Source organism: Cupriavidus sp. 96C5-1 (genome assembly GCF_057798855.1).
Genome location: NZ_JBYOJU010000018.1, coordinates 54,693 through 110,312 on the forward strand (window position 1 = coordinate 54,693; position 55,620 = coordinate 110,312).

Here is a 55,620-nt window from a genome sequence, read left to right on the forward strand (position 1 = left end):
GGGTTACTACCTGGGCGATCTGAGCGCACCGCTCGGTCCCCACAGCTGGCGCTCGATCCTGCGCTCGGCGCACAGCGCCATAGCCGCGGCGCAGTACGTCTGCGAGCAGCAGGACCGGCAGGGCATTGCCTATTCGCTGTCGCGCCCGTCCGGCCACCACGCGCACAGCGACCGCGCGGTGGGCTTCTGCTACGTCAACAACTCGGCCCTTGCCGCCGAAACCCTGCTCAAGCGCTTCGGCAAGGTAGCGGTGCTGGACGTGGACGCGCATCATGGCGACGGCACCCAGCAGATCTTCTACCAGCGTGCGGACGTGATGACGATCTCGCTGCACGCCGACCCGAGCGCGTATTACCCCTTCTATACGGGCTATGCCAACGAGCGTGGCTATGGCGCGGGCTATGGCTACAACCTGAACTTCCCGCTGCCGCACGGCACCGGGGATGCCGGCTTCCTGGGCGCGCTCGACAACGCTCTCGACGCCCTGCGCGACTACCGCCCGCAGGCGCTGGTGCTGGCGCTCGGGTTCGACACGTATATCCACGATCCCATCAGCGTGTTGCGGGTGGGGCTGGACGCCTATCGCGGCATCGGCGAGCGCGTCAATGCGCTGGGCGTGCCCACGGTGGTGGTGCAGGAAGGCGGCTACGAGGTCGAAGCGATCGGCCCAGCGCTCGATTCCTTTCTGTCGGGTCTCGTGCCGGTCATGGCCTGAGGGCCGTACGCGCAGCCGCGATCCGGCCTGGTTCCGTGCCTCATGTTTGCTCCCCTCTCCCGCTTGCGGGAGAGGGGAGCAAACACCATCATCAATGCGGACGGCTTTGGCGCCTCCTGCCGGCTTCGGCCAACGTTGGCGAGATGACAGCTACATCATGCGGCGGGAGAAGTTCCCCTGTTCCGCGCCTGCCATCAGGTCGGCGAACTGGTCGGCGCTCATATGGACCAGTTGCTGGTGGTCGCCTGCCTCGAAGAATACTTCCGGCTGGCCGAGCAGGCTGCTGTCCAGGTAGGTGTGCATGCCGTAGGCCATCGCCACCGGCGGGATGGCGCCAAGATCGCAATCCTTGAAGACTTCGCGGATCTCTTCCTCGTGGGCGAGTACCAGCGTGCGGCCGGTTTGCGCGCAGATGGCCGCGAGGTTGAGGTGGTGGCTGGACGGAATCACGGCGGCCACATAGCCGATGTCATCCTCCAGCAACAGGGTCTTGGCCAGGCGATCTCCGGGAACGTGCGCAGCCTCCGCAGTGGCCATGCTGCTGAGGGTGTAGGGATGGCGGATGGTGTCGAAACGGCTGTTCCTGCTATTCAGGCAATTTGCCAGGGTGGTAGCCAAGGCCATGATGCGTCTCCTTCGCTGTACGTTGCGCACGGGCCGTGGCTGGCCCCTGCGTTTCCTACTATAGTTCGTGCCCCTGGCCGCGGCGGTACGGCGTTCTCATCGGTGCATGCCCTATGCCTCTTCGTCCGCATCCGTGGGCAGCGCCTGCCGCGGTTGCGGCCACAAGGCCTGCAACTCGGTCTTGAGGAAGTTGAGCAGGTAGCGCGTGGCCATGGTCTGGTAGCGGTTAGGCATGGTCAGCATATAGAGCCGGCTGCCGAACACGCTGATGCGATAGTCGGGCAGCACGGGTACCAGGGTGCCGGCTTCGAGTTCCGCTGCGACGGCATAGAGCGGGAAGATGCCGAGACCGAGATCGCCCAGCACGCCGTCCTTGAGGAAGGCGAAGTTCTCCGAACTCAGCGTGGGTTCCAGCGCCACCTGTTCGCGCGCGGCGCCGTTGCCGCGCGTGCCGAAGGCCTTCAGTTTCTGGCCGATCGGCGAGGCGCAGACGATGGCATGGTCCCGGAGGCCGGCCAGTTCGCGCGGGGCGGGCTGCGTGGAGAGGTAGCCGGGCGAGCCGCATACCACCCATTCGACCACGCCGATCTCTGTCGCGACCACCGAGTCCGGCGGTGTCGAGATGATGCGCAGGGCCACTTCCACATCTTCCGACACCAGGTTGTGGATGCGGTTGTCGAACACCACATCGAGCGTGATGTCGGGGTAGCGGTGCTTGAACTTCACCAGCAACGGGGACAGCATCGAATGGCCCAGCCCGGTCGGCACCGACAGCCGCACATGGCCTTGCAGGCTCTTGCCCATGCTGGTGATCAGCGCATTGGCCGCGGCCACCTCGCCCAGGATGTTGCGGCCGTGCTCGTACAGGCCCGCGCCTACCGGCGTGGGTTCCACGTGGCGGGTGGTCCGGCGCAGCAACTGCACCCCAAGCGCTTCTTCCAGCGCCTTCAGGTGGTAGCTCACATTGGCGCGGGTCATCTTGAGCTTGCGTGCCGCCGCGGAGAGGTTGCCGGCGTCGACGATATCCACGAAAAGACGTAGGGCGTTAAGGTCCATGTGGCGCTTGAATTTCTCGGGTGAACGCGTGCCGGCGGGCGCGGGCACGGCAGACAGTTTAGCGTTTTATGGCATTGCGACGGGCTGGTGCGCTGGTGGTACCGGCGCGCACGCCAAGGGCCATCATTGACCGCCTGAATGCGGAAAGCAGGAATTTCTTTACCGGCGCCGCGGTGAAGGCAAGGCTGGGCACGCTTCAGCTTGAACCGCTGCCTTCAAAGCCGGAGGCCGTAAAGGAGGGGATGCGACGCGACGGCAAGGCATGGGGTCCGCTGCTCCGGCAACCCGGCCTGGGCAACGACCAGACAAGACGAATCGACAAAGCGTCTCGATCAGGCGTCGCAATTAGCCGGCGCAATCGGACGGCTCGACAAAACGACCAGGAAAAACGGCAAAGGGATCGCTTCAATGCCAAAACTCAGCAAAGCTGTTCGGGACAGCCGCTATCGGAAGATGGCCACCTTGATGGATGAACTCCATGTCGGCGCACTTATTCTTACGAGTGGCCATTTTTTCAGCTCGCGACCGACTTCCATACCGATGTGCTGTTCAATATCGTGATTCCCCCGCTCAATGGCCTCGCCATCGAGAACGAGCGCACCTGGTTCCGTGGCCGGCCTGGCAACGAGCAGGTAAAGCTGTGGATCTCCGTCAGGAATGCGAATGAAGCAGCCATTGCCGCGGTCCGCACCGGTCATCCGGTGAACGCGATCGATGCCGCAGCGCAGGCGGAAATCGAAAAAGCGGGGTTTGGGGATTTCATTAGCCATCGCACCGGCCACGCGATCGGCAATCATGCGTATCCGGAGGATATGGCCTTTTGCCACTGGCCTTTGCTTGATGACGAGGTGTATTTGAATCTATGCCTACGGCATTGGCGGATTCCGGCTGGACGATACGGTGGTGGTCGGACAGACGCCGCGCACGCTGACGTCCACGCCCGAGACGCATGGAATATGCGACGGCGCGATAGGCGCCGACAGCGCCGTAGCCGCACGTCCATCACCTTCTACGCGGCGGCAGCCTGCCGGAAGGTCCAGGCTGCCGTATTCCCGAGCCTGGCGCCGTAATTCCCATTGGCAAAAAGGAAAAATGCACCGGGGGGATTCCAATAGCCCGGAGGCGGCGTATCAAACGGCCTGCAGACCCTCCGGGCCAAGCGCTTGCGCACCTGCCGCGATGTCTTGCCAATGCATTCCTACCAATGCAGGGTAAAGAAAGTCACAAGTATATAAAGACAAGTGCCGCCCGCTATGCACCGGGGTGCAATCCGGCAGGCGACGAGAACCGCCGGAATACGAGCGAAAGTGGAGATTGCTTAGCATTGGACCGGTGTTGCCACCCTGGCACCGGCAATTGGCGGAAACCCTTGCCCACGGCAGCCCTCTTGCCTATCTTATTGTCCATACATTTAAGGTGGCGCTCAGGCATACGGGCTACTGGCGATTGCCGGATTTCCCCAACCAATTGCCTTCTCCGCACTGTCGCCTCATCGGCGCTAGCAGCGCTTTGTCACGGTACCGGGGTGGGACATCAATGCGGCTGGCTCTGGGCGCGCAAGAGATTGGCCGTCAGCCTAACGATTGAATCACCGGATACGGATTCGGAATAGCCGGAGTTTGTCGAGGCTATCGCCAGGCAATCCGGCCGGCAATTGGCCCGAAATTGGCGTGCCTTTGCGCTTTTCAATTCGTGTACAAATCCCGGCTGTTGTATCAACTTCTTACGCGATTACATTTTCTTTAATCAAACGTGGTAGGCTGTGCCAGCAAAATTTCCTCTATCATTGAATTAACACCCGCACCAGGAGATTCAAAATGGCAACTTACAAGCAGCTGATTGCAGAGAAAGAAGCTCTCGAGGCAAAGCTGGCTGAGATGCGTGCGAGCGAAGTGGCTGGCGTGATCGCCCAGATTCAGGGCCTCATGGCTGAATACGAACTCACGGCCGACGATATCGCTCCCAAGCGTCGCCGCGGCCGTCCGGCAGCCGGTGCCAATGGCAAGGCTGCGGCCAAGCCCAAGACCAGCCTGCCCGCCAAGTATCGCGATCCCAAGACCGGCGCCACCTGGACCGGCCGTGGCCGCGCACCGGCATGGCTCGGTAAGAACCGCGCCCGTTTCCTGATCGCCGAAGCCTGATCTGCCGGCCCCGGCCCGTACTGCCCGCCCCTTCGCGGGGCGCGCGGCAGGCCGCTTGCCGCCTGTTTCGAGGCGGCAAGCGGTATCCGCGTCGAAATGCCCCCCGGATTCGCTATGAAAAAAGCGCTGCTATCAGCGTTATTGCTGGCCGCGCCCCTTGCCGCGCATGCCGATGAAAAGCTGCTGTCGAAGCAGTATTCGGCTTGCATGGACAAGCCGGATGTCACCACCGTTGGCATGCACGAGTGCATTGCAGCGGAGACGGCAAGGCAGGATAAAACCCTGAATGCCGCTTACAAAACCTTGCAGCAGGCGATTCTGCCGGCCCGCAAGCCGAAGCTGCTCGATGCCCAGCGTGCCTGGCTGAAATTCCGCGATGCCAATTGCGGATTCCTGGCCGACCCCGATGGCGGCACTCTCGCCGGCGTCAGCGCAGCCGCCTGCGTGATGCAGATGACCGCGGACCGCGCCAAGGAACTCGGCGACCTGGCAACGGAAGCGCGTTAAACCCAGTTAAACCCGGTGTCGCCGGCACGATAAAGTGCCGATGACTGCATTTGACTGTGTTGTCAAATTTGATTATCCATTCTGTTCAAGGTATGTGGGATTGTCAAAGCCAGGTGACGGCGTACCATGTTGGCCACATCGTCGTTTGCCTTGACCGGAGATTCCCATGAGCCTGGATGCAGAATCCTTTTCGCTGCTGCGCGCGTCGGTGCAGCGTTTTATCGACGAACGGCTGAAGCCGGCGGAGGATACGCTCGAGGAAATCGACGACGTGCCGGCGGAGATCGTCGCCGACATGAAGGAGATGGGTCTGTTCGGGATTTCCATCCCTGAGAACTATGGTGGCATCGGCCTGTCGATGTCGCAGGAATGCGATGTGGTGTACGACCTCGGCCATACCGCCTTTGCTTTCCGCTCGGTGTTCGGCACCAACGTCGGCATCGGTTCGCAAGGCATCCTGATGGACGGCACCGAGGCGCAGAAGCAGGAATACCTGCCAAAGATCGCAAGCGGCGAACTGGTCATCTCGTTTGCGCTGACCGAGCCGAACGCCGGCTCCGATGCCGCTTCGCTGCAGACCCGGGCCGAACTGGACGGCGATCACTACATCATCAACGGCACCAAGCGCTTCATCACCAACGCGCCGCGAGCCGGCGCCTTCACGCTGATGGCGCGTACCGGCGGCGCCGGCGCGTCGGGTATTTCCTCGTTTATCGTGCCGGCGAATACCCCGGGCATCTCGCTGGGCAAGCCGGACAAGAAGATGGGCCAGCGTGGCACCAAGACTTGCGACGTGGTGCTGGAAAACGTGCGCGTGCCTGCCGCCAACATCATCGGCGGCGTACCCGGCGTCGGCTTCAAGACCGCCATGAAGGTGCTCGACCGCGGCCGCCTGCATATCTCCGCGCTGGCCTGCGGCATGGCGCATCGCCTGATTACCGATGCCGTGGCCTATGCCAAGGAGCGCAAGCAGTTCGGCCATCCGATCGGCGATTTCCAGCTGATCCAGGCCATGCTGGCCGATAGCCAGGCCGAGCTGTACGCCGGCCTGTCGATGGTGCGCGACTGCGCCCAGCGCTACGACGCCAAGGCGCCCGGCAAGAGCGATCCGGAAGTCAGCATGCTGGCCTCCTGCACCAAGATGTTCTGTACCGAGATGGTGGGCCGCGTGGCCGACCGCGCCGTGCAGATCCACGGCGGCGCCGGGTACATCGCCGAGTACAAGGCGGAGCGCTTCTATCGCGACGTGCGCCTGCTGCGCCTGTACGAAGGCACCACGCAGATCCAGCAACTGATCATCGCCAAGCAGCTCCTGCGCGACTGATCGGCGCAAGGCGAGGGCGAGGCGGGCGCCAGGCCGGTCTCGCCATCCGTATCCGCGCCGATGCCGCATGGCGCCCCTTCGGCGCTCCCTGCAGCGCCCTCGCGCGCGCAATGTCCCGTTGCTTCACCGGACCGCTCCCGATGGCAATTGCCGCATTCAGCCTTCCCGCCTGCACCGGCGGCGTTCCTGCCCGGCAGAACCCCTCAAGCGAGGAAACGCCGCGGCTGCCGGGCATGGGCCCCGCCGTGCCCGCTGCTTCCCTTGCGCCGCAGTGGCAAATGGCCGGTCCCGAACTGGACGACGATGCCATCGGGCCCGATGGCGCGCCCTGTTACCCGATCATCCGGGCCTTGATGGCCGGTGTGGCCGGCACGCCGCCGGATTGCGCGCGCCTGGCGCTCGATGCGGCCGCTGTGCTGGGACGATCCGACCCCGTCTCCTCGGTGCAGGCAAGCCGCCTGCAAAGCTTCGACGGCGCGCTTTACCGGACCGGCACGGGGGCATGGACCATCCTCTACAGCGACAGGCTGGCCGCGCCGGACGTTCGCTTCATGATTGCCTATCTTCTGGGCCGGCAACTGCTTGGCGGCCGCGGCCTGGAGTTCGTGGAGTGTTCGAATGCGGCATTGATGGCGATGCCGGACGATGACTCGCCCGGCGGGCGCGGCTATGCCTTTGCCAGCCGACTGCTGATGCCGATCGATGCCTGCCGGCGGGCCCTGCCGGGTGCGGTGGACCTCGACGTGCTGGCGGCGCTGGCTGGCCGCTTCCGCCTGCCTGTGCTGCATGTGGCGCGGCGCTGGCTGTCCTATACCTCGCGCAGGGCCATGCTGACCCTCAGGCGCGACGGCCGTGAGATGGGCTGCTGGGCCAGTGAAACGGCCTTCGGCCTGCGAGCCGACGACCTCGTCGACGGGCCAGGGGCGCGCATTGCGCTTCAATCGCAGACGCTGGCCGGCGGCATTCGCATCGAGCTGTCGGTGGCGGCCAGGCAGTTGGCAACGCGTGCGGGCATGCATCGGCGCACGGCCTTTCCCGTCTAGCGCAGCGTGCGCAGCTGCCCCCGCCGGCGTCAGTGCCCCATCAGTGCTCGTGGTGCAGGTATCGGGCCTGCCGCGGCAGCCGGAAGCTGACCGCGAACACGACCACCATCATGACCGTCACGTACCAGTAGAAGCTCGATTCGTGGCCGAGGGATTTCAGGTCCAGCGCGACATACTCGGCCGAGCCGCCAAAGATCGCATTCGCCACGGCATAAGCCAGCCCCACGCCCAGCGCGCGCACCTCGGTCGGGAACATCTCGGCCTTCACGATGCCGCTGATCGAGGTGTAGAGGCTGACGATGGCCAGCGCGAGGGAAATCAGCACGAAGGCCACGAAAGGACTGTGGACGCTCTTCAGCGTCGTGAGAACCGGGACGGTGGCGAGCGCCCCGAGCGCCCCGAACAGCAGCATATTGTTGCGCCGTCCGATGCGGTCCGACAGCGCGCCGAAGAACGGTTGCATGCACATGTAAAGGAACAGGCAGCCGGTCATCACGTAGCTGGCGGTCTTGATGGACATGCCCGCGGTGTTCACCAGGTACTTCTGCATATACGTGGTGAAGGTATAGAAAATCAGCGAGCCGCCCGCGGTATAGCCCAGCACCGTGAAGAACGCCGCCTTGTGATGGCGGAACAGCGCGGTCAGGGTGCCCGCTTCCTTGTTCGAGCGGGTGGCTGCGGAGGTGGTTTCATGCAGGGTGCGCCGCAGGAACAGCGCGACGACCGCCGTGACGGCGCCCACCACGAAGGGGATGCGCCACCCCCAGGCCTTGAGTTCCTGCTCGTCGAGGAACTGCTGCAGCAACACCACCACCAGCACCGCCAGCAACTGGCCGCCGATCAGCGTGACGTACTGGAACGACGAGAAGAACCCGCGCTGGCCCTTGAGCGCCACCTCGCTCATATAGGTGGCGGTGGTACCGTACTCGCCGCCGACCGACAGCCCCTGCACCAGCCGCGCCACCAGCAGCAGCGCCGGAGCCCAGGCGCCGATGCTGTTGTAGGTGGGCAGGCTGGCGATCAGCAGCGAGCCGCCGCACATCATCGTCACCGAGATCAACAGCGAGTTCTTGCGGCCATGCCTGTCGGCGAGGCGGCCGAAGAGCCACCCCCCGATGGGCCGCATCAGGAAGCCGGCGGCAAACACGCCTGCGGTATTCAGCAGTTGCGCCGTAGGATCGGACTTGGGAAAGAAGGAGCCTGCGAAATAGATGGCGCAGAACGCGTAGACGTAGAAGTCGAACCATTCGACCAGGTTGCCGGAGGATGCGGCGACGATCGCGTAGACGCGCTTGCGCTTTTCTTCGGCGCTTGGCGGTGCATCGAGCACGGAGGCGGACAGGTCGGTCATGGTTTGTCTCTCCCTTTCCGCGTGTCGCGCCACGCGGCGAAAGCCGTGGTGCGAGATCGGCACGCAGGCTTTCAGTGTAGTGCGAATGCGGCGCAATGCCGGCGGGAAACCGGGGTGCCCTGGACGGGTTTGTGCGGGGGAGGCAGGGGTTTGTGCAGATCGCGCGATCTCGCGGATGGCACCGGCCAACGCAGAACAGGCCTGGCCGCATTGCGCGGCGTGGCTGACGCCGTCTGTCGTTTCAGCGGCCGGGCATCCGGACCAGCACCGCTGCGTTCGACCTGGATGACGTGGATGAAGCTTCTTGACGCTTTTTGAAGTTTTTCCTGCGTTACTGCGATTCTTGCGTTTCTTGCGGCCAGACGCCGTCCACATCCCTTAGCAGATGGCCTGCCAGGATGTAGTCGCCCAGCCGGGTCGCCTTGGCCTCGAGATCGAGCAGTTCATGATCGGCCAGGGTGCCGAGATCGAACTGGCAGTACAGATTGCGCTGCCTGAAAGTGGTCTTGGTCTTGGCCAGCCCCTCGATCAGGGCTTCACGCGAATGGACAGCGATGCTCTCCTGTCCACGGTACTGCACTTTGATGCCGCGTTTTTCTCCGAGCCTGCCGAGTTCGACGGCATCCTGCCATCCGGTTTCATAGTCCAGCTCAAGCGCCAGCACATCTTTCGATGCGAGAAGCCGAAGCGCTTCTGCTTTGCTGCTAGCTCGCACTATTGACATCCACACCTCTTATATCGACTTATACTGTACGAATATACAGTCAACGCGTCATTGCGGCAAGGGGTTGCCCCCAGGCCGTACGGACTACTGCGCCAGCGGCGGCTTGCGCCGCGCTGCACGGTCATCATTTTCCTCCAGTCTTGCCATTTCAGGGGGCCGGCGCGGCCTCGGTGGCCGCCGCCTTTCCCGATTTCATGGTCGTCCCGGTATTTTGCGCTGCCGTGACAGAAAAGTCCCCGGCATAGACATGGACTACCCGTGCCGGGTCCAGATACTTGCGGATCGCGGCATTGACCTGTTCGACCGTCGCCGTGGCGATACCATGCTCGTACTCTGTGACAAAGCGCATGGTGCGGCCCAGGAACAGCTGCTTGGCCAGCGTGCCGGCCAGCGCGGAATCGCCGGTGCGGGCCAGCAGGCCTTGCTGCAGCAGGCCGCTCCTGGCTTGCGCCAGTTCCTCCGGCGTGATACCGGCGGCCACCAGGCGGGCCAGTTCCTCCTCCACGCCGCGCTGGAGTTTGCCCAGGTTCTGCGGCGCATAGGCCGCTTGCATGCCGAACCGTCCGGCAGTGTCCAGGGCGCCTACCCGCACGAAACTGCCGACACTGTAACTGATGCCGTCCTTTTGGCGCAGGCGATCCGCCAGGCGGCTCTTGAGCGCGCTGCCGCCGAACACCCGGTTGGCGATGACCAGCGCCGGATAGTCGGGGGCATCGCTGGTCAGCCGGACCGGCAGCGCGGCCAGGTAGATGGCATTGGCCTTGTCCGGCGTCTGGCGGGTCAGCCGGGCCGGATCGAGCGCGATAAAGGGCCGCTCCACGCGCGCATAAGGCGCTTGCGACCGCCAGTCGCCAAACAGGCTGGCCAGCTGGGCCTCGACCGCCGCCCGGTCGAAGTCGCCGGCCAGCGCCACCTGCCCGTCGCCACCGCCATAGAAGCGCGCGTGGAAGGCGCGCAGGTCGGCCAGCTTCACCGCCCTGAGCGCCGCGATGCTTTCCTGCGCAGTGGCGACATAGCGCGGATCCCCCATGGGGTAGGGATTGCCGTGGCGGCCGAGCACGTTCTGGGCGATCGTCTCCGGCTGGCTCAGACCGCTTTCGATGCCAGCGATGGCATTGGTGCGCAGGGTCTCGAACTCGGCGGCGGGCAGGCCGGGCTCCCGGAGTATGTCGCGCAGCAGCGCCAGCGTCTGCGGCAGCGTTTCGCGGCGGGCTTCAAAGCGCACCGTGACCGATTCGGCGTCGCCCTGGACCGACACCACGGCCTTGAGCGCGGCCAGCCGGTCGGCGATCTGCTGCCGGTCCAGGCGGGAGGTGCCGCGCATCAGCATGGCGGCGGTGAGGCTGCCGGCGGCATCCAGGCCTTGCAGGCTGGCGACGTCGCCCATGCGCAGGATCAGCGCGCCGTTGACGGTCTGCCCGCGGCTGGGCTTGGGCAGCAGGGCGAACTGCATGCCGTTGGCCAGCTTGCCGCGCAGGGTGTGCGCCTCGATATTGTCCGGGCTTGGGTCGAAGGCCGGCACGGCGGCCTTGGCCGGCTTGCCCTGGTAGGCGGCCACCATCGCGGCGACGTCCGGGGCGGCGGGGATGGTGGCCCGTGCAAGCGTCTCCCCGGGCCTGTCGCCGGGCATGTCGATGGGGATGAAGCGGCCCAGCGTGCGGTTGCTTGCGCGCAGGTAGTTCAGCGCCACTCGCTGCAGGTCGGCCAGCGTCACGCGCTCGGCCTGCTCGCGCGCGACCAGCAGCAGGCGCCAGTCGCCCCCGGCGATGGCCTCGGACAAGGCCACGGCGTAGCCGGAGGGGTTCTCCAGCAGGCGCTCGTAGCTGTTGAGCAGGCGGGTGCGGGCGCGCTCCAGTTCCTCCTGGGTCACCGGCCGCGCGGCGAAGCCCTCGACCTGCGCCACCAGGGCTTGCCGCGCTGCATCGAGGTCCTGCGTCTTGCCCACCCCGGCCGCGAACAGCACCGAGCCGGGATCCTTCAGCGAGGACACCGAGCCGAACTGCCAGCTGGCTTTGCCGCTGTCGACCAGCGCCTTGTAGAGCCGCCCGCCCGCGCTGTCGGAGAGGATGTCGGCGAGCAACTGCATGGCCACGGTATCGGGATGGGCGCCCGGCGCGATGTGGTATTGCACCGCCACCAGTTGCGCGTCGCCGACGCGGCGCAGCGTGACCTCGCGCGCGCCTTCCTGCGGCGGCTCCACGGTGTACTGGAGCGGCAGCGTGCGCGTCGGCCGGGGGATCGTGCCGAAGTAGGTGCCGATGCGCGCCAGCGTGGCGGCCACGTCGAACTTGCCCGCCACCACCAGCACCGCGTTGTCGGGCTGGTAATGGCGGCGGTAAAACGCCTGCAGGTTGCCGATGGCGACATGCTCCACGTCGCTGCGCGCGCCGATCGGCATCTTGCCGTAGTTGTGCCAGCGGTAGGCGGCCGAACGCATCTGCTGCATCAGCATGCCGCCCGGGCTGTTCTCGTTGCGCTCCATCTCGTTGCGCACCACCGTCATCTCGCTATCGAGCGCCTCGCGGGCAACGAAGCTGTTGACCATGCGGTCCGCTTCCATCTTCAGCGCCCAGTCCAGGTTCTCCTCGCTGGCGGCGAAGCTCTCGAAGTAGTTGGTGCGGTCGAAGCCGGTGGTGCCGTTGAACTGCATGCCGCGGCGGGTGAGTTCCTGCGAGATGGTGTTGCCGGGCAGCGCCGGCGTGCCCTTGAAGAGCAGGTGCTCGAGCAGGTGCGCCATGCCGGTCTCGCCGTAGTTCTCATGGCGGCTGCCTACCAGGTAGGTCATGTTGACCGTGGTCACGGGCTGCGCCGCGTCCGGCGCCAGCAGTATCCGCAGGCCGTTGGCCAGCCGGTACTCCGTGATGCCTTCCGCGGTGGCCACCGCGGCGGGCGTGGCGGGTGGCACGGCAGGCACGGGGGGCGCGGCCTGGGCGGATACGCTGAAGGTCAGGGCCAGCAGGCAGGAAAGGCGCTTGAAGGTGAGACGCATGCGGAATTCGAAATGTGGAATGGCTGCCTTGGCGCGGCAAGCTGCGGGGTGGCAAGACGACGGCAGGAACGGCCCGGGTGCCTGATTCTAGCCGTTGCCGGGCATCGAAGTGGCATTGCGTTCTCATTTCAGATGATTCTTGGTGCAGTTTGCGAGTATTCGGCTCTCCCATGCTGCCGACGGTCTGAGGCAAATGTCCGAATCCAGCTATTCCGGCTCCGCCGACGGAGTAGCATGCCGCCTATGAAACTCGATCCGGACACCTGCTACAAGGCTGTCGCCTCGCATGACCGCCGCTTCGACGGACGCTTCTTCGTCGGCGTCTCGTCCACCGGTGTCTACTGCCGGCCGATCTGCGCCGTGCGCACCCCCAAGCGCGAGAACTGCTCCTTCTACGAAACCGCTGCCGCGGCCGAGAAGCAAGGCTTCCGCCCCTGCCTGCGCTGCCGGCCGGAACTGGCGCCAGGGCACGGCCTGGCCGACCTGTCGGGCCGCCTGGCCCAGGCCGCGGCCACGCTGATCGACGAAGGCTTCATGGCCGATGCCGGCGTGGCCGGGCTGGCCGCGCGCATCGGCATTACCGAGCGCCACCTGCGCCGGCTGTTCGACGCGCAGTTCGGTGTTTCGGTACTGGAGTATGCGCAGACCCAGCGGCTGCTGCTGGCCAAGCGCCTGCTGACCGATACCGGGCTGACCGTGACCGACGTGGCGCATGCCGCCGGGTTTGGCAGCGTGCGGCGCTTCAACGACGTGCTCAAGACGCGCTACGGGCTCACGCCGCTGGCGATGCGCAAGCGCGCCGCCGACAATGTGGCCGACGAACTCGTGTTCGAACTGGGATACCGCCCGCCGATGGCCTGGGCGTCGTGGCTGCAATTCCTTGGCGTGCGTGCGGTGGACGGCGTCGAGCAGCTCGGCGACGGCACCTATGCGCGCACGCTGGCGATCGATAGCGGCGGCCGCACGCATCTCGGCTGGCTGCGGCTCGAGCATGTGGCGCGCCGCCATGTGATCAGGGTGACGTTGTCCGGCTCGCTGGCGCACGTGATCCCGCAAGCGCTGGGACGGGTGCGGCGGCTGTGCGACCTGGGCTGCCGTCCCGATGTGGTCGACCAGCACCTGGGACCGCTGGCCGCCGAAACGCCCGGCATGCGCCTGCCCGGCGCGGTGGACGGCTTCGAGATCGCCGTGCGCGCCGTGGTGGGCCAGGTGATCTCGGTGAAGCATGCCCGCACCTTGCTGGCGCGGCTGGCCGAGCGGCATGGCCAGGCCCTGGCGCAGCCCTCGTCGGCGCTGCGTTTCGGCTTTCCCGGCGCCGCCGCGCTTGCGGGGGTGGCGCCGGAAACCCTGCGCGAGATCGGCATTCCGCTCGCCAAGGGCCGCGCCATCCATGCCATTGCCAGCCGCGTGGCGTCGGGAGAGCTGAAGCTGGAGCCGAGCGCCGCGCCGGAAGATACCGTGGCGCGCCTGCTGGCGATCGAGGGCGTGGGCGACTGGACCGCGCAATATGTGGCCATGCGCGCGCTCGGCTGGCCGGACGCGTTCCCCGGTACCGACTATGCCTTGCGCAAGGTGCTCGGCATCGCTACCGTGAGAGGCATGAACCAGCATGCCGCGCAATGGGCGCCGTGGCGGGCCTATGCCGCCATCCATCTGTGGCGCCGCTACGAAGACCTGAAGCCGGGCCAGGATAAGAAAGAAGCAAAGTACAAGAACGGCGAGCACGACAGGAACGAGGACAAGGACAAATCATGATTGCCTACCGCATCGTCGCCAGCCCGCTGGGCGAAGTGCTGCTGCGCGCCGACGGCGCGCGCCTGAGCGGGCTGTTTTTTGCCGGGCAGAAATACTACCCGGCGGCGGCCACGGCGGATGCCGCCGTGCCGGCTGCCGCGAAGCCTATCCTCGAGCAGGCCGCCGACGAACTGGCGGACTACTTCGCCGAACGCCTGCAAGCCTTCACGGTGCCCATGCTGCTGGCCGGCAGCCCCTTCCAGCGCACGGTCTGGCAGGCGTTGTGCGCCATTCCCTTTGGCGAGACGACTTCCTATGGCGAACTGGCCGCCGGGCTGGGCCTGGCGCCCACGCATGCGCGCGCGGTTGGCGGCGCGGTGGGGCGCAACCCCTTGTCGGTGATCGTGCCCTGCCACCGCGTGCTGGGCGCCAGCGGCGACCTTACCGGCTACGCCGGCGGCACCGACCGCAAGCGCGCGCTGCTGCGGCTGGAAGGCACGGCAGCGGCGATGGCGTTGCCCATCCTGCGCCAGTCGGCGCTGGCGTTCGAGTGAGGGGCATCGTGCGGCTGCCCCTGACCCGCAGTGCCGGGAGGCGGCGCAGGGCTGCCAGGGGAGGTGAGGGCGATGGCACGCCTGTTCGTCGCCATTGAAGTCCCGCCGGCGCTGGCAGACGCGCTGCTGGCACGCGTGCCGCGCGCGGCGGGAGTCCGGCCGGCGGCGGCGCACCAGATCCACCTGACACTGCATTTCCTTGGCGAGCAGGATGAGATGGCGGCGGTTCGCGTCGAACAGGCGCTGGGCGCGGTGTCATGTGCCTCCTTCCCGCTCGCCGTGCAAGAGGCCGGCTATTTCCGCGGGCGGCGCGCGAGCGTGTTGTGGGCCGGCGTAGCGTCCAGCCCGGCGCTCGACGACCTGCATGCGAGCGTGGAGCGGGCAGTGGCGGCCAGCGGCTCCGAGCCCGAGGAGAACACCGCAATGCGGCACTCGCCGCCACGCTTCCAGCCCCACATCACGCTGGCCCGCTGCACGCCGGCGGTGCCGGACGCCGTGCTGCAGTCATGGCGCGTCTCGCAGACGGGGCTGGCGTGCGCGCCCTGGCTGGTCGAGCGTTTCATCCTTTACCAGAGCCACCTGCACCCTTCAGGCGCGCAGCATCTGTGCCGCCGTGCCTATGCGTTGGGTGCGAGCGGGCGTTAGGCTGGTTCGATGCCGCTTGCCGGTGCGCGCGGGATGTCCGCGCGGATGGCGGATACCGCGAAATGCGCTTCGGCAAGCCGCCGCTCAGCGATCCGCGAGTGAGGGCTTGGCCAGATGCGCATCGACCATGGGCGCCAGATGCTGCGCGTGGACATTCGCCAGATCGTGATTGCCGCCGCTGACGACATGCAATTCCGCGTCTGGCAGGAGTGCCAGGAGCCGCTGGCCGACCGCCACCGGACTGATCGGGTCCGCGTCACCCCACAGCAACAAGACCGGGGCGGAGATCTTGCCGAGTTCCGCGCCAAGATCCGAATTGAAGGACACAAACCAATCCGGTAATTGCGGATTGGCCTCGCTGAAGCCGATGCGCCAATCCGCCGCGCCCAAGCCTTTGGTATCGATCCCGCCGGACGTCACCGAAAGCACGAGATGTGTCACCAGCCCTGGCCGCTCGAGCGCTACGCGCATGGCAATGGCGCCCCCCATGGACTGCGCGATCAAGGCTGTCGGCTGATCGATCTCCTTCACCACCCTCGCCACGAGATCGCCGAACCCGCTGACTTCCGGGGATGGCGGCACGGGGCCAAAGCCCGGATATCCGATCACTGTCCTGGCGGCGGGGTGCGAGAGCCGGTCTGCCAGAGGCTGCCAGAACCGCGTGTCACCGGATGCGCCGGGTAAAAAAAGCAATTTGGATGGTGCGGGCAAGAAAGGGCTCCGACAGTAAAAGTAAAAGTAAAAGTAAAAGTAAAAGGTAGCGAAGAACATGCCCTGTTCGAGGGGATCTCGGGCAGCATCGCGCGGCATTCAAAAACGGCACCGGGCCGGCTTCGCGGCGGGCGCGGCGCGATGGAACACATCGGAGCGTACCAGAGCAAACCGGTCGGATCCCATCATGCAAGATTGCCGACGCCCAGCCCGATCCCCAGCCCCAGCAGCACCGTGCCGATCACCCGGTCCAGCCATCGCTGGCGTCGCAGCATGGCGGCGCGCAGGGCGGGCGTGGTGAAGCAGCATGCAATCAGGCTGAACCACGCCAGGTGCGCCAGCGACATGAACAGGCCATAGCCGAACTGCACCGGCAACGGTGTCTGCGCGTGCACCACCTGGGTGTACGTGCTGACCACGAACAGCGTGGTCTTGGGGTTGAGCGCATTGGTGAGAAAGCCCATCTTGAGCGCGCCCGGCGACGTCAGCGCCGGTGCCGCGGCGGCCGGCGCGCCGGCCATTGCGGCGGGGTCGGGCGCGCGCTTGCGCAAGGTCTGGATGCCGATCCAGATCAGGTAGGCGGCGCCAAGGAGCTTGACCAGGCTCAGCAGGCCGTGGGCGTGCTCCATCAGCAGCGCCACGCCGAACATCGTATAGAACACGTGCACCTGCACGCCCAGCGCAATGCCGAACGCGCACAGCAGGCCGGCGCGGCGGCCATGCAGGTAGCTGTTGCGCATCACCATGGCGAAGTCCGGGCCGGGGCTGACGACAGCGAGCACGGTGATGGTGGCGACAGCCAGCAGTTCGGTGAGGGAGTGCATATCGTATGTATGAGTATCTCTGACGGTTATGGCTGCGATGGCAGCGCTGGCGGTGTCGCTGCACCTAGCGCGCTGAAGCCGGAAAGATGCTATTTTCCGAGCCGGCTCTGCCGCCAACAACCGATTTATACTGGTGCAAATCCGTCAGGAAAACTGACATATAAGGCAACGGTACCGGGGGGGCGCATCATGCATTGGCTTGGCGGCATCAGATTCTTCGAGGCGGCCGCGCGCCACCAGAGCTTCATGCGGGCGGCGGACGAACTGCACCTGACCCATGGTGCGGTCAGCCGCCAGATCCGCCAGCTCGAGGAGGCGCTCGGCGTGGCGCTGTTCGAGCGCCGCAACCGCGCCGTCTTCCTGACCGAGGCCGGACGCATCCTGCATGCCGCCGCGGCCCAGTCGCTGGAAGTCCTCGCCATGGCGGCGGAGCGTATCCGCGCGCACGGGCAGCAAAGGGCGCTAGTGCTGTCGTGCGAGCCCACCATTGCCATGCGCTGGCTGATCCCGCGGCTACCGCGCTTTACCGACGCCCATCCGGACATCACGCTGCACCTGATGGCCGCCGGCGGCCCGGTCGACTTCGCGCGCAGCGGCGTCGATCTCGCGCTGCGCCGCAACGACTTCCATTTCGGGCCGCAACTGCATGCGTACGAGGTGGCCGAGGAGTGGATGGGCGTGGTGTGCCGGGCCGGCCCGGGGCCGCGCGCGGTGGCCCTGGCTTCGCTGGACCGGCTGCACACGCGCTCGCGACCGGATGCCTGGCGGCGCTGGGCGCAGGCCGCCGGCAGCACGCAGCGCTTCGGCGCCGATGCCTGGTACGAGCATTTCTACCTGACCATCCAGGCCGCCGCCGCCGGGCTTGGCTGTACCGTGGCCTCGCGGCTGATGGTGGCCGACGAGATCGCCGACGGGCGCATGGCCGCGCCGCTGGGCTTCGTGCGCGACGGCTCTTCCTATCATCTGCTGTCGCCGGTGGCCTTCGAGCACGACGAGCGCCGCCGCGCGGTACGCGACTGGTTGTGCCGCGAGGCGCAGGCATCGCTTGGCGCCGATCCCGCAGGGGTCGCCGCGCGGCGGCGGGCGGCAAGCGGGCGCGCGGGCCCCAAGGGTGGCGTGGAGCGGCAAGGGCGCGCAAAGGCATCGAAGATCGCCAGGCTCGCCAGGGCGCCCAGGCCGGAGTGATGCTGGAGGCGCGAATCCGCGCCGGTGGGCTACCCCACGGAAGTCTGGCTCAAGTTTTGCCACACTTCGCCGTTGTCCAAACTAGAGCTTGCGCAGCGATAGTCGCCGCGCTTAACATGCGGCGCTGGCCGCGCCCCCAGTTCGCGGTCAACCCGATTTCCCCGTCGCAAGCCAGCCCGGTGCGACGCAGGCCTCTCAGACGTTTGCGTGATTTCATGAGTCTCCAAGAATCCACGGAGCAATCCGAGCTTGACGCGGGTGCGTTGCCGGACGACCGCTATCGCCTCACCCATTCCTCGCAGATCGGCACGGTGCTGCGCGATCTCGCCTGGCAGAAGTGCAGCCTGAACGTGCGCGCGCGCACCGCCCACGAGATGGTTACCACGGTGCTGCATGTGGATCCGTCCAGCCGGACCTTTGTCTTCGACTGGTGCCGTACCGAGCCCGAGCGGCAGGCGCTGCTGGCTTCCAGCGAGAATGCCTTTTCGGCGTCGCTGCGCGGCGTGCCGGTGAACTTTGTGATCGGCGCGCCCGAGGCCACCCAGTTCCAGGGCGGCCCGGCCTTCACCGCGCCCTTTCCCGAAAAGCTCTATCATTTCCAGCGCCGCCGCCATTTCCGGGCGCGCACGCTGGTGACCAAGGGCTATGTCTGCACCATCAGGATGGTCGACGGCACCGTGCTCAAGCTCGATATCGCCGATCTCTCGCTCTCGGGCGTGGGCTTGCGCTCGAAGACCGTGGACGCTACACACTTGCCGGTGGGCACCACCATATCGGGGGTGAAGCTGGATTTCGGGTCGCTGGGCAAGCTCGAACTGAGCCTGCAAGTGGTGGGCCATTGGCTGGCCGGGCGCGACGACAGCGCCATCCACCATTTCGGCTGCGCCTTCTCCAACCTCGACGGCCGCATGGAAAACTTCCTGCAGCGTCTGGTGTTCGCCCTGGAGCTTGCCAGCCGGGGTTGAGTGACCCCGGCGCAGGCGAGCCGTCCGCCGACGGCCCGCTTCCGGCGCCCGCTGCTCCCATCAGCGCCAGTCTGTCCCCCGGTCTCCGGCATCTTCCCTGCCCTTCGTCGTGGCTTTGCCGGTATGCGCGGCCCCGCAGCGCCATCGGCGCTTCCGGTACCGCGGGCGCTTGCCCCGGGCGCGCACCCGGCCCCTCCCTGCCGTGCCTGATTTCACGCTTTTTTGCGTATACGCAAAATCTGGGGTACGCTATCCGCCATCGGTTCCGCCGCGTCCGGGCTTCCCGGCGCGCGGCATGCGCAAGGATGAAGGAGGGCTTCGATGGCGGCATACGATTCCGCGGATTTCCTGATTGTCGGCGGCGGCATTGCCGGCGCTTCGCTGGCCTACTGGCTGGCCCGGACCGGGCGCGTGATCGTGCTCGAACGCGAGGAACACCCCGGCTACCACTCCACGGGCCGTTCGGCCGCGCTGTTCATGGAGAGCTATGGCACGCCGCAGGTGCGCGCGCTCACCATGGCCAGCCGTGCCTTCCTGGATGCGCCGCCGGACGGTTTTACCGAGCATCCCGTCCTCAGTCCGCGTGGTGCCATGACAGTGGGCAAGCCGGGCGAGGCCGCCGAACTCGACCGGCATTTCGAGGCGCTGGGCGCGCTTGGCGCGCGTGCGCAGCGGCTGGATCGCGCCGCCACCTGCGAACTGGTGCCGGTGCTGCGCGCCGACAAGGTGCTCGGCGCCGTGCTCGAACCCGATGCCGCCGACATGGACGTGCACAGCCTGCACCAGGGCTACCTGCGCGGCATGCGGCAGCGCGGCGGCACCCTGGTGTGCAATGCCGAGGTCACCGCGATCGCGCACAGCCAGGGCGTGTGGGAAGTGCAGGCGGGCGGGCGTGCCTACCGCGCACCGGTGCTGGTCAACGCGGCCGGCGCCTGGTGCGACGTGGTGGCGGGGCTGGCCGGGGTCAGGCCGCTGGGGCTCACGCCGAAGCGCCGCTCGGCCTTCGTGTTCGCGCCGCCCGATGCGGTGGAGATCGCGCACTGGCCCATGTTCGTCTGCTTCGACGAGACCTGGTACCTCAAGCCCGATGCCGGCATGCTGCTGGGCTCGCCCGCCAATGCCGACCCCGTGCCGCCGCACGATGTGCAACCCGAGGAGCTGGATATCGCATTGGGCATCCACCATATCGAGGATATGACCACGCTCTCCATCCGCCGCCCCGCGCGTATCTGGGCGGGCCTGCGCTCGTTCGTGGCGGATGGCGACCTGGTTGGCGGTTTCGACGACCAGGCCGATGGATTTTTCTGGGTGGCCGCGCAAGGCGGCTACGGCATCCAGACCTCGGCCGCGATGGGCGAGGCCTGCGCGGCGCTGGTACAGGGCAAGCCCCTGCCGCAGCGTATCGCGGATTTCGGGCTGACCGAAGCCATGCTTGGGCCGGGCAGGCTGCTGCGTTGAGCTGCTCCGGGGCGCTGCCCGGTCCCGCCGCCTTGTTCCTGCCGGCTCAGCCTGCGGCGATGCGGATCCGGTTGCGGCCGGCCCGCTTGGCCTCGTAGAGCGCCCGGTCGGTCTGCGCCAGCCAGTCGTGGTGGCCTTCCATGCCGGGATCGAAGGCGGCTACGCCCACGCTGGCCGTATGGCCTCGCAAGGCGGCGATCTCCGCGCCGGCCGAGGCGTCCTGCTGAAGGGCGCGCGACAGGCGCTCGGCCATTTCCACGGCCTGCGTCAGGCTGGCGCCGCCGAGCAGCACGCCGAACTCCTCGCCGCCGTAGCGCCCGACCAGGCATTGGCGGGTCTCGCCGCGGCCCTGGCGCCCAGGCTGGCAGGATGCGTTGTGATGCGCAGCATGCCGCATCACCAGCGCGGCGAAGGCCTTGAGCGCCTCGTCGCCGGCCAGGTGGCCGTGGACATCGTTGAGCTGCTTGAAATGGTCGATGTCGAGCAGCACCAGGCTGGCGGTGCTGCGGCGGCCGCTCTTGCAGGCCTGGAACTCGGCGGCCAGCATGGCCTCCCAGTAGCCGCGGTTGAGCACGCCGGTCAGCCCGTCCAGGCGGCTGTTGGCTTCCATCTCCTTGCCGTGCGCGGCCAGGCGCTGGGAGATGCTGTACGTGGTGCGTCCCAGCGCCAGCGGGTAGAGCACCAGCATGGGCATGCTGGCCGCGATGGTGGCGAGGCTGGCCTGCGGATGCCAGGCTGCGCCGAAGACCAGCATGCCGGCCAGCGCGCCTGCCAGGTGCCAGCCCAGGCCGCGCAGCATCAGGCGGGTGCCGCCTGCGGCGACATTGTTCATGCTCATCATCGACAGGATCAACACGCTCGGCAGCAGATTGAATTTCATGCCCGCCACCCACAGGCCACCCAGCAGCGCGTCGATCATCATGTTGCGGATCTCGGCGAGATAGGGCACCTCGCTGCGGCTTGCCCACCAGGCGGCCAGATGCGGCCAGGCAAAGCCATGCACGAAGACCAGCGCCAGCAGCCAGCGTGGCGCACCGCCCTCCAGCATGGCGGCCGCAACCGCGAAGAATCCGACGGCTAGCCCGATGGAGCGCATGGCATGGACGCGCCGGACAAAGCGCATCCCCTTGCCTGCCAGGGGATTGGATGAGCGTTGCGCCATGTTCTGGCCGTTCCTTGTCTGACTTTGTCTGAAACAGCAATGAGACCAGGCTCGCCCGGTACGGGCCGCCAGGTTCGGCGGCCTGTACCGGGTACGCCGGCTCAGGCGGCGATCAGCTTGCCGATCGCGGCCGCGGCCTCCCGCATCGGCGGCAGCAGCCGCGAGATCATCTCGGCTTCGGATACCTGCGCCGCGCGCACGCTGACGCTGATGCCGGCGATCACGCTGCCGGAGATCGCCCGCACCGGCACCGCGATGGCGCGCAGGCCGGGCTCCAGCTCTTCGTCGATCAGCACGTAATCCAGCTCGCGCGCATGCGCAAAACTGGCTTCCAGCTCGGGGCGCGAGATCTTGGTCTGCAGGGTGCGCGGGCGCAGGTCGACGTGGTCGAAGAAGTCTTCCAGCGCGGGCGCGGCGAGATGGGCCAGCAGCAGGCGGCCGATCGAGGTGCAATAGGCCGGCAGCCGGCTTCCCATGCCCAGCGAATAAGTGAGCACACGCTGCACCTCCGAGCGCACCAGGTAAAGGATGTCGGTGTCATCCAGGATGGCCAGCGCCGAGGTTTGCTGGATGCGCGCGCTGAGACCGTCGAGGATCGGCTGCGCCAGCGAAACCAGCGAGGTCGACGAAAAATACGCATGGCCAAGGTGCAGTACCCGGGGGCGCAGCGCGAACTGGCCGTTCTGCTGGCTGACATAGCCGAGCTGTTCCAGCGTGTACAGGCAGCGCCGCACCGAAGCCCGCGAGAGCTGGGTGCGCTGGGCCACCTGGGAGATTGTGAGCGGGCGCTTACGCTCGGAGAAGGCCTCCAGCACGCTCAGGCCGCGTGCCAGCGACAGCATGAAATTGGGGTCGCCGGAGAAACTGTTCAGAAGATCGGCCTGAGGGCGAGCCACGCGAACGGTGGCGGCCGATGCCTGGCCAGGGCTGCTGGGGGAAGGGACGTCCATTTGAGCGGTTCGCGCGGGTTGTTCGATAATCGCGCATCTTAAACCGCATAGCCGCCCCGGGCCAGCGCTTTTGTTGTGCCGTCTTCCCCCTTCTGGTGCCTGGGCGCCCAAAAGCGGAAAAAAAACGTCGCCGTCTCAAGGTCGCGGCGACAGTAAGGGGTTGTCGGTCAAGACGGGGGCCTCGACGACGCTTCCAGCATAGGAGGTACGGGGGGGACATCACATACGACTTCTGGGGGGATTCGTGCATTGAATACCGGGGGCGATAGTGGGCCGTACGCCACTCGCGCCCGCCCCGCGCCGGGGCGGGTAAAATCGCCCCCTTGTCTGCCGCCGCCCGCAGGCCGCTGCCCCTGCATCGCGCGGCGGGCCCATGGCGGCACCCGCGGTGTTCCGCGCATTCCCCGAAGCGAATCCAGCCATGACCGACCAGCCTGACCTTTCCCCCGACGCCGACGACCCGGATGCCGCCGGGGAAACCGTGGAGAAGATCCAGGAACCCCGCCTGTGGCGGGCCGATGGCTGGACCGCCCGCGTGATCAAGAACGAGGACGATGACGGCTGGGCGGTGGCCATGATCAAGGACGGCGAGCCAGAGCCCGCCCTGGTCGGCCCCTGGACCATGGGCCGCGACAAGAAGAATCCCAAGCCGCTCGATGCCAACGCATTCTCCACGCTGGTCAAGACCGCCTCGGAGGTGCTGCGCCGCCACGAGCAGCAGTTGCACGCCATGCTGCACAAGAGCGTGATAGTGGACACGGACACAGCCCGCATCAGCGTGGCGCTGGACATCGTGCCCGACGAGGACAATCCCTACGCGGTATTGAGCGCGAGCGACGAGAACGGCGCTGAACTGGCCCAGGTGCGGGTTTCGCCTGGCTTCAAGCTGAGCAAGGCCAGCGCTGCCGACTGGATCGAGAACGAGTACCGCAAGCCGCGCTGAGTGCCTGCGCGCGTCACGCGCGCGGCATCGCGATGGGGCTCGCCTGTTCGTTCACGGAATTTGATGCTCCCGTGCAAGATGGCACGCTGCGCCGGACTGGCCTGGTGGCACACTATGGCCTATGCCCGTCGGCGTGGGGCGTTGTGCCCGCGCCGGATACCTCGACCGGGCGGAACATGCGAAGGCGCGGGAGACGGGTGTGGGTGAATTGCAGTCCTTGCTGGAGAGTCACGGCGTGATGCTCGTGTTTCTCAATGTGCTGGCCGAGCAGGCCGGACTGCCGGTGCCGGCCGTTCCCATGCTGCTGGTGGCCGGCGCGCTCGGCATGCGCGAGGGCGGCCCGGAACTCGGCGCGGTGCTGGCGGCGGTCATCCTGGCCTGCCTGATTGCCGACACGGCGTGGTATTTCGCCGGCAAGCGGCTTGGCCAGCCCATGCTGCGCACCATCTGCCGCGTCTCGATCTCGCCCGACAGCTGCATCCGCCAGACCCAGTCGCTGTACCTGCGCGTGGGTCCGCGCTCGCTGGTGTTCGCCAAGCTGCTGCCGGGCGCCGGCGCGCTGTCCACCGCCATGGCCGGCATGACGGCTACGCCATTTCCGCTCTTCCTGTTCTACGATGCGCTCGGCGCGCTGGTGTGGGCCGGCGGCGCCTTGCTGATCGGCGTCGTGTTCACCGATTTCGTCGAAGTCATCCTGCGTGCCTTCAGCACGTATGGACCAATGGCCGTGACGGTGGTGGCGGCGGCCTTTGCCGCCTTTGTCGCGTGGAAGTTCGTGCGCCGTGTGCGCCTGCTGCGCCGCACCCGCCGCGTGCCCCGCATGTCGGTGGGCGAACTGGAGGAGCGCCGGCTTGGCGACCGCTTCCCGCTGGTGCTCGACGTGCGCAGCGAGGTGGCCGAGCGGATCCCTGGCGCGTTGGCCGTCGACCTGAACGCGCCACTGGATCTGCTGTCGGCGCATCCGGTCACCACCGAGATCGTGGTCTACTGCGCATGCCCGAATGAAGTGTCGGCCGCGATCCTGGCGGAGCGGCTGAAATCCGCCGGCTATGCCAACACCTGGGCGCTGGCCGGCGGCTTCGACGAATGGAAGCGGCTGCACGGTGTCGCGCCCCATACGGCTTCCGGCCCGGAGGCTGCCGCGGCGCTGGCGCCACGCGTGAAGGGCCCCGGCCCGCTCCTCTGACCTGGCGCGGGGGCGCAAACCTGCCAGCAGATGCTGCCGCGCCAGCGCGTCAGCAGCCGACCCAGTAAGCGTAGCCCACCAGACGCTCGCCCAGGAAGTAGAGGCGGTACTGGTCGCCGTCGCCGTCCAGCGTGTAGAGCGTGGTGTAGGCGAGCTGTTCGAGGGGGTCCCCCTCGTCGCGGTCGGCGGGGCTGCGTACCTTGCCGGGTGCTTCGGCCATCTTCCAGTGCGGGTTCTTGCGCAAGGCCGCGTTGAGCTGCGCCAGCGTCGAGGCGCCGGTGATGTCATGCCCTTCGAGCCGCAGCGTCAGCCCGTCCGGGATGCCATGCAGCGCACGGATCACGGCGTCGCCGCTGCGGCCCACCTCGATCAGCGCATCCGGGTAGCGATAGTCCATCAGGTGCTCTTCGTCGAGCGCGGTACCGCATTCTTCCTGGTTGGCCGTGATGTTGGGCGGCTTGCCCCAGGCCGCCTGGACATCCGCCATGCTGGTCAGCCCGCGCAGGGCCACCAGCGGGCGGGTCAGCGGCGCGGGTGCGAAGGCAGGGGCATCGTCCGGCTGCGCGGCGTCGTCGGCCCGCGCCGCCTGGGGGCCCGAGGCCGACGCGGCGACAGGCGCTGCCGGAGCGGGTTCATTGCGTTCGCAGCCCGGCAGCGCGGCCAGGGCAGCGCAGGCGGCGAGGGTGGACAGGCAGCGGGACAGCGCGGGGTTGTCGGTGGCGTTCAGGCTGGACATGGTGCAAAAAATGGCCGCAAAGGCAGGGACTGCGTCAGGAGCGCAACCATACACCGAAGCGCGCCCGCTGAAAATGCCCGCGTGTGGCCTGGCGCACATCCCGCCTCCGGCTGTCGCGGGTCTGCGGGCAATCGCCCACGGCCACGATCGGGCCCGCGTAATACCGCGTGGTGCAGCGCCACCTCGCCATAGCGTTTGCTCCCTGCCCGCACATCGGCCCGGCGGCCACCCTCCTCGCCACGATGCCGCGGGTTTGCTCCAGGCGCTTCCACGGCAACAGCTTGCTGAGCATCTCCGTATCGGCCACCAGCACCTCGGCACGCCGTGGCGCCGCCTATACTTGGGCGGGGATCTGCCACGGAGGATCGGCATGCCAGTCGAAGACCAGGCTTCCGGAGACGAACTGGCCCGCATTGCGCGCCGCCGCCGGCAACTCGGTATTGCCAGGCGCTTGCGCGACGGCGACAGCCACTGGGCGCTGGCCCTGTCGGGCGGCGGCATCCGCAGCGCTACCTTTTGCCTGGGGGTGATGCAGGCGCTGGCCAAGGCGCCGCCGCCGCCGGTAGCCGATCCGGCCGGTCCGGTGCTGCATGCGGTCACCCCGGACGCTGCGCCGGACGGCCCGCCGGACAACGTCCAGGTCCGCCTGCAAGATGCCGTGCAGGAAGGCGATGGCCCGAACGCGCCCACGGCGGCGCCACCGCCGGCCACCACCGCGCTGCTCGGCCAGTTCGACTACCTCTCCACGGTCAGCGGCGGTGGCTACCTGGGCGCGTTCTTCTGCAGCCTGTTCGTGCCAGGCCGGTTGAAGCCCGGCACCGCGCCGGCCGAGGCTGCGGCGCTGGCCTACCGTACCCTGCAGCAGGAGCCGCCGGGGCGTATCCGGTCCTCGACCTCCTACGCCGCCGATCCCGGGCGCGCAGCGGTGGCGTGGCTGCGCGAGAACGGCCGCTATCTCACGCCGACCGGCGCCGGCGATGCGCTCTACGCCGGCGCGCTGGTGGTGCGCAACTGGTTTGCCATGCAATACGTGATCGGCAGCGCGCTGCTATTGCTGCTGGCGGTGCTGGCATTGCTCCGGCATCTCGCCGTGGGCAACTGGCTGGACCTGGGCAGGCACGAGATGGACCTGTTGCACGATGCCCGCCAGGTGTTCAACGAGGGTGGCCTGGCAATCTGGTGGAGCGAGCTGCTGTGGTTGCCGCTGGCCGCGCTGCTGCTGTTCGCGGTGCCGCCCGGCGTGGCTTACTGGCTGGTCTACCCGCACGCCGGCGAGGCGCGGCCGGCGCTGCGTTTCGATAGCGCGGCCACGCGCCTGGCCGCGCTGGCCGGCGTGGCCATGCTGGTCCTGGCGGCATGGCTGAACCGGCTGACGCCGGGCCTGGTGCTGCCCCGCCTGCTGCTGGCGGCGGCCGTGCTGACCTTGCTCGGCGTGGCTTGCTGCTTCGCCCTGTGCCGGGGGCAGCCGGCTACCGTGCAGGCCTATCGCGTGCGCGCCACGCGCGCGTTGCGCAACGGTGTCGGCGCGGCGCTCTGGTTTGCGGCGCTGGGCGCGGCGGACACGGTGGGGCGTACCTTCTACCTCTACACGCAGAACACCGGCCACCCCTGGGGCACGCTCGGTCCGGCGGCGATGGCGGGCGGCCTGGTCTGGCTGGTGCGCTACGGCGCGGGCCTGGTCGACGGCAAAGGCGGCGCCGGCGGCGGCAATCCATGGCTGTCGCGCCTGCCGGTGTCCTTGCTGGCCGGCATTGGCGCGGCGCTGGTGGCGCTGCTGGTCTTCATGCTGTGGTCGTGGCTGGTGTTGTGGGTGCGCTGGAACGGCGGCCAACCGCTCGACTGGATGGTGTTCGGCAACGCCTACACCACGCCGGTACTGTGCACGCTGAGCGTGCTGGCGCTGGGGCTCACGCTGATCGCCGGACGCTTCGCCGGTTTCCTTAACCTCTCGACCCTGCAGCCGTTCTACGCGGCCCGCCTCACGCGGGCCTACCTGGGGGGCTCCAACGGCAAGCGCTTCATGCCCGGCAGCGGCGCCGGGCCCGCGCAGCAGCATGCCATCCAGCGCGCCAGGCTCAGCGTGGCGGAGCCCGAGGATGGCGACTCGCTCAGCCTGAACGCCTACTACGATCCCGCCATGCTGGCGCCGCTGCACCTGATCAACGTGACGCTCAACCTTACCGTGGATCCCGCCGAGCAACTGGTGCAGCGCGACCGCAAGGGCAAGCCGCTGTGCATTGCGCCGGGGCCCTTCATGCTGCCGCACACGGCCGCGCGCGCCATCCCTGCAGACGCGTTCGTGCGCTTCACCGTGGATGGGCAGCTCTACTATCCCGAGACCTGGAAGGCGGGCGGCAGCGAGCTATCCCAGTCGCGCACGCTGGGCGACTGGATCGCAACCTCGGGCGCCGCGGTGTCCACGGGGCTGGGGCGGTCCACCACGCTTGGCACCTCGTTGCTGCTCGGCCTGGCCAACCTGCGCCTGGGCACCTGGTGGCCGTCCTATCCGCTGGATGCCGGCAGCGCGCCGCGCAGGGGCGGCGCCGAGCGCGACCGCGTGCAGGCGGAGTGCGCCGGCGCACCCTGGCTGGGCGGCTTCATCACGCTGTTCCGCACGCAGTACTATCTCGCCTGCGAGCTGAGCGCGCGCTTTCATGGCACGCGGCGCGGCTGGCAGTATCTGTCGGACGGCGGCCACTTCGAGAACACGGCCGTATATGAATTGCTGCGCCCCGAGCGCCGGGTGGCGCTGATCGTGCTGTGCGATTGCGGAGCGGATCCGCGCTACCAGTTCGGCGACCTGGCCAACCTGATCCGGCTGGCGCGCATCGACCTGGGCCTGGAGATCGTGGTCGATACTGCGGCCGCCGGCGACGCGGTGCTCGGCAGCGTGTTCGGCACGCCGGCCAGTTTTTCCCCGCAAGGGCGCCGCACGCCGAGCGACAAATGCGCGCTGTTGCTGAATGTGTTTCGCGCCGACGAGCCGGCCGGCACGCGCCGTCCGGTATCGCGCATCGTGTTGCTCAAGCCATGTCCGATCGCTTCGGCCCCCGCGGACGTGCGGCAATACGGCGCCGGGCATCCCGCCTTTCCGCAGGAGCCCACCAGCGACCAGTTCTTCGATGAAGCGCAGTGGGAGAGCTACCGCGCGCTTGGGCTTGCCATCGGCCAGCGCGTCTTCGGCGGCGGGGCGGATGGCGATGCTGTAGCGCGAGCCTTGTGGGCGCGTTGAGTCCGCGGGGCGCGCTGGCGCCGCTCAGCGCCCGAAGCCCACCAGCGCTTCCAGCACCGGCTGTACGGCTTCGGCCGGCGACAATGTCTTGCGCACCACCTGGCCCAGCCCGAACAGCCGCAGCCCCGGTGAATATTTGCCGTTGGCGGCAAGCCCGGAACACTAGCGGTTGACCACCTTGGCCGGCATCGCCAGCACCAGGAAGCAGCTACCCGCCAGGCAGGCCGCGAACAGCACCAGGCCGGCGCTCGGGCTATGGAAGGTGTCCTTGAGCCAGCCCAGCAGGTAGGTGGCGGCAAAGCCGCCGAGGTTGGCGATCGAGCAGGCCAGCGCAATGCCCGCCGCCGCCGCGGTGCCGCTCAGGAAGGTCGACGGCAGGCACCAGAACACCGGGAAGGTGGCGACGATGCCTACGTTGGCCAGCGTCAGCATCAGCACGGTGGCGCTGGTGGAGCCGGTGACGAAGGTGCTGGCGACCAGGCCGGCGGCGCCCGCCAGGATGGGAACGACGATATGCCAGCGGCGCTCGCGCGTCTTGTCGGAATGGGCGCCGTTCAGCAGCATCGCCACCACGGCCACCGCATGCGGGATGGCGGTCAGCAGGCCGATGTGCAGCGGGCTGGCCACGCCGGAGTCGCGGATGATGGTCGGCATCCAGAAGCCGATCGAGTAGGTGCCCATCAGCAGGCACATGTCGATCAGGCCCAGCATCCACACGCGGCGGTCGGTGAAGGCCGCCTTGAGCGAGTGGCTGCTTTCCACCAGCACATCGGTTTCCAGGTTGCGATGCAGGGTGCGCTTCTCGTCGGGTTGCAGCCAGCTGGCGTTGTCGATACCGTTGGGCAGGTAGAAGAACACCATCACGCCCAGCAGCACCGAGGGAATGGCCTCCAGGAAGAACAGCCACTGCCAGCCGGCCCAGCCGTGCATGCCGGCAAAGGCGGTCATGATCCAGCCGGAGATCGGGCTGCCGATCATGCTGGCCAGCGGCAGGCCCATCATGAACAGCGCAATGATCTTGCTGCGCTTGTGCGTGGGGAACCAGTAAGTCAGGTAGAGCAGCACGCCGGGCAGGAAGCCGGCCTCGGCGGCGCCCAGCAGGAAGCGCAGCACGTAGAACTGCGTTGGCGTGTTGACGAACATGGTCGCACCGGACAGCAGGCCCCACGTCACCATGATGCGGGCGATCCAGATGCGCGCGCCCACCTTCTGCAGCACCAGGTTGCTCGGCACCTCGAACAGGATGTAGCCCACGAAGAACAGCCCGGCGCCCAGGCCATAGACCGTTTCGCTGAAATGCAGGTCGTCCAGCATCTGCAGCTTTGCCAGCCCGACGTTGATGCGGTCGAGGTATGCGGCCAGATAGCAGGCGCAGAAGAACGGGATCAGGCGCCAGGTCACCTTGCGGTAGACATCTGGCTGGGCCGGGGCGGGTAGTACCGCCGCCGCGCCGTCTTGGTACTGATACGACATGTTCACTCCTTGATTTTCTACCGTTGTCTACCGTTGGGTGTCTTCGCCACCGCTGCGGGCGGCTGGCTGCGCTGTTGCCTACGCAAGCTGCGGGCCAGCGCCTGTGCAGTGATGGATGGGGCGGTTCTTGTGGTTTCCGTCTGGCCAGGCGGGCAATGCGTGCTCCGGTGCGCGGCGCAAGGCACGTCAGTCGCTGCGCTGTGCGCCGTCCTTGTGCAGGGGCGGCACCGGGTTCCTTCATCCGGCGCTCATGTAGTGCCTTCTACATGAACATTCAGCGTAAGCTACATGAAAAAAGCTGGCAAGGGCGTGGTGGCGGTTTTCTCCTCGGGGTTTTCCCGCGCGGCGCGAAAGCGCGCGCGGCAGCGGTCGGCGGCAAGCGGGCTTGCCGGGAAAGGTGGCGATCCGAATGTCTCGGATGCGCCTTATCTTGTTCAGTGGCCGCTTAATGAGCGGGTGAGGATCGCAGTCTTGCCAGGGTGTCGTCGACGTGGTCCCAGGCGGGTTTGCCGGGGGCGAAGCGCGCCCGCAGGTAGTGCACCAGCTGAGTCAGCTGGCGGTCGTCCAGGCTCTCGCCGAAGGCGGGCATATAGCCCAGTTCGCTGGATGCGGGCGCCGGGATGCCGGCGAGCAGCACGCGTATCAGGTTGTCGGGCCTGTCGCCATGCAGGTTGGTGTTGAGCGCCAGCGATGGCTTGATGCCGAACTGCCGGATGCCCTGGCCGCTTTGATGGCAGACCGCGCAGGCGTTCTGGTACAGCCGTTCGGCCGGGCCGCCGAGGGTGCGGGCCGCGGTGGCGCTGCGCTGTTCCAGCAGCATCGCCTGTTCGCTGGCAGCGGTATCCGGCGCGGCGTCGCCGAACGACGCGACATAGTGCGCGATGGCCCGCACGTCCTCCTCGGGTAGTTGTGCCAGTCCTTCCACCACCGGCGCCATGGGTCCGGCCGCCGCGCCATGGTGCGGGGCGTAGCCGTTGCGCAGGTACGCGAACAGGGCCTGCTCGGTCCACGGCACCGGCGCGCGCGATAGCTCGCCCAGCGGCGGCGCTTCCCAGCCTTCGGCCTCGCCGCCGCCAAGATAGGCGCGGCCGCCGCGTTCGGCGCCCAGCGCGTTGCGCGGCGAATGGCAGGCGCTGCAATGACCCAGGCCCTGGGCCAGGTAGGCGCCGCGGTTCCACTGCGCCGAGCGTGCCGGGTCCGCCTCGAAGGGCTTGGGGCTGTGGAACAGCAGGTTCCAGCCGGCCATCAGCGGGCGCAGGTTGTAGGGGAAGGCCAGCGCCGTCCCGGGCGCCCTGGCGCGTACCGGCTCGGCGGCCATCAGGTAGGCGTAGAGCGATTGCATGTCCGCCTCGCTGACCTTGGCGAAGGCGGTGTACGGAAACGCCGGGTAGAGATGCCGCCCGTCGCGATGGATGCCTTCGCGCATGGCGCGCTCGAAGGCGGCGTACGACCAGTTGCCGATGCCGGTCTCGGCGTCGGGCGTGATGTTGGTGCTGTAGATGGTGCCGAACGGCGTGTCCAGTGCCAGGCCGCCCGCGTTTGGCGCGCCATTGGGCGCGGTATGGCAGACCGCGCAGTCGCCGGCGGCGGCGACCAGCCGGCCGCGCTCGATGGTGGCGGCGGAATAGAAGCCCGCCGCCGGCGGGGCCGTCGGTGCGATCGGCGCGCGCCAGGGCATCGCGGCTGCAAACAGGCCGGCGGTGGCGGTGGCCGCGGCCAGCAGCCAGTTGCGCCTGCGGCGGGTGCCGCGCTTGCCGTTGCCGTCCGCGCTGGACTGCGCCGCAAGCGCGAGCCGGATCCGTTCGCCGCTGAACGGCGGCTCGCGCAGCCGTACGCCGGTCGCGTCGAAGATGGCGTTGGCCACTGCGGGCGCGGCGGGCAGGATTGCAGTGGCGCTGGCGCCGAGGGTGGTGGGCGCACCGGCCAGCGCACCGGCAAGGCGGACTTCCGGCAGTTGCGCCGTGGCGAGCGCCGGCAGGCCGGCTTCGTGCGCCGCAGGCAATGGCGCCAGCGCCTGAGCGGGCCAGCTGTCGAAACCGCTGCCGGCCGTGAGCTGCCGCGCGGCGTGTTCGGCTTGCTGCTGCAAGGCCGGCGCATTGCCCGCGCCTGGCTCTCCCGCGTCGCTGTCATGGCCGAGCGTGACGCCGGTCACGCTGACTTCGCCGGTGCTGGCGTCGACTTCGACTTCCGCCACCCAGGCGGACCAGCTCCGTACCGGCGGGTCTTCATCGGCGTGCCCGGCTTCGATGGTGCTGGCGTAGGCGAAACCGCGCCCGCGCCGGACATTGTTGCGTGCTTGCGCGTGTTCGCCGCGCGGCTGCCAGCTGGCCTGCGCCGCGACCCGGCGCACCAGGCCGGCGCCGCGCGCGTCGTCGATATGCCGCAGCCGCAAGGCGACCGGGTCCTGCCCGCTGGCTGCCGCCACCTCGTCCAGGTGCGATTCGTGCGCGAACACGTAAGCCCTTGCCGTCTGGGCCGGCGTGCCGGCTGCGCGCGGCAAGCCGGGCGTGCCGGTTTGCGTCACGCTCAGGCCGTCGAAGCGGTAAGGCGGCAGGATGGCGTCATCCTTGCCCTGATCCGCGACGGGCGCATGCGTTTCGATCTCGCTGACCGGTGCTGGCGTGCCGGTCAGCCACAGCGCCAGTGGCAGCGCGGATGCCACCGCCGGGCCGCCGCGCGCATCGACGGCCGCATTGACGGCATAGGCGGCGATGTCGCCCTCGGCCTTCCATGCGCTTTCGACATGGGTGTTGAGCAGCGCCCGCGTGGCGCCAAGCTCATGGGCTTCCACGCGCATGCGTACCGCGCCGCCGGCGGCGTGCGCCAGCAGCGCGGCATCGGCCGCGGCGTGGTGCGCGTGCTGCGCATCCTCGCCCGCCATGGCCTGCCAGCAGATCAGTGTGATGCGGTCCTCGCCGATGCCCAGCAGGGCGGCCAGCTCGAGGCGCAGGGCGCCGGGGTTGCGGCTGGGCAGCCAGACGCGCAGCGCGCCGTCGCGCCAGTCGGCGACGGCGGTGCAGCCGGCCGGCTGCAGGCCGGCGAGCGGCCATCGATAGTCCTGTGCGCTGTGGCCGGCGGCATCCGCCCTGGCCTGCATGATGTCACCATGCGCCGCGAGCACGCGGCGCGCCATCGGCGTACCCGGGGCGGTGGCCTGCTTCGGCGGGGCCTGCCAGCGGGCGCGTGCCGCATCGGCGGCCCGGGCCGCCTGCTGCGCGCTGGCGGCGGCAATGCCGAGGAAGCCGCCGCGCCGCACTACCGCGGCGACGCCCGGCAGTGCGCGCGCGGCGGCTTCATCGCACGCGAGCAGCCGGGCGCTGCGCAGGCTGCCCGCCTGCCACTCCAGTACCGGCGGGCGTACCACATGCCCGGCAAGCCACTGCCGCTCGGGCGGCGGCTGCCACGCCGCCACGCCGCCTTGCGCCAGCACCAGATCGTCGCGTCCGCTCATGCCGCACCATCCTGGCCGGCAGCCTGGCGCAGCAGCACGGCGGCGCGCCGCACCGCGCGCACGATCTCCACATGCGTGCCGCAGCGGCAAAGATTGAAGCGCAGTGCCTCGCGGATCTGCGCTTCGTCAGGGGAGGGCGTTTCTGTCAGCAGCGCCTTGGCGGTCATGATCATGCCGTTCAGGCAATAGCCGCACTGCGCCGCCTGTTCATCGATGAACGCCTGCTGCACCGGGTCGGGGTGCGCCGGCGTACCCAGTCCGTCCAGCGTGGTGACGGCATGATGCGCCACGGCCTTGACCGGGATCACGCAGGAGCGCGCCGCCACGCCGTCCACCAGCACCGTGCACGCGCCGCACTGGCCCAGGCCGCAACCGTACTTGGGCCCGTTGCAGGCAAGGTCGTTGCGCAGGATATAGAGCAGCGGCGTGTCGGGGTCGACCTCGGGGTCGAGCTGGTACGTGGTCCGGTTGACCAGTAGGGACAGGGGGCGGGGCGTGTTCATCGGGGGCTGGGGGCGTTTTAGAACATCACTCGCGTCGCCGGGCGTCTACCCGCTTCCGCGGCATAGGCCGCCGGAGCCTCGGGGCGCCTGGCGGTCTGGCTGGGACGTGGCTCAGGCGGCGACGGCCACGCGCCCTGCTTGCGCCAGCGGCACGCTGAACACATCGTAGCCGAAGCACCAGTCGGGGTTTTCGTTGGTGCGCAGCCAGGTGTTGTTGTGCGAAACCAGTTGCACCTTGCTGGCGCGTTCGGCGCGGTTGGCCTCGTACAGCGAGAAGGCGCTGCCGAAGTCCGACAGCCCGGTCTGCTCCAGGCAGCGCGTCAGCATGGCGGCGTCCTCGATGGCCATGGCCGCGCCCTGCGCCATGTGCGGCTTCATCGGGTGGCAGGCATCGCCCAGCAGCACCAGGCGCCCGCGGCTCCACACCGGCAGCGGATCGCGCTCCAGCAACGGCCACTTGGTCACCTCCACCGTGCCTTCGATCAGCGACTGCACGCCCTGGTGCCAGCCGTCGAAGGCGGCGCGCATTTCCTCGATGCTGCTGGGCAGCCAGCTCTTGCTCATGTCCCAGGTGGGCTCGGGCACGCCGGTCACGTAGTAGATCTCGTCGAGCTTGCCGGTGTCGAAGTAGACCATCATGTGGCGATCGTCGGACCACCACTTGGTGCAGCGGTCATGCGTGAAGCCCTTGACGCGCGAGATCGGGAACACGGCGCGGTGCGCCACATAGCCGGTGTACTTGGGTGGTTCCGCCCCCAGCAGGGTTTCGCGGATGCGGGAGTTCACGCCATCGGCGCCGATCACGATATCGGCCTCGTCCACCGAGCCATCGGCAAAGCGCAGGCGCACCACATGGCCAAGATCCTCCACGCTGGCCAGCTTCTTGTCGAACAGCAGCGTGCCGGGGGCGACCGCTTCGGTCAGCAGGGCGTGGAAATCGCCGCGGTGCACGGTCAGGTAGCTGGCGCCGTAGTGCGACACCGCGTAGTCGCCGAGCGGAATCTGCGCAATCACTTCGCCGGTCTGCCAGTCGCGGCTGTACCAGTAGTCCGGATGGCAGCCCATGGCGTTGAGCGCGTCTTCCAGGCCGATCCTGCGCATGATCTTCATCACATTGGGCCCCACGTGGATGCCCGCGCCCAGGCGCGAGAACGCGGGTGCCTGCTCATACAGCCTGACTTGGAATCCGGCGCGTTGCAGCAGGGCGGCCGCGACCGTCCCTCCCAGTCCGGCGCCGATCACTGCGATCCGTGGTTTGCCTTGCACGATATTTCTCCTGGCGGTGTGATGTGGGTCTGACCAGGCCGTCTGGCCGATCGGTGAATTGAGTGTACACATCATAAAAATGCTTGTAAACCAATGACAACGCAGCCCTATGGAAAACCCTGACTTCAAAATGACAGTATCGACACATTGCCAAAATATCGTGATAAAAAGCCCTATTTCAGGGATTTTCTCATTAAGTGAGCACTGAAACAGTGCGAGGCGCGCGCTGCGTCGCCTTGTTGTGGAAATAGAATGTGTACACTACAATAATTCGCAGAGCACCGACGCCGGAGAGGCGCTCGGGCTAGCCGTGCAAGGCGGTCGCCACGAAAGCGGGTGCCTGGGCGGGTGGACAAACAGATGGATGATGGAGTCGACAGTGCAGAAAGTCTTCCGTATCGGCCAGATCGTGCCGAGCTCGAACACCACGATGGAAACCGAGATCCCGGCGATGCTGGCCGCGCGCCAGCAGGTGCGCCCCGAACGCTTCACCTTCCATTCCAGCCGCATGCGCATGAAGAGGGTGGTCAAGGAAGAGCTGGCGGCCATGGACGCCGAATCCGACCGCTGCGCGCTGGAGCTCAGCGACGCCCGCGTCGATGTGCTGGGCTACGCCTGCCTGGTGGCCATCATGGCCATGGGCCATGGCTATCACCGCGTTTCCGAGAAGCGCCTGCAGGCCCATACCGCGGCCAATGGGGCGGACGCGCCGGTGATCACCAGCGCCGGCGCGCTGGTGGACGCGCTCAAGGTGATCGGCGCCAGGCGCATCGCCGTGGTCGCGCCGTACATGAAGCCGCTGACCGAACTGGTGGTGGACTATATCCGCAACGAAGGCTACGAAGTGGTGGACTGGCGCGCGCTGGAGATCCCCGACAACCTCGAAGTGGGCCGCCATGATCCCGCCAGGCTGCCCGGCATCGTCGCGCAGATGAACACCGCGGACGTCGACGCCATCGTGCTGTCCGCCTGCGTGCAGATGCCCTCCCTGCCCGCCGTGGCCAAGGTGGAAGCGATGACCGGCAAGCCCGTGATCACCGCCGCCATCGCCACCACCTACGCCATCCTCAGGCAACTCGACCTGGAGCCCGTGGTGCCGGGCGCGGGCGCGCTGCTGTCGGGTGCCTACTGATGCCGGCATCGGCACGCGCGAAAACGCAAGCAAAAACGGAAGGGAGCCAGCAATGAGCGAATTTCTCCACGGCGGCAATGTGTTCGCCAATGGCATCCGCCAGCACTACCTGCGCTATGGCGGCAACGCCGGCGGGCGCGAGGCGCGCGACGCGGTGGTGATCGTGCCGGGCATCACCAGCCCGGCCGTGACCTGGGGCTTTGTCGGCGAACAGTTCGGCAAGCACTTCGACACCTACATCCTGGACGTGCGCGGACGCGGCTTGTCCGAGGCGGGCGACACGCTCGACTACGGCCTGGACGCGCAGGCGGCGGATGTCACCGCCGTGGCCCGGGCGCTCGGCCTGGCGCGCTACGCCATCGTCGGCCATTCCATGGGCGCGCGCATCGGCATCCGTGCCGCGCGCGGCACGCCGGCCGGGCTGACGCGGCTGGTGATGGTGGACCCGCCGGTCTCCGGCCCGGGCCGCCGTGCTTATCCGTCGCAGCTGTCCTGGTATGTGGATTCCATCCGCCTTGCGCGGCAGGGCATCGACGCCGAGGGCATGCGCCGCTTCTGCCCGACCTGGACCGAGGCCCAACTGCGCCTGCGCGCCGAGTGGCTGCACACCTGCGACGAGCGGGCCATCGTGCAGAGCTTTGACGACTTCCACCGGGATGACATCCACGCGGACCTGCCGTCGCTGCGGGTGCCCGCGCTGCTGATGGTGGCCGGCCGCGGCGACGTGGTCCGCGCCGAGGACATCGAGGAGATTCGCGGCTTGCTGCCGGCGGTGCAGGTGGCGCGCGTGCCCGATGCCGGCCACATGATCCCGTGGGACGACGAGGCCGGCTTCTACCGCGCCTTCGGCGATTTCCTCGGTGTGCCGCTGCTGCGGGGCCAGGCCGCCGCCTGAGCCGCGCCCGCCGCGAACGCCGCCAACGCAACGATCAAGGAGAGAACATGCCAGTAAGCGATCACGACCTGACCCAGGCCTGGCGCCAGGTGCTCACGCTGTCCAGGCTGCAGCCCGGACAGACCGTCACGGTGCTGACCGGCGCCGCCACCCATCCGCAAACGCTGCGCACCGCGCAGGTGGCCGCGGCCTCGATGGGCGCCATCGTCAACCGGCTCGACCTGCCGCCGGTCAATGGGGAGAAGGCGCTGAGCCGCGACGCGCTGGCCTATCTCGGCACCACGCCGCTGACCGGCAACCCGGCCGCCATCGCCGCGCTCAAGGCCAGCGACCTGGTGCTGGACCTGATGACGCTGCTGTTCTCCCCCGAGCAGCACGAGATCCTCCGCGGCGGCACCAGGATCCTGCTGGCGGTGGAGCCTCCCGAAGTGCTGGTGCGGCTGGTGCCAACGGAAGGCGACCGTGCGCGCGTCAAGGCCGCTACCGCGCGGCTGGCGCGTGCGAAGCAGATGCACGTCACGTCCGCTGCCGGCACCGACCTGCGCTGCGCGCTCGGCGAGTTTCCCGCCATCAGCGAGTACGGCTTCGTCGACGAGCCCGGGCGCTGGGACCACTGGCCGAGCGGCTTCGTGCTGACCTGGCCAGACGAAGGCGGCACCAGCGGGCGCATCGTGCTGGACCGCGGCGACATCCTGCTGCCGATGAAAACCTATCTGCAGGAGCCGATCGGCATCACGGTGGACAAGGGCTACGTCACCCGCATCGAAGGCGGACTGGATGCCGAGCTGCTGAGCGACTACATGGCATCGTTCAACGATCCCGAGGCCTACGCCATGTCGCATATCGGCTGGGGCCTGCAGCCGCGCGCGCGCTGGTCCACCCTCGCCATGTACGACCGGGAGGCCACCATCGGCATGGATGCGCGCGCCTTCGAGGGCAATTTCCTGTGCTCCTTCGGCCCGAACAACGAAGCCGGCGGCAGCCGCACCACGGCCTGCCATATCGATATCCCGGTGCGGCATTGCACCGTGCGGCTCGATGGCGAGGCGGTGGTGGAAAACGGCAAGGTACTGGATCGCGAATACCAGCAAATCCAGCAGACCCGGCAAATCCCGCAAGACCGGCAAGCAGCGAAAGGAGCCGCCGATGCATGAAGAAGCCAGGACCTACCAGCGCCAGGGCTTCGGCGCCGCGCTGGAGCCCAAGGCGCCCTACGGGCTGCTGATCATCGATTTCGTCAACGGTTTCGCCAATCCGGAGGTCTTCGGCGGCGGCAATATCACCGAGGCCATCGCCAACACCGGGCCGCTGCTGGCCACGGCGCGCGCGCAGGGCTGGCCGGTGGCGCACAGCCGTATCGTGTTTGCCGACGACGACAGCGACCACAATATCTTCACGCTGAAGGTGCCCGGCATGCTGGGCCTGAAGGAAGACAGCCACGACAGCGCGATCGTGCCGCAACTGGCACCGCGCGCGGGGGAACTGGTGGTGCGCAAGACCGTGCCCTCGGCCTTCTTCGGCACTTCGCTGGCGGCGTGGCTCACGCAGCGCGGCGTGCGGACATTGCTGGTGGCGGGTTGCGTGACCAGCGGCTGCGTGCGCGCCAGCGTGGTCGATGCGATGTCGCTGGGATTCCGGCCGCTGGTGCTGTCCGATTGCGTGGGCGATCGCGCCATCGGGCCGCACCATGCCAACCTGTTCGACATGGCGCAGAAGTACGCCACCGTGATGCCGCGCGACGAGGCGCTGGCGATGCTGGCGCGCGCCGCCTAGCCCCGGCCCCGTGAAGACGCTACGCGCGTTTGGCGCGCGCCGCTTTCTTCGTTGCGGCGCTCGCCGCAGCCTGCGCCAGTTGCGCGGCGCCGGCATCCGCCAGCGCGGCGGGTACGGCGTCCGGCAGGCACACCGTGCTCAGCACCGTACGCTGGATCATATTGCGCCAGTGCTCCAGCGCCGGCTTGCTCATCATCGGCTCGCCCAGGAAAGCGCTGAGCGTATGATGATTCGAGTTGTAGAAATAACCCAGCGATGCGATCACCAGGTAGATATCGCGTGCCTGCGCATCGGGCTGGAACGACCCGGCGGCCTTTCCGCGCGCCAGGATGCCGTCCAGCACGGACAGCGCATAGCTGGAGATTTCCCGGAGCCGGCCGGACTTCTTCGCATGCTTGCCCTGGCTCATGTTCTCGCTGGACAGGATGGCGACGAATTCCGGATGCGCCAGGTAATAGCCCCAGACAAAGTCGACCAGCTGGGTGAGCGCGCGTACCGGATCCCCGGTGTCGAGCTTCAGCGCCTGCTCGGCCTCGTTGAGCTGGAGGTAGATGGTCTCGAGCACTTCGACGAACAGCTTTTCCTTGCTGCCGAAGTAGTAGTAGATCATGCGGTCGTAGGTCTTGGCGAGCGAGGAGATTTTCTCCACGCGTCCGCCTTCGTAGCCGCGCAGGGCAAAGACCTTGATCGCCGCCTTGAGGATCTTGGCGCGGGTGTCCTGAGCTTGCCGGGCCCGGGTGCCGGCTGCCGCGCTCTTCTTAGCGGTCGGGGTGCTCATATCGTTGAATTCGACTTGCCATGCTGTTCAAGGCTGGCAGTATAACGGCCACGGCGGGCGGCCCCGGAATCCGGCGGCCCGCCCGCGTGGGCAACCGAACCATGGAGCGTATGGAAACCAATCCCGGCATCGCGTCGCAGTCCGCATCCCCTCCTTCATCGCTGCCGCTTTCGCCGGGCTCGCTGCGCGACGCGCTGCTGCGCGCGCGCGGCGTGCTGCTGGTGACACGCGCGCCGCAGGCGGCGCCGCGTCCGGCGCCCGGGCAGCCTGGCGCGGCCTCGGACTACGTTGGCGCGCAGCCGGATATCTTCGTCGCGGTGCGCGATAGCGGCGAGATCCTGGCCTTCAACGGCCATGTCGACCTGGGCACGGGCATCCGCACTTCGCTGGCGCAGATCGTGGCCGAGGAACTCGATGTGCCGGCAGCACGCGTGACCATGACACTCGGCCATACCGAGGCGACCCCCAATCAGGGGCCCACCATCGCCAGCGCCACCATCCAGATCTCGGCGCTGCCGCTGCGGCGCGCGGCGGCGCAGGCCATGGCGTGGCTGCGCGAGCGCGCCGCGCAGCGTCTCGGCGTACCCGTGCCGGCGCTGGTGGCCGAGGACGGCTGCCTGCGCGTGCGCGGCGACCCAGGCCGGGGCCTGGCCTATGGCGAGCTGCTGGCGGGCGAACATGTCGAGTTGCCGCTGGCCGACCATGTCGCCACCAAGCCGGTCGCCGCATATCGCGTGGTGGGCGCTGCCGCGCCGCGCGTGGACATTCCCGCCAAGGCCACCGCGCAGCTCACCTTCGTGCACGATGTGCGCGTGCCCGGCATGCTGCATGGCCGGGTGGTGCGTCCGCCCTACGCGGGCCGCGATAGCGGCGACTTTGTCGGCACCAGCCTGCGCGGCGTGGACCGCGCCTCGGTGCGCGACGTGCGCGGCGTGGTCGACATCGTGGTGCAGGGCGATTTTGTCGGCGTGGTGGCGCAGCGCGAGGAACAGGCCATGCAGGCGGCACGCCGCCTGCGGGTGGACTGGAAGCCGGTGCCGCCCCTGCCCGACCTGAACGGCCCCGACGCCGCCGAAGCCGTGCTGCGCGCCAATCCGGCGACACGGCGCGCGTTGCTGGACGATGGCGATGCGCAGGCTGTCTTCGACGCCGCGGGCAGCGCGGGCCGGGTCTTGTCACGCAGCTATGCCTGGCCCTACCAGATGCACGCTTCCATCGGTCCCTCCTGCGCCGTGGCCGATTACCGCGGCGACGGCCTGACCGTCTGGTCCGGCACGCAGAACCCGCATGTGCTGCGCATCGACCTGGCACGCCTGACCGGCCTGGACGAAGGCCGCATCGAGATCGTGCGGATGGAAGCCGCCGGCTGCTACGGCCGCAATTGCGCGGATGATGCCTGCGCCGATGCCGTGCTGCTGTCGCGCGCGGTGGGGCGGCCGGTGCGCGTGCAACTGACCCGCGAGCAGGAACACCTCTGGGAGCCCAAGGGGGCGGCGCAACTGATGGACGTACGCGGCGCCATCGGCCCCGGCGGCGCATTGCTCGCCTATGACTTCGTCAGCCGCTATCCGTCCAACGACGCGCCCACGCTGGCGCTGTTGCTGACCGGCGTGACCGGCAACGCACCGCGCACGCTGCAGATGGGCGATCGCACCGCGGTGCCGCCCTACCGCTACGCGAACACGCGCATCGGCTGCGACGACACGCCCGCCATTGTGCGCGCCTCGTGGCTGCGCGGCGTTTCGGCCCTGCCCAACGTATTCGCGCATGAGAGCTTTATCGACGAGCTCGCGCATGAGGCCGGCGCCGATCCGCTGGCCTTTCGCCTGCGCCACCTGCCCGACGAGCGCGCCACCGACCTGCTGCGCGCACTGGCCGCGCGCGCGGGCTGGCGCGAAGGCGCGCGCGGTACGCGCGGCGCGCCGGGGCCGGACGGGCTGCTGCGCGGGCGCGGCGTGGCCTACGCCCGCTATATCCACAGCAGATTCCCGGGCTTTGGCGCAGCCTGGGCAGCGTGGGTGGTGGACCTGGCGGTGGCGCCCGACACCGGCGAGATCGCCGTGGAGCGGCTGGTGGTGGCACAGGACACCGGCATGATGGTCAATCCCGACGGCGTGCGCCACCAGGTGCAGGGCAATGTGGTGCAGGCCCTCGGCCGTGTGCTCAAGGAGCAGGTGCGCTTCGACGCCGCGGGCGTGGCCTGCCGCGAGTGGGGCAGCTACCCGCTGCTGGCCTTTCCCGAATTGCCGCCCATCGAGGTGGTGCTGATGCCGCGCCAGCACGAAGCGCCGATGGGCGCGGGCGAATCCGCCTCGCTGCCGGGCGCGCCGGCCATCGCCAATGCGGTCTTCGATGCCACGGGCGTGCGGCTGCGGCGCGCGCCATTCACGCCGGAAACCGTGCGCGCCGCGCTGGCGGGGGAGAGCCGGGCACCCGCCTGAGGGCGGCGAAATGCCATCGGGCAGTTTCGCACGTGCGCCGGAGACGTCAGTCGGACGCGCCCTCCGGCGCGCCGTCGCGGTCGTCGAACTCGCTCATCTTGCGCAGCAGGTAGGTGATCGCCACCCGTTCGGCGGGATTGAGGTCGCCAAAGGTCTGCTCCGAGATGCGGTGTGCGAACGGCACCGTTTCCTCGATCAGCGCCAGGCCGGCCGGCGTCACCGTGACCACCACCTTGCGGCGGTCGTTGGGATCGTGCGAGACCGCCACCAGCGCGCGTGCCTTGAGCCGCTCGATGATGCCGCGCACGGTGGCCTGGTCGATGGCGGTGGCGCGCACGATCTCGCTGAGCGAGCACGAGCCGCGGTCGTTGACCGCGCACATCACCACGAACTGCGCCGCGGTCAGCTGCGAATCGGCAATGGTCTGCTGGAAGATCGCCACGTGGCGCTGGTAGGCGCGGCGCAGCAGGTGCCCGACCTGTTCGGTGAAATCGTACTCGGCAGCGGCCGGCTTTTGCGCGGCGGTCTTGCGCGCGGAGGAATTGGACACGATGAAGGGTCTGCAGGCAGGGGGAAGCGTGCCTGGGAGTATACCGAGCATGGGCGGGCGCGGCGGGTTTTTTTGATGCCGCCGACACCTTGCTCACCTGCAGATTGCATGGCAAGAAACGGGGTGTCTGCCCTGGCCAGTCTCCGCGAAGATGCATCAAACGATGGAGCATGCCAATGATCCCCACTGTTCTTCGCCCTGCGAATCGCCTGCCTGCCGCGTTCCGGCGTCTGGCCTGGTCGAATCTCGCCGCTCAGTCGGCCGAGCAGACCAGCCTGGCGAGCGCGCCGATTATCGCCGTGCTGGCGCTTGGCGCCACAGCCGGCGAGACCGGTCTCCTGCAGACAGCGCAGACGCTGCCGTTCCTGCTATTGTCGATCCCGCTCGGCGTCTGGGCCGATCACCGGTCGCGGCGAACCATGATGGCCATGGCGGAAGGCTTGCGGGTACTGGCGCTATTGGGCGTTCTGTTCCTGCTGGCGGCGCACGCGCTGACGCTGCCGCTGCTGGCGATCCTGGGCTTCATCGGTGCGACCGGAACCGTTGCCTATAGCGTCGCGGCGCCTGCGCTGGTGCCGATGCTCGTGGCGCGTGAAGCGCTCGCGGTGGCGAATGGCCGCATCGAGCTGGCGCGCAGCGTTGCCTATTCGGCGGGTCCGGCAGCGGGAGGGCTGCTGGTGGGGTGGGTAGGCGCCGGCTGGGCATACGGTTGCGCCGCAGCGCTCTCGGTACTGGCGGTCGGACTGTTGGCGGGGCTGCGTGAGCCGGCCCGCGCGCAAACCGCACGGCGCCATTTCCTGCTTGAGTTGTCCGATGGCGGACGCTTCGTGATGAAGAGTGCGCAGTTGCGGTCGATGCTCGCGACGGCCGTTTTCTTCAATATCGGCTTCTTCATCCTGCAGGCCGTCTACGTCCCCTATGCCGTGACCCGGCTCGGATTGACCGCCGGGCAGATAGGCATCACGTTTGGTGCCTATGGCGCAGGCATGACGTGTGGCGCTCTTGCCGCGCCGTCGATCTTGCGGCGGCTTGCATTTGGGCGCGTACTTACCGTAGGCCCTGTCTGTGGTCTCGTTGCATCGCTGGTCATGCTGGGGACGCTGGCAGCGCCATCGTTCTGGCTTGCCACATCGAGCTTTTTCCTGCTCGGTGCCGGTCCGATACTCTGGACCGTCGGATCCACCACCCTGCGGCAGGCCATCACGCCCGTCGGCATGATGGGGCGCGTATCCGCGATCAACAGCACAGCCACCTATGGCGCGCGGCCGTTGGGCGCGCTGCTTGGCGCGGCCATCAGCGCGCGCCTCGGGCTGGAGGCATGCCTTGTTGCCGCAGTCGGTGGATTTGTGGTGCAGGCGGCGATCATCCTGGTGTCGCCGGCCGCCCGCCTCGAGGCGATCCCCGGGATGGATGCCGCGAGGCCGGCAACGGCAGCGTGAAGGCGGTGCGCGCCTGCCGGTTGATCAAGGACGCAGCCTGGAACGCAGCTTGCATACCGGCAGGCGATGTTGCGACACAGTATTGTCATTGGGGTGTGCTTGGATAGGAGGCTCCTCATGGCAGTGGCAACTACGCTCCCAGGCAAGCTGCTTGCGCCTTCGATGGGAGCGAAATGTGGCAATCAGTGCGGCGAGCCGATGTGTGGCTCACCCGCTCTCCATCTTTTTCGGCCCCCCGAGATCTTTAGCGCTGGGAGACCACCAATGGATGTTCTGTCCACCCAGCATAATTTTCGCGGCCCCTCGTTGAAGGACTTGCTCGATGCGCGCGAACTCTACCACTGGCATTGACTCAACAAGGCCAATGTCATAGGTACGGCTGCGGGCCTCTATCTGATCAGGAAGGCCGACCCGTGGCCAAAGGCTGGGGACAACCAGCACGCGACGGAGGGTCTTGCGAGCCACAGCATCCGAACCTTCGAGAACTCTGGAATTCGCCCTTACCGTCTTGGACGCAGGCCTTGCCGCGCGCGCATGTCTTCGCGTCGGTTATCGACTGCAAATGTGCGACGGTGAGAATTTCCGTCAGATTTTGCAAAATAACCATAAATCCTATATAGAGGGCGAATTGAAAGCCTTTCGAAAGAAATAAGCTGTCCAGACGCCATGTCGTAACCTTAATTCACACATCGACACTTGACTCTGATTCAGGGGCTACGTGCCATGCCATGTTAATTCTAGTGGTTTCCTACAAGGAGGGCTTGATTTTATGCTTCATGATGTACCATAGTGGAAATATCACTACCTGGAGGAAGCATGGCTACATACAAACAGCTGCTGGCAGAGAAGGAAAAGCTGGAAGCCCAGCTTGTCGAAGTGCGGGCAACGGAAGTCGCCGGTGTTATCGAACAGATTCAAGCTTTGATGATGCAATACGAATTGACCGCCGAAGACATCGCTCCCAAGCGTCGTCGTGGTCGTCCGGCCGCCAGCGCGGCGCCCAAGGCTCCGGCAAAATCCAAGACGTCGCTGCCTCCGAAGTATCAAGACCCGAAGACGGGCGCCACTTGGACCGGCCGCGGCCGTGCACCTGCCTGGCTTGGAAAAAACCGCGATAAATTCCTGATTGCAGAGGCGTAATAGCGGGACGGCGGCATTTGCCACTACTTGGGGGCATGTGCCGCTCTGACCGGGAAGTCTGGAAGCAAGAAAGCCCTTCGCAATGACGAAGGGTTTTTCATTTGGACTGCCTGGGCGTGCCGGCGCGTATGCGTTCGATAAGAAGAATGCGATTACAGGGCTATCGCCATCACCGTTGCGCGGGCGGCGATAGTCTCAGCGAACTCGCGGGAGACAAGCAAGCGGTGGGGCACTTCGGAACGAGGAATTTTCGTAAATCCAAACCGGGAAAAGTAGCCGGCAGCGGTCTCGGTTCTCAGCACCAGGGATTCGAGCCCGCGCTGACGAACGTCAGCGACCAGTGCAGACATAAGCAACTCGCCCAGGCCGGCGCATCTCGCACGTTCCGCTACGGCCAGTCCTCTGAGCAGGCCAACTGTTCCGCCATACTCCTCGATGCCAGCGCATCCCAGCAGCCCGGATTTGTCGCGGCTGACGTGAAACTGCAGCGCATGTTCGCCTATCCCGCCTACCGGCAGGGTACACGAGCGAAGCAGTGCCTCCACTTCGGGGAGGTCGCTTTTCATTGCATGACGGGGGCGCACGGTTCTACCTTGTCAAGCAGCGGAGAGTTCAGGGACGCGAGCGGAGACTTGCTGACCGGCCCCTGCGGAAACTCAGTCCTCGTCATCGTGCCAGCGGTGCCACTCACGGTGACGCTCTCTCCACTCCTGTTCTCTCCATCTCCGTTCGCGCCATTGGCGCTCTCTCCAGGCGCGATCCCGCCAGTCGTCATAGTATCCGGGCGCAACAACAACAGGCTGCGGCTCGATCACGACAGGCGCCGGGCCGTAGACCGGAGCGGGGGCATACACGGGTGCAGCTACGAAGGGTAGCGGGACGCCGATGCCGACACCAACACTCACATGAGCCTGGGCGCTGACAGAAACGAGGGCCGCGACCCCGGCCGCCAAGCCGAATGCTAGGGCTTTTCTCATCGTTGGAACTCCTTCCTTCCGTGCGGTGACACCACACCAGTTAGTCTTGGCACTGGATGTGAGCCAGTTCATCCGGAGTAACGTGAGGCTTGCCGGGCCAGTTGACCCACTGGCTGCGCAACTTTGTATCCAAACGTATAGCGTGGCTCACGCGGATCCGGGGATAGCGCCGTGCCTGGGAGAGAGGTGTGACGATTCAGAACCACGCACCGCTCATCCTGATGCGCAGCACGAGCCCCGCTGCTGGACCGACGGGCACTTGTTGGTGCCGTACGAGCAGAAAACGCAGCAGTCCCCGGCCTTGGGTCTGAGCACGGTGTGGCAATGTTCACATTCGTAGAACCACTGACAGGCGTTTGTGGGCATGGACTCTTCCTTCCTGTGGCCACAGAGCGGGCAGGTGATGGTCGACTGCGGTTTGACCTTGTCCATCATCGTCTCCACCTCATCCAGCGAACCGCTCTTGATCGGTTACGGCCTCGCTATCAACGGATGATGCGCAATTGACGCCAATCTCCCCACGCAGCTTTCCACGGGCTTTGCCATCCGAATGGTAGGCCACAAGAATGGCATTGCCGTGCGTTACTGTTGTCGGAGAGACAGCGGCCACGACCGCGTTGCCCTTGGCGTCGGCCATGAGATGATTATCCTTCCCGTTGCCATCCGGCGGTGAAGCCAATGGGCTGCGGGTCAATATGATCTTTTGCTGAAATGAGCCCGCTGGCAATCTGACAGATTGCCTTCCCTGAGCGGCCAAGGGTGGGCCTTGCCGCACGGGCTGGTGATGCGGACAATGGCGCCAGCCGTACCTTTTTGCGAGAACCGGGAATCGTTTGTCATGCCTGCCGCCGTTGCTGTTGTCTCCGCCCTTGTCCGAGCTACGGTGAAGCACCTTGGATGAGACCGACGCCGCCTGCGCGCGGGACGCGGCCGCTCCGCCCCGGCCGGCCGCAGCGCCAGGCGCCGCGGCCAACGCCGTGGGCGACCCGCCGCTGCGGCTGGCGCGCACCCGCACGGCGCGCGTGCTATTGACCGCGCTGGCGCTCCTCAGCCTGGGAGTGGCCATTCTCGGGCTGTTCGTTCCCGGCCTGCCCAGCACGGAATTCCTGCTGCTGTCCGCCTGGGCCGCGGCCAAGGGATCGCCGCGGCTGCATGGCTGGCTGCTGCACCATCGCGTATTCGGCCCCATGCTCTACAACTGGCACAACGGCCGGATGGTCAGCCGCCGCGCCAAATGGAGCGCCACCGTCGCCATGAGCGTCTGCAGCGCCGTGCTCCTGGTTGGCATGCACCGTCCGTGGCTGGCCTACGGGGCGATTGCATGCATGGCCTGCGTGCTGGCGTGGTTGTGGCGCCGGCCCGAGCCGGCGGCCTGAGGCCCGGGCGCCGCTCCCCTGGCCGCCGCCGCACCTTGCTCCATGCGCTCGCCGGCATCGTCCGCGCGGGTGCTGCCGGCGGACGCTGCTCGATATCGCTTGTGTCCGTCAAGCAGAATGCGTTGCATGCATAGAAAATAATTCTATCTCTGGTTAAAGAAAATATTAAATCGATCGGTTCCGGATATACCGCCGGGTAGGCGGGTAAGATTTATATGTTTCTTGGTTAGTACAAGAAGACATCAGGAGAGATTTTAGTTGAAATACATTGGTTGGCATGACAAACTCCTTCCTGAAGCAGGCGCTGCTGGCTCGTTTGCGGGCCACCGCCGGCGTCTCGTCTCCCCGGATCGCATTTTCCCCTTCGCTATCGGCCTCGTGTCGGCGGGCGGGCGTGCGCCAGAAACAGGTTGCCAGCGGGGGCAGTGATGGCCGTCATGGCCGATGATGCCCGCCCGACTGAATTAACCATAATAAAACCGGGAATTAAATAATCAGCAAATTTCGGGGATTGGCCTGGCGAATATGCGGTCTGGATTCGATTGCATCCAATCCTGGAAAGCCATGGCCGAGGGGGGCTCTGATGAATGGCAATGCAGTAACGGTGGTGAAATGGAAACGAGTCAATGGCAAAGAGATATCCAGGTGGAAATGGCTGATGTGTCCTGCGCGCGCGAGGCCTTCGGACGAGTCGAGAAGGCGGTACGTGCGCTGGGCTTCGATATGTGCGCCTACGGCATCCGCATGCCGCTGCCCGTGTCCAAGCCCAGGACGATCATCCTCAACAACTTCCCGGCAGCGTGGCAGGCCCGCTATCAGGAGGCCAACTACCTCGGCGTAGACCCGACGGTGGCCCATGGCCGGCGCACCGCCGTGCCGCTGGTGTGGACGGACGACGTTTTTTCCGGCACCCGGGCGCTCTGGGAAGAGGCGCGGGCGGCCGGCCTGAGGGTAGGGTGGAGCCAATCCTGCTTCAGCGCCAACGGCGTGGGCGGCATGCTTTCGATGGCGCGCTCGTCCACCCCGATCTCCCGCGGCGAACTCGATAGCTGCGAACTGCGGATGCGCTCGCTGGTCTGCATGACCCACGCCACGCTCTCCCGCATCCTGTGCGCCGAGTTTCCGCCCATGCCAACGCACAAGCTGACCCGCCGCGAGACCGAGGTCCTGCGGTGGGCCGCGGACGGCAAGACCTCGGGCGAGATCGCAAGCATCCTCAAGGTGTCGGTGGATACCGTCAACTTCCACATCAAGAATGCAGTGCACAAGATGAACGCCACCAACAAGACGGGGGCCGTCGTACGGGCGGCCATGCTCGGCTTGTTGCACTAGACAGTGCCCTGACTCACGACTTCGTTGAACAAGCCAGCCGATAGGACGCGCGATCCGTCGCCACCAATGCCCGCAAGGCTTCAGCCTTGCCGCGCTTTGCTCCCAGGCTCACGCGCCTGTTCGACTGACTTATCGCTTCAACGAGTTTCAGACGCTGGACACCAGCCTGCCGTACCATGACGTTTTGCCGGGCGTAGCCCTCCCGGCTTCGGAGTCTGCCGTGTCGACAAGAACCATTGGAATCGGATCGATGAGCTTCAAGCTGTGCGCGACCCTGCTGGTCGCGGCGGCGCTGCTCTATCCGTTCGCGGATCCGCAGGCCCGCTCCGGCGTGCTGGCTTCGGTCTGGCAGACCGGGTGGCTGTCGGTATCCGCCGTGGTGCTCGCTTTTCTCGCCGCGGTCGGCTTGTATTGCCGTTCGCTGCAGCGCTGCCTGGAGCGGGTCGGCCCGGCTGCGCGGGCGGCGCAGCCGGCATCGGTCTGGCTGATGTTCCTGCTGCCGTACAACTTCGTCGAGGACTTTTATATCGTCGCCAATGTCAGCCGTTCGATACGCGCGGAAGCCGCCGCCAATGCGCGCCTGGCTGGCCTGACGGGCTTCGGCTTCGTCTCCGGCTTTGGCTGGTGCGCGGCGCAGATCGTGTCGCTACTGCCCAATGTCGTCGGGGAACTGGCAGGCGGTGTCGCGCTGCTGTGCTGGGTGGCGCACTGGCGCCTGGTGGCGAAGGTGAACCGCCTGCTTGCGGCGCCCGGCGAGAGCGTGGCGGCGCCGGGTGCGTCCCGGTCCCCCCAATAGGGCGGTGCCGGGCTCGCCGCGACGGGGCTGCGCACGCCAGGGCATGGCTCACGGCCCGTCGCTGATGCGCACATCGCTGAGCGAGATCAGGCGCGGCTGCTCGATCAGTGCGGCGGCCGCGTCGACCAGCGCCTGGCGCTGTGCATCCTCGACCACGATGCCGGCCTCCGGCAGTGCGCCAGCCAGGTATTCGAGCAGGACCGCATCGTCGAGCCGGTACGCCGGCAGCGTGCCGCGGTGCAGATGCCAGGCCAGCGCGGCGCATGCCGCCGCGTGCAAGCCGACGTATTGCTCGGCCAACTGCATCACGCGCACCGTGTCTTGGCCCAGGGATTCCAGTTCCAGCGCCGCGTGGCAGGCCGCCAGCCAGAGCCGCAGGCGCGTCTCCAGCGCGGTGAGCGCCTGTTCCAGGGCTGGCGGCTGCGCTGCCTCGTGCCGCACCGCCTGCATTTCGAAGAAGGCCGCAAGCAGGCTGTCTTCCCCATTGGCGGTCAGGCGCAACTGGCTTTGCGCGGGCCAGCCTTTGCTGCTTTCGTCGCGCCACAGCAGCGGTCTGACCTGATCCAGGTGGCCCGTGCCCAGCCCGGCCTCCAGCTTCCGGCGCAGGCCCGCGCCGAGCGCGCGCAACTGCGTGGCGACCAGGCTCAGGTTGACCTGCGTGCTGCCGTCGAACAGGCTCACCACCTGGCTGTCCCGCATCAGCTTCTGGAAGACGCCCCAGGGGTACTCGCTGCGCACGTAGTGGCGCGCGCCTAGCACCAGCGCCAGTTGCCGGGCTATCTCCTCGCATTGGGCGGGCACATGGCATTTCGCCACCGCGGATAGCAGGCTGAGCTCGGCGGGGTTGGCGGCGATGGCGCGACAGGCTATCTGGGCCACCAGGTCGGCCACCAGGATGCCGGCATAGCTTCGCGCAAGCTTGGCCTTGACCATGGGAATGTCGGAGGCCAGCTTCCCGTAGAGCCGGCGCCCATACGCGAACCTGAAGGTGAGGCGGAACAGGGTGTCGACAGCGCCAAGGGAGAAGCCCGCGCACAGCACGCGCGAGATCTGCAGCGTCTTGAGCACCGTGAAGAGGGCGGCTTCCGGGCCGCAGACAAGGGCGTCGGCGCCGCATGGATGATCGTGCAGCTGGAAGCCGCTGATGTCGGCGCCGCGGATGCCCAGCGTGCGGATCTTGGGGTGGGAGCGCCATGTGGTGGCGGCGCTGTCGGCGTCCTGGGGCCGGCGCAGCCACAGCAGCCCCAGCGCCGAGCCGCCGTCGGCGCGCTCGACGCGGCAGAGCACCGTCAGGCTGGCGCCGCGCCGGCCGTTGTTGATCAGCCATTTGCTGCCGCTGGCCAGCAGGCTGCCGCCCTGCTGCCGTACCAGGAACTCGGTGGAGAGGATGTCGCTGCCGTGTTCCTTCTCGGTGAGCGCCAGGCAGGCCAGGCCGCCCTGGCGCAGCAGGTCCGCCGCCTGCCGCTGCTGTGCGGGACTGCCCGCCAGCCAGATCGGTATGCTGCCCAGCATGGTCTGGCCGAAGGCGATGGCGGTGGTCAGATCGCGCCGCGAGATCAGGCGTGACATCAGCATGGTGCGCTCCAGCTCGGCCAGTGCGCCTCCCAGCGCCAGGGGGATCAGCTGTTCGAAGCAGCCGAGTTCCCGCAGGGAATCCAGGTGCGCTTGTGGAAAGGCCTCCTGCTCGTCGAGTTCGAGCGAAGCATGGAAGTTGATGGCCGAATGTGCCTGTACCGGATCGCCCAGCGCGGCTTCGAGAGCCTCGCCGAACTGGATGGCTTGTTGGTCCATGATTTTTCCTCGGAATGGAATTGGGGAAAGGGAAAGGTGTGCGCCTGGCGCAATGCCGCCGGGACAGCGCCCGGCCGCCTGGCATGGCGGCTTCAGCGTGGCGGGCGCGCCGGTGGGGCAGGCCGGGGCAAGGCGGGCGTCACCAGGACATGGGCGGCGCCGGCGTCCTGGTGGCAAAGCGCGCGCCAGCCATTGGCCTCCCGCGCGAGCGTGCCGGTGTCCTGGCCGGCATCATCGAACGCTGGCCAGGGCGCCACGGCTTGCCATACCGGCCGGTCGGGCCCATGCCAGTCGCGCAGGCGCAAGGCACACGCGAAACGGGCGAAACCGTGCTGTCCAAGCGCCTTGAAGAGTGCCTCTTTCAGGCACCAGAGAAAGGCGCGCGCTTCCGTGGGCAAGCCGCCCAGGGCGCGGCGTATCACCCACACCTCCGCAGGCCACAGCAGCGTGTCCAGGCTGCGCGCCCGCACGGCGTCGAAGCCCTCGACGTCGACGCCCACCGGCACCTCTCCGACCGCGGCCATGGCAATGCGCCTGCCGTGGCTGATCGAGAGATGCACCGCTTTGCCGGTAAAGACCGGTCGGCCGTCCTCGCCGTTGCGGATGTGCCATGCGTGCGCGGCTTCGGTGTCCAGGGGGCGCCTGTCCGCCAGCAGGATGCGCAGCGCCTGCTTGCCGGCCAGGCGGCCGCCGAGCCATTCGATCTGGCGTTTGCGCATCGGGAAGCCCTGGAGCCGCGACAGTTCTTCGGCATGGAGCCACGCACTGGCCGGCCAGCCGGCGCAGGCGTGCTCCGGGCACTGCTCGGCCAGGGCGTCCAGGTCGATACGCCAGCAGCGGATGCCTGCCGTGTGCGGCGTGGCGAAGCATGGCTTCAGGCTGGCGGGCGGTTCAAGCACGGCGCGCGTAGCCCGGGGGGACAGGGGCGCCGGCGATCTGGCGTACCACGCTGGCCATCTCGGAGAAGCGCGCCTGCAGGCTGTGGAACAGCGGCAGCTTCATATCGCGCTCGAACGCCTCCCGGGAGCTGACCAGGATGATTTCGAAGAAGTCGAACTCCGCGTTGCCGGCGGCTTCGTGCATCTCGAAGCGCACCACGCTGGGCAGGTCGCGGCAGGCGGCGTAGTCCACCTCCCTGACCCACTTCACGAATGCGGCGCGGTGGTCCGGGTGTTTGAGCCGGATATGGTCGATGATGGTGAGCATGTTTCAGTCTGCCTCGCAGGTTTCCAGTCGGGTTTCCAGGTGGATGAGACCGGCCTCGCCGTCCAGCGTCAGCCAGTCTCCGGTCTTGATGCGTGCCGTCGCGGTCCTGGTATTGACGACGCACGGTACGCCGAACTCGCGCGCGACGATGGAGCTGTGGGACAGCATGGAGCCCACATCGGTCACGATGCCGCCGGCCAGCGCGAACAACGGGGTCCATGAGGCGTCGGTAAAGCGCGTGACGATGATCTCGCCCCTTTGCAGCTCGCCGGCTTGCCCGGTCAGGTCGTGGATGACGCGAGCCTTCGCGCGTACGCGGCCCCGCGAGGTGCCCAGGCCTTTCAGGCTGCCGGCCGGGTCGCCCTGCCTGCCGTCGGCTGCATGCCCGGCCTGGCCGAAGAAGGTCAGCGGGGGCTCTTCGCCGCTCTCGTGGGCGAGGTGCTGCCGGCGCGCCGCGTCGATCTTCGTGCGGGGAAAGCATTCGGCCGCGCTGGCATAGCCATTGGCGTAGGTCATGAGATCCTCGAAGTCCAGGTAGGCAAGTTCGCTCTCGTCGAGCAGCAGGCCCTGCTGGCGCAGCCGCCGTGCCAGCTCGCACAGGACGCGCCGCACCAGCCAGATCGAGGTGATCATGCTCATCCGGGTTTCCTCCCGCATGCGGCTACAGGCGCAGTACAGGCGGATGACACGCCGCAGCGCAGCCCGCTTGAGCGCAGGCAGCTTGCGCAGCAGGGTCTCGGTGTCGTCGTGCGGGGTGTCGTCGGCGCCGGCCAGGCGCTGCTCGACCGTATTGCCGCGCGCCAGGTAGATCTTCATGATCTGGAAGACGTAGGTCGGGTCGTCGATCCAGCGCGGATGGCTCAGCTCCATCTCCTGCCGGGCGCGCACGCCGTTCTCGCGCATGAAGGGTGCAAGCTGCTCGTCCAGGAAGGCGATGCCTTCGGCGTCTTCCTTGAGCCGCGCCAGCAGCTGCTTTGCCGGGAGCGCCCGGAACAGCGATTCGACCTTGGGGTACCGTGCCACGGCCCGGGCCAGGTCCCAGATGTCGCGCGCGCAACGGATGGTGCGCAGGTTCGACATATCGCCTTTCAGGCGGTTCTGCAGCTGCGCGCCCTCGCCGGGCAGCCACGACTGGCAAAGCTGTTCCAGCATGCCGTACATGCCGAAGGCGTTGATATAGAACGGCAGGTAGCCGATATGCATGGCGCGGAAGTAATCCAGCGCATGCGTGAGTTCCTCGCGCAGCTGGTTCAGTTCCATGCCGGCCAGGTCCAGGCCGGTGGCGCGGTCGAATTCGCGATAGCGCGACGCCACCATGTGGCCGGCGCGGGATTTCGCGCCAGCCAGCTCGGCCATGGTCTTCCAGAGCCAGTACGCGCCGGAGCGCCAGCGCGAACCGCGGTGCCGCTCGCCGTAGGGATTGCTGTAGTCCGCGAGATCCACGTCCTCGCTCGCGAAGCGCTGCAGGAACGGGCGCTGGTCGAAGCCGGCCGGCGTTTGCGAGAGGAGGTAGGCGGTATAGGCCACGTTCAGGTAGACGTGGCCCTTGAAGTAGCCCATGTACTCGTCCGGGTCGCCCAGGTCCAGCAAGCCGATGCCGGTGCCGCAGGCCCGGTGCACCTTGTACTGGTAATGCCGGGTGAAGGACAGCCCCAGGGGCGTCATGCGGCCGGTGAAGATCTCGCCGATATCCATGCGCGACCACAGGGCGCGCCGCGCCACCTCCGGTGAAGGCCGGCCCTGGTGCGGCGATTCCACTTCGGGCGCGGGCGCGTCCGCGGCCATGGGGGTGATGGGCCGGCTTTGCAGCAGCCAGATGCCGTCTCCGTGCTGCGCCCATTCGATGTCCTGGGGGCTCCCGAACAAGGCATTGCACTGCTGCAGCAGACGGCCGATGGCGTGCGTCTGCTGGCCGTCCAGCACCGCCGTGCCGCGCCATTCCGGCGCCAGCATCTGTTCCTCGATCCGGCGCGCTGCGGCGTTCCAGCGCATGGCCGAAGGCTTGGCCTGCACCTGGGCGCCGAGCGGCGACAGCACGGCGGCTTCGAGGATGTACAGGTCGGAGGCGATGCGGCCCGACACCAGGCCCTCGCCCAGGCCGTAGCAGGCTTCGATCAGGATCTGGTCGCTGCGCTGGTTGAGCGGATTGTGCGCGAAGGCCACGCCCGCGCGCTCCGCCGGCACCATGGCCTGCACCACGACGGCCATGGCCGGTACGTGCGTCCCCGGCGCGCCGCCGGCGCCGCTATCGATGCGCAGGCTGCGGCGATAGGCCAGCGCCTCCCGGTTCAGCAGCGATGCCCAGCAGTCCCGGATATGATCCAGCAGGCGGTCGGGCCCTTCGACGCACAGGTAGCTGTCGTGCTGGCCGGCGAAGGAGTGCTCGGCCGAGTCTTCGCCCGTCGCCGACGAGCGCACCGCAACCGGACCCGAGCCGAGCGCCGCATAGGCCTGGAGGATGTCGTCGCGTGCCTCGGCGGGAAAGGTGCCACGGCGGATGCGCACGGCGATGCCGGCTATTTCCGCCTCGCTGTCCCGGGCC

The 55,620-nt window shown here is 67.4% G+C and carries 50 protein-coding genes (2 of these 50 running past the window's edge); 26 read left to right on the forward strand and 24 right to left on the reverse strand.

Annotated elements, in window-relative coordinates; translation table 11 throughout:
- Window positions 1–715, forward strand: partial view of a histone deacetylase family protein gene (locus AC3FOF_RS20140; protein ID WP_276267878.1) — the 3' portion only. The gene continues 359 nt to the left of window position 1, outside the view; only the last 715 of its 1,074 coding nucleotides appear in the window; its start codon lies beyond the left edge, outside the window; its stop codon occupies window positions 713–715.
- Between the two features lie 150 nt (window positions 716–865).
- Here the strand turns inward: AC3FOF_RS20140 and AC3FOF_RS20145 are convergent, their stop codons facing one another.
- Together AC3FOF_RS20145 and AC3FOF_RS20150 are read right to left on the reverse strand one after the other, a co-directional pair.
- Window positions 866–1,339, reverse strand: a complete 474-nt coding sequence (locus AC3FOF_RS20145; RefSeq protein ID WP_017224289.1) for an aminoacyl-tRNA deacylase — start codon at window positions 1,337–1,339, stop codon at window positions 866–868.
- 111 nt (window positions 1,340–1,450) lie between these two features.
- Entirely contained in the window at window positions 1,451–2,395 is a 945-nt protein-coding gene (locus AC3FOF_RS20150; RefSeq protein WP_017224290.1) for a LysR family transcriptional regulator, read from the reverse strand.
- 68 nt (window positions 2,396–2,463) lie between these two features.
- Here AC3FOF_RS20150 and AC3FOF_RS20155 point away from each other — a divergent pair, with 68 nt between their 5' ends.
- From AC3FOF_RS20155 to AC3FOF_RS20180, 6 genes are all read left to right on the forward strand, one after another.
- Window positions 2,464–2,868, forward strand: coding sequence for a hypothetical protein (locus AC3FOF_RS20155; RefSeq protein WP_488727589.1), 405 nt, complete (start codon window positions 2,464–2,466; stop codon window positions 2,866–2,868).
- 84 nt (window positions 2,869–2,952) lie between these two features.
- Entirely contained in the window at window positions 2,953–3,465 is a 513-nt protein-coding gene (locus AC3FOF_RS20160) for a M24 family metallopeptidase (RefSeq protein ID WP_488727633.1), read from the forward strand.
- Between the two features lie 747 nt (window positions 3,466–4,212).
- Complete coding sequence (locus AC3FOF_RS20165) at window positions 4,213–4,536, forward strand: H-NS histone family protein (RefSeq protein ID WP_017224291.1); 324 nt, start codon at window positions 4,213–4,215, stop codon at window positions 4,534–4,536.
- 114 nt (window positions 4,537–4,650) lie between these two features.
- Complete coding sequence (locus AC3FOF_RS20170; RefSeq protein WP_488727590.1) at window positions 4,651–5,043, forward strand: lysozyme inhibitor LprI family protein; 393 nt, start codon at window positions 4,651–4,653, stop codon at window positions 5,041–5,043.
- A 166-nt stretch (window positions 5,044–5,209) separates the two neighbouring features.
- Window positions 5,210–6,367 (forward strand): acyl-CoA dehydrogenase family protein, encoded by a 1,158-nt coding sequence (locus tag AC3FOF_RS20175; RefSeq protein WP_017224293.1) that lies wholly within the window; start codon window positions 5,210–5,212, stop codon window positions 6,365–6,367.
- Between the two features lie 140 nt (window positions 6,368–6,507).
- Window positions 6,508–7,410: a M78 family metallopeptidase domain-containing protein gene (locus AC3FOF_RS20180; protein ID WP_488727591.1), complete on the forward strand. Its 903-nt coding sequence runs from the start codon at window positions 6,508–6,510 to the stop codon at window positions 7,408–7,410.
- Window positions 7,411–7,450: 40 nt separating this feature from the next.
- Here AC3FOF_RS20180 and AC3FOF_RS20185 read toward each other — a convergent pair whose 3' ends face one another.
- From AC3FOF_RS20185 to AC3FOF_RS20195, 3 genes are all read right to left on the reverse strand, one after another.
- Window positions 7,451–8,761 (reverse strand): MFS family transporter, encoded by a 1,311-nt coding sequence (locus AC3FOF_RS20185; RefSeq protein ID WP_017224295.1) that lies wholly within the window; start codon window positions 8,759–8,761, stop codon window positions 7,451–7,453.
- A gap of 331 nt (window positions 8,762–9,092) precedes the next feature.
- Complete coding sequence (locus tag AC3FOF_RS20190; protein ID WP_035805772.1) at window positions 9,093–9,485, reverse strand: hypothetical protein; 393 nt, start codon at window positions 9,483–9,485, stop codon at window positions 9,093–9,095.
- 148 nt (window positions 9,486–9,633) lie between these two features.
- Window positions 9,634–12,474 carry a M16 family metallopeptidase gene (locus AC3FOF_RS20195; RefSeq protein WP_488727592.1) on the reverse strand — a complete coding sequence of 947 codons (2,841 nt, stop codon included), beginning with the start codon at window positions 12,472–12,474 and terminating at the stop codon, window positions 9,634–9,636.
- Between the two features lie 243 nt (window positions 12,475–12,717).
- On the opposite strand from AC3FOF_RS20195, the gene AC3FOF_RS20200 reads away from it, so the two are divergent.
- The 3 genes from AC3FOF_RS20200 to thpR all read left to right on the forward strand — a co-directional run bounded on the left by AC3FOF_RS20200 (window position 12,718) and on the right by thpR (window position 15,407).
- Complete coding sequence (locus AC3FOF_RS20200; protein WP_488727593.1) at window positions 12,718–14,229, forward strand: AlkA N-terminal domain-containing protein; 1,512 nt, start codon at window positions 12,718–12,720, stop codon at window positions 14,227–14,229.
- Window positions 14,226–14,762 carry a methylated-DNA--[protein]-cysteine S-methyltransferase gene (locus tag AC3FOF_RS20205; protein WP_276267795.1) on the forward strand — a complete coding sequence of 179 codons (537 nt, stop codon included), beginning with the start codon at window positions 14,226–14,228 and terminating at the stop codon, window positions 14,760–14,762. The genes AC3FOF_RS20200 and AC3FOF_RS20205 overlap by 4 nt, the downstream gene beginning before the upstream one ends.
- A 72-nt stretch (window positions 14,763–14,834) precedes the next feature.
- Window positions 14,835–15,407 (forward strand): RNA 2',3'-cyclic phosphodiesterase, encoded by a 573-nt coding sequence (thpR, locus tag AC3FOF_RS20210; RefSeq protein WP_488727594.1) that lies wholly within the window; start codon window positions 14,835–14,837, stop codon window positions 15,405–15,407.
- Between the two features lie 84 nt (window positions 15,408–15,491).
- Here thpR and AC3FOF_RS20215 read toward each other — a convergent pair whose 3' ends face one another.
- Both AC3FOF_RS20215 and AC3FOF_RS20220 read right to left on the reverse strand, forming a co-directional pair.
- The gene (locus AC3FOF_RS20215) at window positions 15,492–16,118 is read right to left on the reverse strand and encodes an alpha/beta fold hydrolase (RefSeq protein ID WP_488727595.1); all 627 of its coding nucleotides are present in this window, start codon (window positions 16,116–16,118) and stop codon (window positions 15,492–15,494) included.
- A gap of 185 nt (window positions 16,119–16,303) precedes the next feature.
- Window positions 16,304–16,942, reverse strand: a complete 639-nt coding sequence (locus AC3FOF_RS20220) for a LysE family translocator (RefSeq protein WP_488727596.1) — start codon at window positions 16,940–16,942, stop codon at window positions 16,304–16,306.
- Window positions 16,943–17,131: 189 nt separating this feature from the next.
- Here AC3FOF_RS20220 and AC3FOF_RS20225 point away from each other — a divergent pair, with 189 nt between their 5' ends.
- From AC3FOF_RS20225 to AC3FOF_RS20235, 3 genes are all read left to right on the forward strand, one after another.
- Window positions 17,132–18,127 (forward strand): LysR substrate-binding domain-containing protein, encoded by a 996-nt coding sequence (locus AC3FOF_RS20225; RefSeq protein ID WP_488727597.1) that lies wholly within the window; start codon window positions 17,132–17,134, stop codon window positions 18,125–18,127.
- 215 nt (window positions 18,128–18,342) lie between these two features.
- Window positions 18,343–19,092 carry a flagellar brake protein gene (locus tag AC3FOF_RS20230; protein WP_276267800.1) on the forward strand — a complete coding sequence of 250 codons (750 nt, stop codon included), beginning with the start codon at window positions 18,343–18,345 and terminating at the stop codon, window positions 19,090–19,092.
- 321 nt (window positions 19,093–19,413) lie between these two features.
- On the forward strand, window positions 19,414–20,550 hold the full coding sequence (locus AC3FOF_RS20235) for an NAD(P)/FAD-dependent oxidoreductase (RefSeq protein ID WP_488727598.1): 1,137 nt from the start codon (window positions 19,414–19,416) through the stop codon (window positions 20,548–20,550).
- Between the two features lie 46 nt (window positions 20,551–20,596).
- Here the strand turns inward: AC3FOF_RS20235 and AC3FOF_RS20240 are convergent, their stop codons facing one another.
- A complete protein-coding gene (locus tag AC3FOF_RS20240; RefSeq protein WP_276267803.1) occupies window positions 20,597–21,712 on the reverse strand; it encodes a diguanylate cyclase in 1,116 nt (371 codons plus the stop codon).
- 101 nt (window positions 21,713–21,813) lie between these two features.
- Window positions 21,814–22,662: an IclR family transcriptional regulator domain-containing protein gene (locus AC3FOF_RS20245; RefSeq protein ID WP_035812530.1), complete on the reverse strand. Its 849-nt coding sequence runs from the start codon at window positions 22,660–22,662 to the stop codon at window positions 21,814–21,816.
- Window positions 22,663–23,083: 421 nt separating this feature from the next.
- On the opposite strand from AC3FOF_RS20245, the gene AC3FOF_RS20250 reads away from it, so the two are divergent.
- Together AC3FOF_RS20250 and AC3FOF_RS20255 are read left to right on the forward strand one after the other, a co-directional pair.
- Window positions 23,084–23,605: a hypothetical protein gene (locus AC3FOF_RS20250; RefSeq protein WP_276269335.1), complete on the forward strand. Its 522-nt coding sequence runs from the start codon at window positions 23,084–23,086 to the stop codon at window positions 23,603–23,605.
- A gap of 199 nt (window positions 23,606–23,804) precedes the next feature.
- The gene (locus tag AC3FOF_RS20255; RefSeq protein WP_035812532.1) at window positions 23,805–24,791 is read left to right on the forward strand and encodes a VTT domain-containing protein; all 987 of its coding nucleotides are present in this window, start codon (window positions 23,805–23,807) and stop codon (window positions 24,789–24,791) included.
- Between the two features lie 49 nt (window positions 24,792–24,840).
- Here the strand turns inward: AC3FOF_RS20255 and AC3FOF_RS20260 are convergent, their stop codons facing one another.
- Window positions 24,841–25,527, reverse strand: coding sequence for a hypothetical protein (locus AC3FOF_RS20260; RefSeq protein ID WP_276269336.1), 687 nt, complete (start codon window positions 25,525–25,527; stop codon window positions 24,841–24,843).
- A 370-nt stretch (window positions 25,528–25,897) separates the two neighbouring features.
- Between AC3FOF_RS20260 and AC3FOF_RS20265 the strand changes: the two genes are divergently transcribed.
- Window positions 25,898–28,759: a hypothetical protein gene (locus AC3FOF_RS20265; protein ID WP_488727599.1), complete on the forward strand. Its 2,862-nt coding sequence runs from the start codon at window positions 25,898–25,900 to the stop codon at window positions 28,757–28,759.
- Between the two features lie 162 nt (window positions 28,760–28,921).
- Here AC3FOF_RS20265 and AC3FOF_RS20270 read toward each other — a convergent pair whose 3' ends face one another.
- The 4 genes from AC3FOF_RS20270 to AC3FOF_RS20285 form a co-directional block, all read right to left on the reverse strand.
- Entirely contained in the window at window positions 28,922–30,232 is a 1,311-nt protein-coding gene (locus tag AC3FOF_RS20270) for an MFS transporter (RefSeq protein WP_017224032.1), read from the reverse strand.
- 445 nt (window positions 30,233–30,677) lie between these two features.
- Entirely contained in the window at window positions 30,678–33,683 is a 3,006-nt protein-coding gene (locus AC3FOF_RS20275; RefSeq protein WP_488727600.1) for a c-type cytochrome, read from the reverse strand.
- Window positions 33,680–34,186: a (2Fe-2S)-binding protein gene (locus AC3FOF_RS20280; RefSeq protein WP_488727601.1), complete on the reverse strand. Its 507-nt coding sequence runs from the start codon at window positions 34,184–34,186 to the stop codon at window positions 33,680–33,682. The genes AC3FOF_RS20275 and AC3FOF_RS20280 overlap by 4 nt, the downstream gene beginning before the upstream one ends.
- 111 nt (window positions 34,187–34,297) lie before the next feature.
- A complete protein-coding gene (locus AC3FOF_RS20285; protein ID WP_276263456.1) occupies window positions 34,298–35,452 on the reverse strand; it encodes an FAD-dependent monooxygenase in 1,155 nt (384 codons plus the stop codon).
- A gap of 379 nt (window positions 35,453–35,831) precedes the next feature.
- Between AC3FOF_RS20285 and AC3FOF_RS20290 the strand changes: the two genes are divergently transcribed.
- Genes AC3FOF_RS20290 through AC3FOF_RS20305 form a run of 4 tightly spaced genes read left to right on the forward strand, consistent with a single transcriptional unit; the run spans window position 35,832 to window position 39,252 of the window.
- Window positions 35,832–36,584: a maleate cis-trans isomerase family protein gene (locus AC3FOF_RS20290; RefSeq protein WP_488727602.1), complete on the forward strand. Its 753-nt coding sequence runs from the start codon at window positions 35,832–35,834 to the stop codon at window positions 36,582–36,584.
- 52 nt (window positions 36,585–36,636) lie between these two features.
- Window positions 36,637–37,479, forward strand: a complete 843-nt coding sequence (locus AC3FOF_RS20295; protein WP_488727603.1) for an alpha/beta fold hydrolase — start codon at window positions 36,637–36,639, stop codon at window positions 37,477–37,479.
- Between the two features lie 47 nt (window positions 37,480–37,526).
- Window positions 37,527–38,633, forward strand: coding sequence for a 2,5-dihydroxypyridine 5,6-dioxygenase NicX family protein (locus AC3FOF_RS20300; RefSeq protein ID WP_488727604.1), 1,107 nt, complete (start codon window positions 37,527–37,529; stop codon window positions 38,631–38,633).
- Window positions 38,626–39,252, forward strand: coding sequence for an N-carbamoylsarcosine amidohydrolase (locus AC3FOF_RS20305; RefSeq protein ID WP_488727605.1), 627 nt, complete (start codon window positions 38,626–38,628; stop codon window positions 39,250–39,252). The genes AC3FOF_RS20300 and AC3FOF_RS20305 overlap by 8 nt, the downstream gene beginning before the upstream one ends.
- Window positions 39,253–39,271: 19 nt before the next feature.
- On the opposite strand, the gene AC3FOF_RS20310 is transcribed toward AC3FOF_RS20305, so the two are convergent.
- On the reverse strand, window positions 39,272–40,030 hold the full coding sequence (locus tag AC3FOF_RS20310) for a TetR/AcrR family transcriptional regulator (RefSeq protein ID WP_488727606.1): 759 nt from the start codon (window positions 40,028–40,030) through the stop codon (window positions 39,272–39,274).
- A 110-nt stretch (window positions 40,031–40,140) separates the two neighbouring features.
- Here AC3FOF_RS20310 and AC3FOF_RS20315 point away from each other — a divergent pair, with 110 nt between their 5' ends.
- Window positions 40,141–42,471 (forward strand): xanthine dehydrogenase family protein molybdopterin-binding subunit, encoded by a 2,331-nt coding sequence (locus AC3FOF_RS20315; protein ID WP_488727607.1) that lies wholly within the window; start codon window positions 40,141–40,143, stop codon window positions 42,469–42,471.
- 46 nt (window positions 42,472–42,517) lie between these two features.
- On the opposite strand, the gene AC3FOF_RS20320 is transcribed toward AC3FOF_RS20315, so the two are convergent.
- Entirely contained in the window at window positions 42,518–43,021 is a 504-nt protein-coding gene (locus AC3FOF_RS20320; protein WP_017230697.1) for a MarR family winged helix-turn-helix transcriptional regulator, read from the reverse strand.
- A 176-nt stretch (window positions 43,022–43,197) separates the two neighbouring features.
- Here AC3FOF_RS20320 and AC3FOF_RS20325 point away from each other — a divergent pair, with 176 nt between their 5' ends.
- Together AC3FOF_RS20325 and AC3FOF_RS20330 are read left to right on the forward strand one after the other, a co-directional pair.
- Window positions 43,198–44,460 carry an MFS transporter gene (locus AC3FOF_RS20325; protein WP_488727634.1) on the forward strand — a complete coding sequence of 421 codons (1,263 nt, stop codon included), beginning with the start codon at window positions 43,198–43,200 and terminating at the stop codon, window positions 44,458–44,460.
- An 816-nt stretch (window positions 44,461–45,276) separates the two neighbouring features.
- Entirely contained in the window at window positions 45,277–45,600 is a 324-nt protein-coding gene (locus AC3FOF_RS20330; RefSeq protein WP_017230698.1) for an H-NS histone family protein, read from the forward strand.
- A 152-nt stretch (window positions 45,601–45,752) separates the two neighbouring features.
- On the opposite strand, the gene AC3FOF_RS20335 is transcribed toward AC3FOF_RS20330, so the two are convergent.
- The 4 genes from AC3FOF_RS20335 to AC3FOF_RS20350 all read right to left on the reverse strand — a co-directional run bounded on the left by AC3FOF_RS20335 (window position 45,753) and on the right by AC3FOF_RS20350 (window position 47,214).
- On the reverse strand, window positions 45,753–46,166 hold the full coding sequence (locus AC3FOF_RS20335) for a GNAT family N-acetyltransferase (RefSeq protein WP_017230699.1): 414 nt from the start codon (window positions 46,164–46,166) through the stop codon (window positions 45,753–45,755).
- Window positions 46,167–46,256: 90 nt separating this feature from the next.
- Window positions 46,257–46,577 carry a hypothetical protein gene (locus tag AC3FOF_RS20340; RefSeq protein WP_488727608.1) on the reverse strand — a complete coding sequence of 107 codons (321 nt, stop codon included), beginning with the start codon at window positions 46,575–46,577 and terminating at the stop codon, window positions 46,257–46,259.
- A gap of 213 nt (window positions 46,578–46,790) precedes the next feature.
- Window positions 46,791–47,012 carry a GDCCVxC domain-containing (seleno)protein gene (locus tag AC3FOF_RS20345; protein ID WP_488727609.1) on the reverse strand — a complete coding sequence of 74 codons (222 nt, stop codon included), beginning with the start codon at window positions 47,010–47,012 and terminating at the stop codon, window positions 46,791–46,793.
- Between the two features lie 10 nt (window positions 47,013–47,022).
- On the reverse strand, window positions 47,023–47,214 hold the full coding sequence (locus AC3FOF_RS20350) for a hypothetical protein (RefSeq protein WP_276265800.1): 192 nt from the start codon (window positions 47,212–47,214) through the stop codon (window positions 47,023–47,025).
- A 256-nt stretch (window positions 47,215–47,470) separates the two neighbouring features.
- Here AC3FOF_RS20350 and AC3FOF_RS20355 point away from each other — a divergent pair, with 256 nt between their 5' ends.
- From AC3FOF_RS20355 to AC3FOF_RS20365, 3 genes are all read left to right on the forward strand, one after another.
- On the forward strand, window positions 47,471–47,953 hold the full coding sequence (locus AC3FOF_RS20355) for a YbaN family protein (RefSeq protein WP_276265799.1): 483 nt from the start codon (window positions 47,471–47,473) through the stop codon (window positions 47,951–47,953).
- A 651-nt stretch (window positions 47,954–48,604) separates the two neighbouring features.
- Window positions 48,605–49,285 carry an autoinducer binding domain-containing protein gene (locus AC3FOF_RS20360; protein WP_017229978.1) on the forward strand — a complete coding sequence of 227 codons (681 nt, stop codon included), beginning with the start codon at window positions 48,605–48,607 and terminating at the stop codon, window positions 49,283–49,285.
- A gap of 250 nt (window positions 49,286–49,535) precedes the next feature.
- Window positions 49,536–50,081 carry a hypothetical protein gene (locus AC3FOF_RS20365; RefSeq protein ID WP_488727610.1) on the forward strand — a complete coding sequence of 182 codons (546 nt, stop codon included), beginning with the start codon at window positions 49,536–49,538 and terminating at the stop codon, window positions 50,079–50,081.
- 48 nt (window positions 50,082–50,129) lie between these two features.
- Here AC3FOF_RS20365 and AC3FOF_RS20370 read toward each other — a convergent pair whose 3' ends face one another.
- The 4 genes from AC3FOF_RS20370 to AC3FOF_RS20385 form a co-directional block, all read right to left on the reverse strand.
- Window positions 50,130–51,872, reverse strand: a complete 1,743-nt coding sequence (locus AC3FOF_RS20370) for an acyl-CoA dehydrogenase family protein (protein WP_488727611.1) — start codon at window positions 51,870–51,872, stop codon at window positions 50,130–50,132.
- Window positions 51,873–51,964: 92 nt separating this feature from the next.
- The gene (locus AC3FOF_RS20375) at window positions 51,965–52,771 is read right to left on the reverse strand and encodes a 4'-phosphopantetheinyl transferase family protein (protein ID WP_017229981.1); all 807 of its coding nucleotides are present in this window, start codon (window positions 52,769–52,771) and stop codon (window positions 51,965–51,967) included.
- Window positions 52,764–53,078 carry a hypothetical protein gene (locus tag AC3FOF_RS20380; protein WP_017229982.1) on the reverse strand — a complete coding sequence of 105 codons (315 nt, stop codon included), beginning with the start codon at window positions 53,076–53,078 and terminating at the stop codon, window positions 52,764–52,766. Before AC3FOF_RS20380 ends, AC3FOF_RS20375 begins: the two co-directional genes overlap by 8 nt.
- Window positions 53,079–53,081: 3 nt before the next feature.
- Window positions 53,082–55,620, reverse strand: the 3' portion of a protein-coding gene (locus tag AC3FOF_RS20385; RefSeq protein ID WP_488727612.1) for a PEP/pyruvate-binding domain-containing protein. 317 nt of this gene lie beyond the right edge of the window; 2,539 of the gene's 2,856 nt are visible here — the last part of the coding sequence; its start codon lies off the right edge, out of view; the stop codon is at window positions 53,082–53,084.

Excerpts from the sequence above, each read along its gene's own strand:
- thpR (WP_488727594.1), top strand. The coding sequence starts at position 14,835 with ATGGCACGCCTGTTCGTCGCCATTGAAGTCCCGCCGGCGCTGGCAGAC.
- AC3FOF_RS20260 (WP_276269336.1), bottom strand. The coding sequence starts at position 25,527 with ATGTCCAGCCTGAACGCCACCGACAACCCCGCGCTGTCCCGCTGCCTG.
- AC3FOF_RS20330 (WP_017230698.1), top strand. The coding sequence starts at position 45,277 with ATGGCTACATACAAACAGCTGCTGGCAGAGAAGGAAAAGCTGGAAGCC.
- AC3FOF_RS20380 (WP_017229982.1), bottom strand. The coding sequence starts at position 53,078 with ATGCTCACCATCATCGACCATATCCGGCTCAAACACCCGGACCACCGC.
- AC3FOF_RS20245 (WP_035812530.1), bottom strand. The coding sequence starts at position 22,662 with ATGGACGTCCCTTCCCCCAGCAGCCCTGGCCAGGCATCGGCCGCCACC.
- AC3FOF_RS20240 (WP_276267803.1), bottom strand. The coding sequence starts at position 21,712 with ATGGCGCAACGCTCATCCAATCCCCTGGCAGGCAAGGGGATGCGCTTT.
- AC3FOF_RS20370 (WP_488727611.1), bottom strand. The coding sequence starts at position 51,872 with ATGGACCAACAAGCCATCCAGTTCGGCGAGGCTCTCGAAGCCGCGCTG.
- AC3FOF_RS20155 (WP_488727589.1), top strand. The coding sequence starts at position 2,464 with ATGGCATTGCGACGGGCTGGTGCGCTGGTGGTACCGGCGCGCACGCCA.
- AC3FOF_RS20230 (WP_276267800.1), top strand. The coding sequence starts at position 18,343 with ATGAGTCTCCAAGAATCCACGGAGCAATCCGAGCTTGACGCGGGTGCG.
- AC3FOF_RS20310 (WP_488727606.1), bottom strand. The coding sequence starts at position 40,030 with ATGAGCACCCCGACCGCTAAGAAGAGCGCGGCAGCCGGCACCCGGGCC.
- AC3FOF_RS20365 (WP_488727610.1), top strand. The coding sequence starts at position 49,536 with ATGAGCTTCAAGCTGTGCGCGACCCTGCTGGTCGCGGCGGCGCTGCTC.
- AC3FOF_RS20180 (WP_488727591.1), top strand. The coding sequence starts at position 6,508 with ATGGCAATTGCCGCATTCAGCCTTCCCGCCTGCACCGGCGGCGTTCCT.
- AC3FOF_RS20360 (WP_017229978.1), top strand. The coding sequence starts at position 48,605 with ATGGCTGATGTGTCCTGCGCGCGCGAGGCCTTCGGACGAGTCGAGAAG.
- AC3FOF_RS20275 (WP_488727600.1), bottom strand. The coding sequence starts at position 33,683 with ATGAGCGGACGCGACGATCTGGTGCTGGCGCAAGGCGGCGTGGCGGCG.
- AC3FOF_RS20220 (WP_488727596.1), bottom strand. The coding sequence starts at position 16,942 with ATGCACTCCCTCACCGAACTGCTGGCTGTCGCCACCATCACCGTGCTC.
- AC3FOF_RS20190 (WP_035805772.1), bottom strand. The coding sequence starts at position 9,485 with ATGTCAATAGTGCGAGCTAGCAGCAAAGCAGAAGCGCTTCGGCTTCTC.
- AC3FOF_RS20350 (WP_276265800.1), bottom strand. The coding sequence starts at position 47,214 with ATGGCCGACGCCAAGGGCAACGCGGTCGTGGCCGCTGTCTCTCCGACA.
- AC3FOF_RS20150 (WP_017224290.1), bottom strand. The coding sequence starts at position 2,395 with ATGGACCTTAACGCCCTACGTCTTTTCGTGGATATCGTCGACGCCGGC.
- AC3FOF_RS20335 (WP_017230699.1), bottom strand. The coding sequence starts at position 46,166 with ATGAAAAGCGACCTCCCCGAAGTGGAGGCACTGCTTCGCTCGTGTACC.
- AC3FOF_RS20145 (WP_017224289.1), bottom strand. The coding sequence starts at position 1,339 with ATGGCCTTGGCTACCACCCTGGCAAATTGCCTGAATAGCAGGAACAGC.
- AC3FOF_RS20225 (WP_488727597.1), top strand. The coding sequence starts at position 17,132 with ATGCATTGGCTTGGCGGCATCAGATTCTTCGAGGCGGCCGCGCGCCAC.
- AC3FOF_RS20305 (WP_488727605.1), top strand. The coding sequence starts at position 38,626 with ATGCATGAAGAAGCCAGGACCTACCAGCGCCAGGGCTTCGGCGCCGCG.
- AC3FOF_RS20325 (WP_488727634.1), top strand. The coding sequence starts at position 43,198 with ATGATCCCCACTGTTCTTCGCCCTGCGAATCGCCTGCCTGCCGCGTTC.
- AC3FOF_RS20300 (WP_488727604.1), top strand. The coding sequence starts at position 37,527 with ATGCCAGTAAGCGATCACGACCTGACCCAGGCCTGGCGCCAGGTGCTC.
- AC3FOF_RS20295 (WP_488727603.1), top strand. The coding sequence starts at position 36,637 with ATGAGCGAATTTCTCCACGGCGGCAATGTGTTCGCCAATGGCATCCGC.
- AC3FOF_RS20235 (WP_488727598.1), top strand. The coding sequence starts at position 19,414 with ATGGCGGCATACGATTCCGCGGATTTCCTGATTGTCGGCGGCGGCATT.
- AC3FOF_RS20185 (WP_017224295.1), bottom strand. The coding sequence starts at position 8,761 with ATGACCGACCTGTCCGCCTCCGTGCTCGATGCACCGCCAAGCGCCGAA.
- AC3FOF_RS20340 (WP_488727608.1), bottom strand. The coding sequence starts at position 46,577 with ATGAGAAAAGCCCTAGCATTCGGCTTGGCGGCCGGGGTCGCGGCCCTC.
- AC3FOF_RS20315 (WP_488727607.1), top strand. The coding sequence starts at position 40,141 with ATGGAAACCAATCCCGGCATCGCGTCGCAGTCCGCATCCCCTCCTTCA.
- AC3FOF_RS20170 (WP_488727590.1), top strand. The coding sequence starts at position 4,651 with ATGAAAAAAGCGCTGCTATCAGCGTTATTGCTGGCCGCGCCCCTTGCC.
- AC3FOF_RS20205 (WP_276267795.1), top strand. The coding sequence starts at position 14,226 with ATGATTGCCTACCGCATCGTCGCCAGCCCGCTGGGCGAAGTGCTGCTG.
- AC3FOF_RS20165 (WP_017224291.1), top strand. The coding sequence starts at position 4,213 with ATGGCAACTTACAAGCAGCTGATTGCAGAGAAAGAAGCTCTCGAGGCA.
- AC3FOF_RS20280 (WP_488727601.1), bottom strand. The coding sequence starts at position 34,186 with ATGAACACGCCCCGCCCCCTGTCCCTACTGGTCAACCGGACCACGTAC.
- AC3FOF_RS20195 (WP_488727592.1), bottom strand. The coding sequence starts at position 12,474 with ATGCGTCTCACCTTCAAGCGCCTTTCCTGCCTGCTGGCCCTGACCTTC.
- AC3FOF_RS20200 (WP_488727593.1), top strand. The coding sequence starts at position 12,718 with ATGAAACTCGATCCGGACACCTGCTACAAGGCTGTCGCCTCGCATGAC.
- AC3FOF_RS20265 (WP_488727599.1), top strand. The coding sequence starts at position 25,898 with ATGCCAGTCGAAGACCAGGCTTCCGGAGACGAACTGGCCCGCATTGCG.
- AC3FOF_RS20270 (WP_017224032.1), bottom strand. The coding sequence starts at position 30,232 with ATGTCGTATCAGTACCAAGACGGCGCGGCGGCGGTACTACCCGCCCCG.
- AC3FOF_RS20345 (WP_488727609.1), bottom strand. The coding sequence starts at position 47,012 with ATGATGGACAAGGTCAAACCGCAGTCGACCATCACCTGCCCGCTCTGT.
- AC3FOF_RS20175 (WP_017224293.1), top strand. The coding sequence starts at position 5,210 with ATGAGCCTGGATGCAGAATCCTTTTCGCTGCTGCGCGCGTCGGTGCAG.
- AC3FOF_RS20250 (WP_276269335.1), top strand. The coding sequence starts at position 23,084 with ATGACCGACCAGCCTGACCTTTCCCCCGACGCCGACGACCCGGATGCC.